This window comes from Pseudomonas sp. HP_14, assembly GCF_055283875.1.
In genome coordinates, this window is the sequence record NZ_JBTOQI010000004.1 from 56081 (window position 1) to 110491 (window position 54411).

59 protein-coding genes and 2 pseudogenes are annotated in these 54411 nt (G+C 57.7%); 30 read left to right on the forward strand and 31 right to left on the reverse strand.

Features of this window, described 5'->3' with window-relative positions:
* Window positions 1-222 precede the first annotated feature (222 nt).
* Together ACYASS_RS04435 and ACYASS_RS04440 are read left to right on the forward strand one after the other, a co-directional pair.
* A complete protein-coding gene (locus ACYASS_RS04435; RefSeq protein ID WP_463585219.1) occupies window positions 223-1107 on the forward strand; it encodes a sugar nucleotide-binding protein in 885 nt (294 codons plus the stop codon).
* Window positions 1100-2029 carry an NAD-dependent epimerase/dehydratase family protein gene (locus tag ACYASS_RS04440; RefSeq protein WP_463585220.1) on the forward strand — a complete coding sequence of 310 codons (930 nt, stop codon included), beginning with the start codon at window positions 1100-1102 and terminating at the stop codon, window positions 2027-2029. The genes ACYASS_RS04435 and ACYASS_RS04440 overlap by 8 nt, the downstream gene beginning before the upstream one ends.
* A 176-nt stretch (window positions 2030-2205) precedes the next feature.
* On the opposite strand, the gene ACYASS_RS04445 is transcribed toward ACYASS_RS04440, so the two are convergent.
* The 6 genes from ACYASS_RS04445 to ACYASS_RS04470 all read right to left on the reverse strand — a co-directional run bounded on the left by ACYASS_RS04445 (window position 2206) and on the right by ACYASS_RS04470 (window position 6720).
* On the reverse strand, window positions 2206-2892 hold the full coding sequence (locus ACYASS_RS04445; RefSeq protein ID WP_463585221.1) for an OmpW/AlkL family protein: 687 nt from the start codon (window positions 2890-2892) through the stop codon (window positions 2206-2208).
* Between the two features lie 251 nt (window positions 2893-3143).
* Entirely contained in the window at window positions 3144-3665 is a 522-nt protein-coding gene (locus ACYASS_RS04450) for a DUF3299 domain-containing protein (RefSeq protein WP_463585222.1), read from the reverse strand.
* 11 nt (window positions 3666-3676) lie between these two features.
* Window positions 3677-4942 carry an ABC transporter permease gene (locus ACYASS_RS04455; RefSeq protein ID WP_463585223.1) on the reverse strand — a complete coding sequence of 422 codons (1266 nt, stop codon included), beginning with the start codon at window positions 4940-4942 and terminating at the stop codon, window positions 3677-3679.
* Between the two features lies 1 nt (window position 4943).
* Window positions 4944-5654, reverse strand: a complete 711-nt coding sequence (locus tag ACYASS_RS04460) for an ABC transporter ATP-binding protein (RefSeq protein WP_463585224.1) — start codon at window positions 5652-5654, stop codon at window positions 4944-4946.
* Between the two features lie 74 nt (window positions 5655-5728).
* On the reverse strand, window positions 5729-6322 hold the full coding sequence (locus ACYASS_RS04465; RefSeq protein ID WP_463585225.1) for a DUF2796 domain-containing protein: 594 nt from the start codon (window positions 6320-6322) through the stop codon (window positions 5729-5731).
* A 203-nt stretch (window positions 6323-6525) separates the two neighbouring features.
* The gene (locus tag ACYASS_RS04470) at window positions 6526-6720 is read right to left on the reverse strand and encodes a hypothetical protein (RefSeq protein WP_463585226.1); all 195 of its coding nucleotides are present in this window, start codon (window positions 6718-6720) and stop codon (window positions 6526-6528) included.
* A gap of 554 nt (window positions 6721-7274) precedes the next feature.
* Here ACYASS_RS04470 and ACYASS_RS04475 point away from each other — a divergent pair.
* Window positions 7275-7631, forward strand: coding sequence for a hypothetical protein (locus tag ACYASS_RS04475; RefSeq protein WP_027901695.1), 357 nt, complete (start codon window positions 7275-7277; stop codon window positions 7629-7631).
* Between the two features lie 10 nt (window positions 7632-7641).
* Here ACYASS_RS04475 and trxA read toward each other — a convergent pair whose 3' ends face one another.
* From trxA to ACYASS_RS04490, 3 genes are all read right to left on the reverse strand, one after another.
* Window positions 7642-8514 carry a thioredoxin gene (gene trxA, locus ACYASS_RS04480; protein ID WP_463585227.1) on the reverse strand — a complete coding sequence of 291 codons (873 nt, stop codon included), beginning with the start codon at window positions 8512-8514 and terminating at the stop codon, window positions 7642-7644.
* A 132-nt stretch (window positions 8515-8646) separates the two neighbouring features.
* Window positions 8647-9348, reverse strand: a complete 702-nt coding sequence (locus ACYASS_RS04485; protein ID WP_463585228.1) for a class I SAM-dependent methyltransferase — start codon at window positions 9346-9348, stop codon at window positions 8647-8649.
* Entirely contained in the window at window positions 9345-9797 is a 453-nt protein-coding gene (locus ACYASS_RS04490) for a hypothetical protein (RefSeq protein ID WP_463585229.1), read from the reverse strand. The genes ACYASS_RS04485 and ACYASS_RS04490 overlap by 4 nt, the downstream gene beginning before the upstream one ends.
* Window positions 9798-10015: 218 nt before the next feature.
* Here ACYASS_RS04490 and nrdR point away from each other — a divergent pair, with 218 nt between their 5' ends.
* From nrdR to ACYASS_RS04545, 11 genes are all read left to right on the forward strand, one after another.
* Window positions 10016-10480, forward strand: coding sequence for a transcriptional regulator NrdR (gene nrdR, locus ACYASS_RS04495; protein WP_027901698.1), 465 nt, complete (start codon window positions 10016-10018; stop codon window positions 10478-10480).
* 41 nt (window positions 10481-10521) lie between these two features.
* Complete coding sequence (ribD, locus tag ACYASS_RS04500) at window positions 10522-11622, forward strand: bifunctional diaminohydroxyphosphoribosylaminopyrimidine deaminase/5-amino-6-(5-phosphoribosylamino)uracil reductase RibD (protein WP_162874188.1); 1101 nt, start codon at window positions 10522-10524, stop codon at window positions 11620-11622.
* A gap of 47 nt (window positions 11623-11669) precedes the next feature.
* Window positions 11670-12341: a riboflavin synthase gene (locus tag ACYASS_RS04505; protein ID WP_463585230.1), complete on the forward strand. Its 672-nt coding sequence runs from the start codon at window positions 11670-11672 to the stop codon at window positions 12339-12341.
* Window positions 12342-12358: 17 nt separating this feature from the next.
* A complete protein-coding gene (gene ribBA / locus ACYASS_RS04510) occupies window positions 12359-13450 on the forward strand; it encodes a bifunctional 3,4-dihydroxy-2-butanone-4-phosphate synthase/GTP cyclohydrolase II (RefSeq protein ID WP_463585231.1) in 1092 nt (363 codons plus the stop codon).
* 114 nt (window positions 13451-13564) lie between these two features.
* Window positions 13565-14041 carry a 6,7-dimethyl-8-ribityllumazine synthase gene (ribH, locus tag ACYASS_RS04515; RefSeq protein WP_027901702.1) on the forward strand — a complete coding sequence of 159 codons (477 nt, stop codon included), beginning with the start codon at window positions 13565-13567 and terminating at the stop codon, window positions 14039-14041.
* Complete coding sequence (gene nusB, locus ACYASS_RS04520) at window positions 14038-14538, forward strand: transcription antitermination factor NusB (RefSeq protein ID WP_243247776.1); 501 nt, start codon at window positions 14038-14040, stop codon at window positions 14536-14538. Before ribH ends, nusB begins: the two co-directional genes overlap by 4 nt.
* Before the next feature lie 159 nt (window positions 14539-14697).
* On the forward strand, window positions 14698-15663 hold the full coding sequence (thiL, locus tag ACYASS_RS04525) for a thiamine-phosphate kinase (protein WP_463585232.1): 966 nt from the start codon (window positions 14698-14700) through the stop codon (window positions 15661-15663).
* A complete protein-coding gene (locus ACYASS_RS04530) occupies window positions 15660-16169 on the forward strand; it encodes a phosphatidylglycerophosphatase A family protein (RefSeq protein WP_122662386.1) in 510 nt (169 codons plus the stop codon). Before thiL ends, ACYASS_RS04530 begins: the two co-directional genes overlap by 4 nt.
* Before the next feature lie 302 nt (window positions 16170-16471).
* The gene (gene ribA / locus ACYASS_RS04535) at window positions 16472-17089 is read left to right on the forward strand and encodes a GTP cyclohydrolase II (protein ID WP_032626451.1); all 618 of its coding nucleotides are present in this window, start codon (window positions 16472-16474) and stop codon (window positions 17087-17089) included.
* Window positions 17086-17505, forward strand: a complete 420-nt coding sequence (locus ACYASS_RS04540; protein WP_463585233.1) for an MFS transporter — start codon at window positions 17086-17088, stop codon at window positions 17503-17505. Before ribA ends, ACYASS_RS04540 begins: the two co-directional genes overlap by 4 nt.
* Before the next feature lie 52 nt (window positions 17506-17557).
* Complete coding sequence (locus ACYASS_RS04545; RefSeq protein WP_463585234.1) at window positions 17558-18190, forward strand: Vat family streptogramin A O-acetyltransferase; 633 nt, start codon at window positions 17558-17560, stop codon at window positions 18188-18190.
* A gap of 143 nt (window positions 18191-18333) precedes the next feature.
* On the opposite strand, the gene dxs is transcribed toward ACYASS_RS04545, so the two are convergent.
* From dxs to ACYASS_RS04580, 7 genes are all read right to left on the reverse strand, one after another.
* Window positions 18334-20229, reverse strand: coding sequence for a 1-deoxy-D-xylulose-5-phosphate synthase (dxs, locus tag ACYASS_RS04550; protein WP_463585235.1), 1896 nt, complete (start codon window positions 20227-20229; stop codon window positions 18334-18336).
* Between the two features lie 160 nt (window positions 20230-20389).
* Window positions 20390-21277: a polyprenyl synthetase family protein gene (locus ACYASS_RS04555; protein ID WP_463585236.1), complete on the reverse strand. Its 888-nt coding sequence runs from the start codon at window positions 21275-21277 to the stop codon at window positions 20390-20392.
* A complete protein-coding gene (locus ACYASS_RS04560) occupies window positions 21274-21516 on the reverse strand; it encodes an exodeoxyribonuclease VII small subunit (RefSeq protein WP_020289635.1) in 243 nt (80 codons plus the stop codon). The genes ACYASS_RS04555 and ACYASS_RS04560 overlap by 4 nt, the downstream gene beginning before the upstream one ends.
* A gap of 106 nt (window positions 21517-21622) precedes the next feature.
* Window positions 21623-22090, reverse strand: a complete 468-nt coding sequence (locus tag ACYASS_RS04565; protein ID WP_243247880.1) for a DoxX family protein — start codon at window positions 22088-22090, stop codon at window positions 21623-21625.
* A gap of 23 nt (window positions 22091-22113) precedes the next feature.
* On the reverse strand, window positions 22114-22872 hold the full coding sequence (locus tag ACYASS_RS04570) for an HvfC/BufC N-terminal domain-containing protein (RefSeq protein WP_463585237.1): 759 nt from the start codon (window positions 22870-22872) through the stop codon (window positions 22114-22116).
* Window positions 22869-23711, reverse strand: coding sequence for an MNIO family bufferin maturase (gene bufB, locus ACYASS_RS04575; protein ID WP_463585315.1), 843 nt, complete (start codon window positions 23709-23711; stop codon window positions 22869-22871). The genes ACYASS_RS04570 and bufB overlap by 4 nt, the downstream gene beginning before the upstream one ends.
* 26 nt (window positions 23712-23737) lie before the next feature.
* Window positions 23738-24013 (reverse strand): BufA1 family periplasmic bufferin-type metallophore, encoded by a 276-nt coding sequence (locus ACYASS_RS04580; protein WP_463585238.1) that lies wholly within the window; start codon window positions 24011-24013, stop codon window positions 23738-23740.
* Window positions 24014-24289: 276 nt separating this feature from the next.
* Here ACYASS_RS04580 and ACYASS_RS04585 point away from each other — a divergent pair, with 276 nt between their 5' ends.
* Together ACYASS_RS04585 and ACYASS_RS04590 are read left to right on the forward strand one after the other, a co-directional pair.
* On the forward strand, window positions 24290-24862 hold the full coding sequence (locus ACYASS_RS04585) for a sigma-70 family RNA polymerase sigma factor (protein WP_463585239.1): 573 nt from the start codon (window positions 24290-24292) through the stop codon (window positions 24860-24862).
* Window positions 24859-25500 carry a DUF1109 domain-containing protein gene (locus ACYASS_RS04590; protein ID WP_463585240.1) on the forward strand — a complete coding sequence of 214 codons (642 nt, stop codon included), beginning with the start codon at window positions 24859-24861 and terminating at the stop codon, window positions 25498-25500. Before ACYASS_RS04585 ends, ACYASS_RS04590 begins: the two co-directional genes overlap by 4 nt.
* A 26-nt stretch (window positions 25501-25526) precedes the next feature.
* Here ACYASS_RS04590 and ACYASS_RS04595 read toward each other — a convergent pair whose 3' ends face one another.
* A complete protein-coding gene (locus ACYASS_RS04595) occupies window positions 25527-26849 on the reverse strand; it encodes a UDP-glucose dehydrogenase family protein (protein WP_463585241.1) in 1323 nt (440 codons plus the stop codon).
* A gap of 371 nt (window positions 26850-27220) precedes the next feature.
* Here ACYASS_RS04595 and ACYASS_RS04600 point away from each other — a divergent pair.
* Window positions 27221-28207: pseudogene (locus tag ACYASS_RS04600) on the forward strand (methyl-accepting chemotaxis protein); the annotation flags it as partial.
* Window positions 28208-28405: 198 nt separating this feature from the next.
* Window positions 28406-29110, forward strand: coding sequence for a methyl-accepting chemotaxis protein (locus tag ACYASS_RS04605; RefSeq protein ID WP_463585316.1), 705 nt, complete (start codon window positions 28406-28408; stop codon window positions 29108-29110).
* Window positions 29111-29113: 3 nt separating this feature from the next.
* Here the strand turns inward: ACYASS_RS04605 and ACYASS_RS04610 are convergent, their stop codons facing one another.
* The 3 genes from ACYASS_RS04610 to ACYASS_RS04620 all read right to left on the reverse strand — a co-directional run bounded on the left by ACYASS_RS04610 (window position 29114) and on the right by ACYASS_RS04620 (window position 33763).
* Window positions 29114-29419, reverse strand: coding sequence for a DUF3649 domain-containing protein (locus ACYASS_RS04610; RefSeq protein ID WP_463585242.1), 306 nt, complete (start codon window positions 29417-29419; stop codon window positions 29114-29116).
* Window positions 29420-29574: 155 nt separating this feature from the next.
* Entirely contained in the window at window positions 29575-31158 is a 1584-nt protein-coding gene (locus ACYASS_RS04615; RefSeq protein ID WP_463585243.1) for a PepSY-associated TM helix domain-containing protein, read from the reverse strand.
* Window positions 31159-31312: 154 nt separating this feature from the next.
* Complete coding sequence (locus ACYASS_RS04620; RefSeq protein ID WP_463585244.1) at window positions 31313-33763, reverse strand: TonB-dependent siderophore receptor; 2451 nt, start codon at window positions 33761-33763, stop codon at window positions 31313-31315.
* Window positions 33764-33980: 217 nt separating this feature from the next.
* Between ACYASS_RS04620 and ACYASS_RS04625 the strand changes: the two genes are divergently transcribed.
* The 6 genes and pseudogenes from ACYASS_RS04625 (at window position 33981) to ACYASS_RS04650 (ending at window position 38276) form a co-directional block, all read left to right on the forward strand.
* Window positions 33981-34502, forward strand: coding sequence for a sigma-70 family RNA polymerase sigma factor (locus tag ACYASS_RS04625; protein ID WP_463585245.1), 522 nt, complete (start codon window positions 33981-33983; stop codon window positions 34500-34502).
* A gap of 48 nt (window positions 34503-34550) precedes the next feature.
* The gene (locus tag ACYASS_RS04630; RefSeq protein ID WP_463585246.1) at window positions 34551-35522 is read left to right on the forward strand and encodes a FecR family protein; all 972 of its coding nucleotides are present in this window, start codon (window positions 34551-34553) and stop codon (window positions 35520-35522) included.
* Window positions 35523-35908: 386 nt separating this feature from the next.
* On the forward strand, window positions 35909-36802 hold the full coding sequence (locus ACYASS_RS04635) for a helix-turn-helix domain-containing protein (RefSeq protein ID WP_463585247.1): 894 nt from the start codon (window positions 35909-35911) through the stop codon (window positions 36800-36802).
* Between the two features lie 226 nt (window positions 36803-37028).
* A complete protein-coding gene (locus ACYASS_RS04640) occupies window positions 37029-37313 on the forward strand; it encodes a hypothetical protein (RefSeq protein WP_463585248.1) in 285 nt (94 codons plus the stop codon).
* Between the two features lie 367 nt (window positions 37314-37680).
* A pseudogene (locus ACYASS_RS04645) lies at window positions 37681-38002 on the forward strand (transcriptional regulator).
* On the forward strand, window positions 37992-38276 hold the full coding sequence (locus ACYASS_RS04650) for a helix-turn-helix domain-containing protein (RefSeq protein ID WP_162874173.1): 285 nt from the start codon (window positions 37992-37994) through the stop codon (window positions 38274-38276). Before ACYASS_RS04645 ends, ACYASS_RS04650 begins: the two are co-directional and overlap by 11 nt.
* A gap of 434 nt (window positions 38277-38710) precedes the next feature.
* Here the strand turns inward: ACYASS_RS04650 and ACYASS_RS04655 are convergent, their stop codons facing one another.
* From ACYASS_RS04655 to exaC, 8 genes are all read right to left on the reverse strand, one after another.
* Window positions 38711-39436, reverse strand: a complete 726-nt coding sequence (locus ACYASS_RS04655; RefSeq protein ID WP_463585249.1) for a LexA family transcriptional regulator — start codon at window positions 39434-39436, stop codon at window positions 38711-38713.
* A 374-nt stretch (window positions 39437-39810) separates the two neighbouring features.
* Window positions 39811-40338 carry an inorganic diphosphatase gene (gene ppa, locus ACYASS_RS04660; protein WP_003317259.1) on the reverse strand — a complete coding sequence of 176 codons (528 nt, stop codon included), beginning with the start codon at window positions 40336-40338 and terminating at the stop codon, window positions 39811-39813.
* A gap of 124 nt (window positions 40339-40462) precedes the next feature.
* Complete coding sequence (locus tag ACYASS_RS04665; RefSeq protein ID WP_463585250.1) at window positions 40463-41275, reverse strand: M90 family metallopeptidase; 813 nt, start codon at window positions 41273-41275, stop codon at window positions 40463-40465.
* A 3-nt stretch (window positions 41276-41278) separates the two neighbouring features.
* Entirely contained in the window at window positions 41279-41926 is a 648-nt protein-coding gene (locus ACYASS_RS04670; protein WP_463585251.1) for a DedA family protein, read from the reverse strand.
* A gap of 335 nt (window positions 41927-42261) precedes the next feature.
* Window positions 42262-42720: a GNAT family N-acetyltransferase gene (locus ACYASS_RS04675; RefSeq protein WP_243247806.1), complete on the reverse strand. Its 459-nt coding sequence runs from the start codon at window positions 42718-42720 to the stop codon at window positions 42262-42264.
* Window positions 42721-42808: 88 nt separating this feature from the next.
* Entirely contained in the window at window positions 42809-43669 is an 861-nt protein-coding gene (gene eutC / locus ACYASS_RS04680) for an ethanolamine ammonia-lyase subunit EutC (protein ID WP_463585252.1), read from the reverse strand.
* Window positions 43666-45060 carry an ethanolamine ammonia-lyase subunit EutB gene (locus tag ACYASS_RS04685; protein WP_463585253.1) on the reverse strand — a complete coding sequence of 465 codons (1395 nt, stop codon included), beginning with the start codon at window positions 45058-45060 and terminating at the stop codon, window positions 43666-43668. The genes eutC and ACYASS_RS04685 overlap by 4 nt, the downstream gene beginning before the upstream one ends.
* A gap of 309 nt (window positions 45061-45369) precedes the next feature.
* Window positions 45370-46890: an acetaldehyde dehydrogenase ExaC gene (exaC, locus tag ACYASS_RS04690; RefSeq protein ID WP_463585254.1), complete on the reverse strand. Its 1521-nt coding sequence runs from the start codon at window positions 46888-46890 to the stop codon at window positions 45370-45372.
* A 284-nt stretch (window positions 46891-47174) separates the two neighbouring features.
* Here exaC and mpl point away from each other — a divergent pair, with 284 nt between their 5' ends.
* The 3 genes from mpl to ACYASS_RS04705 are packed head-to-tail and all read left to right on the forward strand — an operon-like array spanning window position 47175 to window position 49427.
* Complete coding sequence (mpl, locus tag ACYASS_RS04695; protein ID WP_463585255.1) at window positions 47175-48524, forward strand: UDP-N-acetylmuramate:L-alanyl-gamma-D-glutamyl-meso-diaminopimelate ligase; 1350 nt, start codon at window positions 47175-47177, stop codon at window positions 48522-48524.
* Window positions 48521-49150: a flavin prenyltransferase UbiX gene (gene ubiX / locus ACYASS_RS04700; protein ID WP_122662432.1), complete on the forward strand. Its 630-nt coding sequence runs from the start codon at window positions 48521-48523 to the stop codon at window positions 49148-49150. Before mpl ends, ubiX begins: the two co-directional genes overlap by 4 nt.
* Window positions 49143-49427, forward strand: a complete 285-nt coding sequence (locus tag ACYASS_RS04705) for a YceK/YidQ family lipoprotein (RefSeq protein ID WP_463585256.1) — start codon at window positions 49143-49145, stop codon at window positions 49425-49427. The genes ubiX and ACYASS_RS04705 overlap by 8 nt, the downstream gene beginning before the upstream one ends.
* A gap of 116 nt (window positions 49428-49543) precedes the next feature.
* Here the strand turns inward: ACYASS_RS04705 and ACYASS_RS04710 are convergent, their stop codons facing one another.
* From ACYASS_RS04710 to ACYASS_RS04720, 3 genes are all read right to left on the reverse strand, one after another.
* Window positions 49544-50185, reverse strand: a complete 642-nt coding sequence (locus tag ACYASS_RS04710; RefSeq protein ID WP_243247814.1) for an oxidoreductase — start codon at window positions 50183-50185, stop codon at window positions 49544-49546.
* Window positions 50186-50210: 25 nt separating this feature from the next.
* Window positions 50211-51935 (reverse strand): C13 family peptidase, encoded by a 1725-nt coding sequence (locus ACYASS_RS04715; protein WP_463585257.1) that lies wholly within the window; start codon window positions 51933-51935, stop codon window positions 50211-50213.
* Window positions 51936-52069: 134 nt separating this feature from the next.
* Complete coding sequence (locus ACYASS_RS04720) at window positions 52070-52525, reverse strand: MaoC family dehydratase (RefSeq protein ID WP_463585258.1); 456 nt, start codon at window positions 52523-52525, stop codon at window positions 52070-52072.
* A gap of 187 nt (window positions 52526-52712) precedes the next feature.
* Between ACYASS_RS04720 and ACYASS_RS04725 the strand changes: the two genes are divergently transcribed.
* Genes ACYASS_RS04725 through ACYASS_RS04735 form a run of 3 tightly spaced genes read left to right on the forward strand, consistent with a single transcriptional unit; the run spans window position 52713 to window position 54390 of the window.
* Window positions 52713-53081 carry a CidA/LrgA family protein gene (locus ACYASS_RS04725; protein WP_243247817.1) on the forward strand — a complete coding sequence of 123 codons (369 nt, stop codon included), beginning with the start codon at window positions 52713-52715 and terminating at the stop codon, window positions 53079-53081.
* Window positions 53071-53787: an LrgB family protein gene (locus ACYASS_RS04730; protein ID WP_463585259.1), complete on the forward strand. Its 717-nt coding sequence runs from the start codon at window positions 53071-53073 to the stop codon at window positions 53785-53787. The genes ACYASS_RS04725 and ACYASS_RS04730 overlap by 11 nt, the downstream gene beginning before the upstream one ends.
* A gap of 12 nt (window positions 53788-53799) precedes the next feature.
* The gene (locus tag ACYASS_RS04735; protein ID WP_463585260.1) at window positions 53800-54390 is read left to right on the forward strand and encodes an LON peptidase substrate-binding domain-containing protein; all 591 of its coding nucleotides are present in this window, start codon (window positions 53800-53802) and stop codon (window positions 54388-54390) included.
* Window positions 54391-54411: the final 21 nt, after the last annotated feature.

Sequence of the window (54411 nt, forward strand, 5' to 3'; positions counted from 1 at the left end):
GGCTTGCCCGCGACAGGCTGGATGCTATTCACTTTAGATCGCGTCCAGCCTGTCGCGGGCAAGCCCAACTCCCACAGGTTAGGGTGTTAATCCTGTGCTCGCGTTCAGAGCAGAAAAATCCCACACCCCTCAACGGTTGGGGGTTGCGCGTCAACGTGATATGTTTGCAGGCGTTTTACATCTAATATTTCAATTGAATTTGATATCGAGCCTGCTGACTCTATGCGAATGCGCCTTATGCTGTTGGGCGGCGGGAATGCCCTTGGGCAGGCGCTGATTCGTCTGGGTGCCGAGGAAGACATTGGCTTCCTGGCACCGCGTCCGCCGCAAGACGGCTGGGATGCAGCGAGTCTGACGCAATTGCTTGATGACACCCGTCCCGATGCCTTGATTAACCTTGCCTACTACTTCGACTGGTTTCAGGCAGAGTCGGTAAGTGATGCACGCCTGTCCAGTCAGGAGCGCTCGGTTGAGCGTCTTGCCGAGCTGTGTCAGCACCACAACATTGTTCTGCTGCAACCTTCCAGCTATCGGGTATTCGATGGCTCGCGAGCGACTGCCTACAGTGAAAAGGACGAACCGGTCCCGCTCGGTGCTCGCGGCCAGGCGCTACTGCGCATCGAGCAAAGCGTGCGTGCCACCTGCCCTCAACATCTGCTGCTGCGTTTCGGCTGGCTGCTCGATGACAGCGCTGATGGCGTGCTGGGGCGTTTTCTGAGCCGTGCCGAACTGGCTCAGGAACTGTTGATGGCTGACGATCGACGTGGCAACCCGACTCCTGTGGATGACGCAGCCCGGGTAATGATTGCAGTGCTCAAGCAACTCGATTGTGAAGCGCCGCTGTGGGGCACCTACCACTACGCTGGCCACGAGGCGACAACACCGCTGGCGCTGGGGCAGGCCATTCTCACTGAGGCCCGCCTGCTACATCCTCTTGCGGTTGAAGCTCCGACTGCGCAGGCCCATGCCGCGGGTGCCGATGCCAGCGACGAGCCGCAACATGGCGTGCTTGCCTGCAAGAAAATTCTCCATACCTTCGGTATCAAACCCCGCGCATGGCGCGCCGGGTTGCCGAGCCTTCTGGATCGTTATTACCGTCATGTCTGATTCTCCTGTCCTGATTACCGGCGGTGCCGGTTTCATTGGCTCGCATCTGGCCGACGCACTGCTGGCCCAAGGGCATGCAGTGCGTATTCTTGATGACCTTTCTACCGGCAAACGCAGTAACTTGCCGCTGGATAACCCACGTATCGAGCTGATCGAAGGCGATGTCGCAGATTCCGATCTGGTGAAGCGCGCGGCGATGGGCTGCAAGGCTGTTGTGCATCTGGCAGCTGTTGCCTCAGTGCAAGCCTCCGTGGATGATCCGGTGCGTACGCATCAGAGCAATTTCATCGGCACCCTGAATGTCTGCGAAGCCATGCGTGAGGCGGGTATCAAACGTGTGGTTTTTGCCTCCAGTGCGGCGGTGTACGGCAACAACGGCGAAGGCGAAGCGATTGGCGAAGACACGCCCAAAGCTCCTCTGACGCCATACGCTTCGGATAAATTGTCCAGTGAGCACTACCTCGATTTCTATGGCCGTCAGCATGGTCTGGAGCCGGTAGTCTTCCGTTTCTTCAACATCTTCGGCCCTCGCCAGGATCCTTCGTCTCCCTATTCTGGCGTGATCAGCATTTTTGCCGAGCGCGCGGAAAAAGGGCTGCCCATCGCGGTGTTTGGCGATGGCGAGCAAACCCGGGATTTTTTCTACGTGGGCGATGTGGTCAAGCTACTGACTCAAGCGCTGGATTTGCCGAAGGTCGAGTCGGGCGCGGTCAACGTAGGGCTGAATCAGACCACGTCGTTGAATCAGCTGTTGGCGGCATTGGCAGAAGTAGTGGGCAAGCAGCCACAAGTGACGTATCAAACCGCGCGTTCCGGCGACATCCGTCACTCACGAGCCAACAACCAGCGCTTGCTGGAGCGGTTCGCCTTGGGTGAGCCGACGCCGTTGAAAGTCGGTCTGGCGAAACTACTCGGTCGCTGATAGCCGTTCGCGATCCACAAAAAAAAACACCGATGAGGTGCTTTTTTGTGGATGCTATTTAACCGTATATACATTACCTGTAGGAGCCAACTTGTTGGCGAGGCGTCGGATCTGGTTAAACCGAATTAGTGCTTCGCCAACAAGTTGGCTCCTACAGATTCTGTGTGCGCTACGTCCTAAAACTTGTAACCCACACCGACCATGTAAACCCACGGATCGATGTCCACGCTCACTTTGGTCTTGCCAACGCTCAGCGCCGAAGGGCCGTCCACAGTGGCTTCAGTATCGATGTCCACATACCAGACCGAGGCGTTGACCAGGATGTTGTCAGTCAGCATGTAGTCCATACCGACTTGCGCGGCCAGGCCAACGGAGTCTTTCAGCTTCAGGTTGCTGAAGCCTTGATCCTTGCGATTGCCTGTCAGATCGGTATCGAAGAACGTGGTGTAGTTGATACCGACGCCCGCGTACGGCTGAAACTTCGACGACGCTTCCATTGGGTAGTACTGCAGCGACAGCGTCGGCGGCAGTTGTTTGATGTCTGCCAGCTTGCCATCCAGGCCAGGGCCGAGGCCTTTGACCGAAACGGTGTGGCTGAAAGGTGTTGCCGCCAGCAATTCGATGCCCACGTGCGGGGTGATCATGTAGCCGAACGTCAGGCCAAGCTGATTCTCACCATCAACCGTTGCTTTGGTGCCTGAGACTTTGGTGCCGTCGAGTTTGATCTCGCCGCTGTCTTCATTCGGTTCAACGTGTGCAACACCCGCGCGAACGATGAAGTCACCCGCCTCGTAAGCCTGAGCGGCGAAGGGGGCGCTGAGCGCCAGCGCAAAGAGGGAAGCGCTGAGCAAGGTCTTGTTCATGGGAGCTCCAAAAGGCGATTCAAGTTGTCTGGCGCCAATGGTACGGAGCGTCTGAACCAAGGCTTTGACACAGCTCAATGAAATCGCAATGAAGCCCCTTAAACGATCATTTACGCCGAACCGGTAGGAGCGAACTTGTTCGCGAAAAGGCCGGCACTCCGCTGCATCTGCTTCGTCAGGAGTACTGCCTTCCCGGATGAATCCGGTCCCACGGGATCCGCGCCTTTTCAGGCACCCCCCTCCAACAGGGCCTAATTATCGGGCAACTCATAGACCAGAATAGTGTCGGCTTCCATGCTGTAGCCCGCATCGGCCAGCTCGCTGGTGGACGCTTTGACCTGCATTGGCCCTTCGATCCAGTACGGCTGATACAGCTCTTCGACTTTAACGCCCAGCTCGCTCGTGACGTGCACAATCTGATTCGAAGGCGGTGGAGGTACGTGGATGCAAGCCCCGAAATACGGCACCAGCAAGAATTCGATTACCCGGCCTTCCTCGCTGACTTCCAGCGGCACGATGTATCCGGGCAAGCGCACCTGCAGACCATCCAGCGCCTTCACCACCGGCGCATGAGGGGCTTGTTGATGTGCGGCGGGCGCTGACTCCACTGACAGCGCATCGGACAGCTTGGACATGTCATGGATGGGGGCAGTGATCGGTGCGATTTTCGGTGCGTCCGGTGGGATCATCTCTTCCCAGGTCAGCACCCGCGGTTCGGCCGCCCACAACGGTGAGCTGATCGACAACAGCAAAATCAACAACAGGCGCCACATGTGCAACGTCCTCATAAACGGATCGACAAGCCATCGGCGAGCGACTGCCGATACGCACGCCACGCAGGCACAACACCCATCAATAACGCGGCAGCCAGAATGCCACCGAGCAGCGTCCATTCATATTCGCTGGGCAGAGAAAGCGGTAGAAATAGCCCGTAATTGGTTTGCACATAACCTTGGGCGGCAGCGATGCCGATATACAGCAGCACCATGCCGCTGACCACGCCCGCCAGCGCCAGTGCGAACGCTTCCATGATCAGCAGAGTCGCGATGTGCGAAGGGCGAGCGCCCACCGAGCGTAGAATCGCCATCTCTCTGCGTCTTTCATTAAGGCTGGTGAGAATGGCCGTCAGCATGCCGATCAAGCCGGTCAGCACCACAAACAGGGAAATCACAAACAGCGCTTTTTCCGCTGTACCCATCAGGCTCCACAGCTCCTGAAGCGCGACGCCGGGCAGGATCGCCAGTAACGGTTCGCCGCGGAACTCGTTAATCTGGCGCTGCATCGAAAAGGTGGCGATTTTACTGTTCAGGCCCAGCATGAAGGCCGTAATGGCTTTGGGCGTCAGGTCCATGTTGCGCGCCTGATCAGCAGAAATACGTCCGTTGCCGTGGGCAGGCGCGCCGTTTTGCCAGTCGATATGGATGGCCTCCATGCCGCCGAGGCTGATGTGCAACGTGCGATCCACTGGCGTCCCGGTGCGTTTCAGAATGCCCACCACAGTAAATGGCTTGTCGTCGTGCTTGACCAGACTGATCGCCGCCACGCCGTGGGCCAGCACCAGTTTGTCACCCAGCTTGTACTTCAAGGCGTCGGCCACTTCTGCGCCAAGCACCACTTCAAACGGATCCGTCGCAAAGGCTCGACCCTGAGCCAGTTCCAGGTGTTGCTGGCGGCCAAACTGGTAGTGCTCGAAGTAGTTTTCGTTGGTGCCCATCACCCGATAACCGCGATGGGAATCGCCCAGGGAAATCGGGATTGCCCATTTCACCTGTTTGCTCTGGGCGATTTCTTCAAAGCTGTCCCAACGAATATTGTTGGTCGCGTTACCGATACGAAACACCGAATACAGCAACAGATTAATTGAGCCGGAACGAGCGCCGACGATCAGATCCGTCCCGCTGATCGTGCTGGCAAAACTGGCGCGCGCCTCGGTGCGCACCCGCTCAACCGCCAGCAGCAGGCATACCGACAAGGCGATGGCAAACGCAGTGAGGAAAGCGGTGAAGCGGCGGTTAGCCAGACTGGCCATGGCTAGGCGAAACAAATACATCTCAAACCTCTACGGCGACGGCGGCGCGATTGAGTTCGGACAACGACAGGCTGCGGTCGAACAGCGGTGCCAGGCTCTGGTCATGGCTGACGAACAACAGGCTGCTGCCAGCTTCGCGGCATTCGGCGAACAACAATTTGATGAAGGCTTCTCGTGCGTCGGCATCCAGCGCGGAGGTCGGTTCGTCGGCGATCACCAATTCTGGCTGGCCGATCAAAGCCCGTGCGGCCGCCACCCGTTGTTGCTGGCCGATGGACAGTGAGTCGGCGCGGCGGCTGAGCATCTGCGGATCGTTCAAACCCAGATGAGCCAACAGCGTAACGGCAGCATTTTCTACGCTGCCGTGGCGTTGGCTCGCTCGCTTTGCGCGAATTTTGGAGAAGTGACACGGTAGCTCTACGTTTTCACGCACCGAGAGAAACGGCAGTAGGTTGAATTGCTGGAAGATATAGCCGGTGTGATTGACCCGGAAGCGATCACGTTCGCCCGATGAGAGTTCGGTCAGCTCCTGGCCCAGCAGGCAAATACTGCCGCGATTGGGTTTCTGCACTCCGCCCAGCAAGCCCAGCAGCGTCGTCTTGCCACTGCCACTGGGGCCTTTGAGGAACAGGGTTTCGCCTGGCTCCAGACGAAATGCCGGGATATCCAGCAATTGCGCATGGCCTGGCCAGGTAAAACCAAGGTCGGACAGTTCGATAAGTGCTTGGGTCATAACCGTTGTCGTAATCCGGCTGAATGGAAATCAAACGACCGGGCAAGCCCGGTCGGTTTTCAACAATAGCTGAATCAGAATTTCAGGCTTGGATTGCTCGGACGTACTTCGGCACCCGACTGACCTTTTGGCGAAATCAACTGCACCTGCAGCTTTTCGGTGGCCGGGAACGACTTGAAGATGTTCGACAGGTCGAGGGTTTTCAGCACTGCCGGGACTTTACAGGTGAATTTGTAGGTGCCGTGGATCTCGCTGTGCTCGTGCTCATCGTGACCGTCTTTTGCATCGTGGTCATGATCATGGCCTGCGTCAGCGTCAGGCTTGTCACCGAACAGCGGGCTTTCCAGCTTCTGGGAAACCACGTTGCACTCCGCAGCCTCCGGAATGCTGAACAGGGCGTGGGGCTTGAGCAGCACATCTTTGGCAGCGGCGACTTTGGCTTTGTCTTCAGCGCTGGCCGCCAGATGCTCAAAACCCACGAGGTTCATGGCCGGGCTGTCCAGCTCGAACTCCAGCGTTCCGCCTACCAGTGCAACGTCCAGTCGACCGACACCGTGCTCATGCGCGCCGAGGCTACCGTGTTCATGGTCGTGATCATGCTCGGGGGCCGCATTAGCCATGGCGAGTGGAAGCAGGGCGAAGGGCAAAGCGAGCAGCAGACGGCGCATAAAAACAGACTCCGGACATGACTGGATAAAGATCGTTATGTGATCTTATAACAATTATTGGCGGGGGCGTGAGTTGGAATTTCGATTTGGGTAAGGACCACGTTCCCGGTAGGAGGCAACTTGTTGGCGAGACTATCGTTCTGATTCCGCAGGTCCAATGCCTCGCCAACAAGTTGCCTCCTACCGGGTGATGTATCCAATCGTTAAACGCGCTGTTCCCAAGGCCGTGCCCGGCGCAGGTCTTGAGCCAACGTGTAAATGATTGCCCGTCCGGCATGAGTGGTCCAGCGCAGGGTTTCTATCAGGCGATGTTCATCGGGCGTGAGGTAGGCGAAGCCTTGGGTTTTGGCTTCGTGTAGGCAGTCGATGGGGGGGTGATATTTTCTTTTTGATTTCATTTGAAGCTCCTTACGATTTTCTGGAGTTGTCTTCAAACGCTGCGATTCGAATGGGTGGCAACTGTGCGCAGGTTCGCAGACCGAGTCGTAAGGGGCCCGGCACATCCGAAGATGTCCCGCGCACAGCGGCCATATAACTTACAGGCTAGCTGTTCGTGGAAACTTACGACAATCGGGCTGCGAAACCCGTTCGCTGCTGCTGCAACGACCGGCGCACATTACCGACGCGGGACGCGATCCACGAGGTAACAACAGCGATTCAGAATGTAGGAATGGTCTCTGCCTGAACACAGATCCCCTGTGGGAGCAGGGCTTGCCCGCGATAAGACTGGACTCGATCGACCTGACATTTGCGGCGCCTGTATCGTCGGAATGCCGCCCAGACCAAGCTCTGCTCCCACAAATACTGCTACCTGTACCTCTGTAGGAACTGCCGAAGGCTGCGAAGCAATCTCATGGCATGCCGAATTCGCAGCCTTCGGCAGCTCCTACAGCCCAGCGCAAAAAGATGAATCTATGCGAGCATGTCCCCCTGCAAAAAAGAGGAAGCACCCATGTTGCGTATTCGTGGAACCGTTGGCGATTGGCCGGTGGATTTGACGCTGGAGCTGGACGAAGGCGATTGGGCGCAGCTTGGCGCTCAACTCAAAGCCGCCAAACCTGAAGCCACCGCCGCAGCCGTGGTCAGCAAACCGGCCAGTCAGGACGACAAGATCTGGCAGATCGCGTTGGATCTGCTGCGCAACGCCGGGCAGATAAATGGCCCGGAGTTGCTGGATCAACTGGAAGGTCTGACCGGCAGCACAGCGGCAGGCAAGCGCCTGTTAGTGCGCTTGCGCCACAGTTCGCAAGTCAAGGTCGAGAGCGGGCAGGACGCGCCGCTCTACAGCTGGGTTGGCACAGACGCCTGATGCCAGAGGCTTAGTACAGCGCAGCAAACAACTTGCGACGATAGGCGGTGACCAGTGGGTGGTCGTTGCCCAGCAGATCGAAGACTTGCAGCAGGGTTTTGTGCGGCAGGCCGTCGGCGTAGTTGCGGTTGCGGATGAACAGCTTCAACAAGCCTTCCAGCGCCGCTTCGTATTGCTGGCGGGCCAGTTGTTGAATCGCCAGTTGATGCACGGCTTCGTCATCCTGCGGGTTTTGCGCCAGACGAGCTTTGAGGTCAGCTGCGTCAGGGAATGCCTTGGCTTCAGCCAGGAAGGTCAACTGCGCGCGGGCACCTGCCAAATCAGCTTTTTGTTCGTCGGTTTTCACCGCGTCCAGGACTTGTCGTGCTTCGCCCAGTTCACCGCGCTCTGCCAGGCAGCGTGCGTAAAGAATCAGCGCTGCGGCGTTGGTGTTGTCTTCAGTCAGGATCTGTTGTAACGCCGCTTCGGCTTCAGCGAAGTGGCTTTCAGCGAACATTTCCTGAGCCAGCTTCAGCGGGTCAGCGGCGACTGGCGCAGGCATGACTACGTGCTGTTCGAGAATCTTGCGGATCTCTGATTCAGGCTGCGCACCGGTGAAACCGTCGATGGGCTGGCCGTCCTTGAACAGCACAACCGTCGGCAGGCTGCGGATACCGAAGCGAGCGACGATGTCCTGTTCGGCATCGCAATCGACCTTCACCAGCAGCAATTCGCCCTGATAACTCTCGGTAATTTGCGCCAGCAGTGGCATCAGCACTTTGCACGGCGCACACCACTCGGCCCAGAAATCCACCAATACGGGTTGGTCGAAAGACTTGTCGATGACCAGTTGCTGAAAGGTCGCCGCCGTAGCGTCGAAGATGTAAGTCGTGTCCTGGTTCATTGCGAATCTCGGGGATCTGAATGGGGCCAACTATAAAGGGCGCTTGGGTTTGCGCAAAGCGATGAGTCGAGAGATCTGTTGGAGCGAGGCTTGCCCGCGAATCGGTCGCCTCGGTGTGGCAGGGACAACGCGTTATCGTTCTTCGCGGGCAAGCCTCGCTCCCACAGGGGATTGCATTTCAACTCGTTCAGCGTGGTAGAGGCTCACCTTGCGAAACTCATGGGGCTCAGCCAGATCCGGCAGCGTATGCGCTTCAAAGACGCCCAGCCGTTCATAAGAAGGGTGCTGAAAGTCACGCACTCTCGAATCCGCCACCAAGGCTTGCCGCCCGCGACTGAGAAACTGATCCAGCAAGGGTAAATTGGCCCGGTCGTACAGCACGTCAGCGACGATGATCAGGTCGAAGCGATCCGCTTCGGCAAAGAAGTCCGCCGAATAGCTCAACTGCACGCCGTTAAGCTCGGCATTGGCGCGGCAGGCTGCGAGGGCCAGTGGGTCAAGGTCACAGGCCACCACCTCCAACGCGCCCGCTTTAGCCGCTGCAATCCCAGCAACGCCCGAACCGGCACCGAAATCCAGTACTCGCTTGCCGATTACCCAATGCGGATGCGCAGCCAGAAAGCGCGCCTGGGCCAGGCCGCTGGCCCAGCAGAAACTCCAGTACGGCGGATCTTCAAGAATGCGTCGGGTTTCTTCGGGGCTGAAGGCACGGTCCATGTTTTCCGCATCAATCAACCACAGCTGCAAGTCTGTTTCAGGCAAGGCTGTGGCGACCAATTGTGCTTCGCCGAGCAATTCGCTCAGCGCCCGTTGCAGGTGTAGCGGTGCAATCATGGCGCAGTTTCGAACTGCAGAGGCCCAAGCGCTTGTGTGGTTGGTTGTTCAATGCGCAATGACGGCAGGTGCAGGATCAGTTGTCCGGACTTGCTGGCACGACCGCGTAATTCAACGCGCTGGCCCACTGGAAATGCTTCCGGATTGAATCGTAGCTGGAATGGCAGCGATTGGTTATTACCTTGCAGTTTGGTGCTGGTCAGCAGTTTTTGCGGACGACCTCGTTCGTCGATTACCAGCAGTGCCAACTCGACTTCTGCCCCGGCGGGCACGCCCAGCAACTGGCCGCTCAATTCGCGCTGGAACGGCTGCAACGGGCCGGGGCCAGCCGGTACTTTGGCAACCGGCGCTGAAACCGGTTTGGCCGGGACAGGATCAGGTGTTTCATTGCTGCTGCACGCGGCAAGCAAGCCGAACAGGCTGAGGAACATCAGCGGTCGTAGCGTCATGAACAGCTCCAACAAAAAATCAAATACGAAGGACAGCAGCAAACCGCTCGATGACGGCAGTGATAAATTACCCGCAAACGCGGGTAAATAGCCCAATTAGGCGCAGTATCGCCGAACACTGCTTCAGATGCGCGTCTATATAGCGCAAAGCCCAAGACTTGTCTTGCCAGCGGGATGCGCTACCATGGCGGCCCTTCCTATTTTTGTTGCCTGCCACCATGCACTGTCCCTTCTGCGGTGCCAACGACACCAAAGTCATCGATTCCCGCCTGGTAGCCGAGGGCGATCAGGTTCGCCGTCGTCGCGAATGTCTGGCGTGCGGTGAGCGTTTCACGACGTTTGAAACGGCCGAACTGGTGCTGCCGCGCCTGATCAAGCAGGACGGCAGCCGTCAGCCTTTCGATGAAGAGAAGCTGCGCGCCGGTATGCAGCGCGCCCTTGAGAAGCGCCCGGTGAGCGTGGAGCGTCTGGAAGCTGCGCTGGTGCACATCAAGCACAAGCTGCGCGCGACCGGCGAGCGCGAGGTCAAGTCACTGGTGGTGGGCAATTTGGTCATGGGCGAACTGCAAAAGCTCGACGAAGTGGCGTATATCCGCTTTGCTTCTGTTTACAGGCGTTTTCAGGACCTCAACGAATTCCGCGAAGAAATCGATCGTTTGGCTCGCGAGCCAGCTAAAGAGTGAGTGCTTCGTTGACTGAACAAACCGCGCTGGACACCCATTACATGGCGCGCGCGCTGGAACTGGCGCGCAAAGGGATTTACTCCACCCATCCCAATCCAAGGGTCGGCTGCGTGATCGTGCGCGACGGGCAGATTGTCGGCGAAGGCTGGCACGCCCGGGCTGGTGAGCCGCATGCGGAGGTGCATGCATTGCGGCAGGCAGGCGATAAAGCTAAAGGCGCGACGGCTTACGTCACCCTGGAGCCTTGCAGCCATCACGGGCGTACACCGCCGTGCGCCGATGCACTGGTCAATGCAGGCGTGGGTCGGGTCGTCGCTGCCATGCAAGATCCTAATCCCGATGTGGCCGGGCGTGGCTTGCTGCGTTTGATGAACGCAGGGATTGCGGTGCAGTGTGGCGTGCTTGAAGACGATGCCCGTGCGCTTAACAAAGGCTTTCTCAAGCGCATGATCAAGGGTTTGCCGTACGTGACGGTCAAGCTCGCCATGAGCCTTGATGGCCGTACTGCCATGGCCAGCGGCGAGAGCCAGTGGATTACAGGTCCTGCGGCGCGTTCGGCAGTGCAGCGTTTGCGTGCAGAGTCGAGTGTCGTGCTGACCAGTGCCGATACGGTGCTGGCCGACAAAGCCCGTTTGACTGTCCGTCCCGATGAGTTGGGCCTGAATGCCGAACTCACCGCGCTGGCGATGACGCGTCCGCCACTTCGAGTGCTGATCGATGGGCGTTTGCGAGTGCCGCTGGATGCTCCTTTCTTCCAGGCCGGGCACGCGCTGGTCGCGACCTGCGCAGCTGCCTCGGCCCGCGAGCGTTATCACGATGAAGGTCATGACATGCTGGCCCTGGCCGGTAGTGGTGGTCATGTCGACCTGCGCAAGTTACTGGTCGAGTTGGCCGCGCGTGGCGTCAATGACGTATTGATCGAGGCCGGTCCACGTCTGGCGGGCGCTTTTACTCGCCTGGGGCTGGTGGATGAGTTCCAGATTTTTGTTGCGGGCAAGTTCCTCGGCTCTTCAGCCCGGCCATTGCTGGACCTGCCATTGGCGCAGATGAGCGAAGCGCTGGAGCTGAAAATCACCGATATCCGCGCCGTTGGAGATGACTGGCGAGTCATTGCCACCCCCAAGCTCGCCCCCGGCGTATAATTTCGGCCTTTCGCTCAGCGCGCTGGGCTTGTTCTCCTGGAGGACCCATGTTTACTGGCATCATCGAATCCATCGGCAGCATCCGCGCCATCACCCCTAAAGGCGGCGATGTCCGCGTTTATGTTGAGACCGGCAAACTTGATCTGAGCGACGTCAAGCTGGGCGACAGCATCGCGGTCAACGGCGTCTGCCTGACTGCTGTAGAGCTGCCCGGCGATGGCTTCTGGGCTGATGTAAGCCGTGAAACCCTCGATGTTACGGCGTTCATCGACCTGAAGGCTGGCAGCCCGGTCAATCTGGAAAAGGCCCTGACCCCAACCACGCGTCTGGGTGGCCATTTGGTCAGCGGTCACGTCGACGGTGTTGGCGAAATCGTTTCCCGTGAGGAAAACGCCCGCGCTATCCAGTTCAAAGTGCGCGCTCCTCGTGAGCTGGCCAAGTACATATCGCACAAAGGTTCCATCACGGTTGATGGCACCAGCCTGACCGTGAACGCCGTTGACGGTGCCGAGTTCGAGCTGACTATCGTGCCGCACACCCTGGCCGAAACCATCATGGCCGACTACCGTCCGGGCCGTAAGGTCAACCTTGAGGTGGATTTGCTGGCGCGTTATCTGGAGCGTTTGCTGATGGGCGACAAAGCCGCCGATTCCTCGAAAGGGCAGGCTGGCACCATCACCGAAAGTTTTCTGGCCGCCAACGGCTACCTCAAATCCTGAATTGAAGGGGGTGCCGCGTGGCGCTCAATAGCATCGAAGAACTGGTTGAAGACATTCGCCAGGGCAAAATGGTCATCCTCATGGATGACGAAGACCGCGAGAACGAAGGCGACCTGATCATGGCCGCCGAATGCTGCAAGGCCGAACACATCAATTTCATGGCCCGCTTTGCCCGTGGCCTGATCTGCATGCCGATGACCCGCGAGCGTTGCGAAACCCTCAAACTGCCTTTGATGGCGCCGCGCAACGGTTCCGGTTTCGGCACCAAGTTCACTGTGTCCATCGAAGCAGCCGAAGGCGTGACCACCGGTATCTCTGCGGCTGACCGCGCCCGCACTGTGCAGGCCGCTGCTGCCAAAGATGCCAAGGCCGAAGATATCGTCAGCCCAGGCCACATCTTCCCGCTGATGGCCCAGGCGGGCGGTACGCTGGCTCGCGCCGGGCATACCGAGGCGGCTTGTGACCTTGCTCGAATGGCCGGTTACGAGCCAAGCGGTGTGATCTGCGAAGTAATGAACGACGACGGCACCATGTCGCGTCGCGCTGAACTGGAAGCTTTCGCGGCGGAACACGACATCAAGATCGGTACGATCGCCGACTTGATTCACTATCGGATGATCCACGAACGTACCGTTCAGCGGATTGCCGAGCAGCCAATGGACAGCGAACTGGGCCAATTCAACCTGGTGACTTACCGCGATTCCGTTGAAGGCGACGTCCACCTCGCGCTGACCCTGGGCAAGATTTGCGCCGAAGAACCGACGCTGGTTCGTGTACACAACATGGACCCTTTGCGTGACCTGTTGATGGTCAAACAGCCCGGCCGCTGGAGCCTGCGCGCCGCGATGACCGCGGTTTCCGAGGCGGGCAGCGGGGTTGTGCTGCTACTCGGTCATCCGCTGGATGGCGACGTTTTGCTCGCGCATATTCGTGAAACCGCCGGGCAGTTGCCGATCAAATCTCCGACCACCTACAGCACTGTAGGTGCCGGTTCGCAGATCTTGCGTGACCTTGGCGTGCGTAAAATGCGCCTGATGAGTTCACCAATGAAGTTCAATGCGATATCCGGTTTCGATCTGGAAGTTGTAGAATACGTGCCCTCCGAATAAAGACCGGTCGGGTGGTGCGCTTTTGTGCGTACCACCGGCTAATCTGTTTCGTGGCCTAACATCCCTATAGTCCGCCCCAAGGCGTACTTGCTCTTTAATACGAGACTTACACGAATGACCCTGAAGACCATCGAAGGTACCTTCGTCGCTCCCCAAGGCCGCTACGCTCTGGTAGTTGGCCGTTTCAACAGCTTCGTCGTGGAAAGTCTGGTGAGCGGCGCTGTTGATGCTTTGGTACGCCATGGCGTCAAGGAAAGCGACATCACCATCATCCGCGCTCCGGGTGCCTTCGAAATCCCGCTGGTTGTGCAGAAAGTTGCCCAGCGCAGCGAGTTCGCCGCCATCGTCGCCCTCGGCGCAGTGATTCGTGGCGGTACTCCGCACTTCGAATACGTCGCTGGTGAGTGCGTCAAAGGCCTGTCCCAGGTTTCCATGGAGTTCGGCGTGCCGGTTGCTTTCGGCGTGCTGACTGTCGATACCATCGAGCAAGCCATCGAGCGCTCCGGCACCAAAGCCGGTAACAAAGGCGCAGAAGCTGCGTTGTCTGCCCTTGAAATGGTAAGCCTGCTGGCGCAGTTGGAGGCCAAGTGATTTCCGACGATAGCGATCAGTTCAACCCGCGCGACCCAAAACCTGCGGACGCTGGCAAGCCATCCAAGAGCGTCAAGCGTCGGGAAGCCCGTCAGCTTGCAACTCAGGCACTTTACCAGTGGCACATGGCGGGTCATTCGCTGAATGAAATCGAGGCGCAGTTCCGCGTCGATAACGATTTCAAAGACGTCGACGGCCCCTATTTCAGCGAACTGCTGCGTGGCGTACCGACCAACATCGATGAAATCGACGCGGCGTTGAAGCCTTGCCTGGACCTGACCATTGAAGAACTCGACCCGGTTGAACTGGCCATCCTGCGCCTGTCCACCTACGAGTTGCTCAAACGCGTCGACGTGCCGTATCGCGTTGTGATCAACGAAGGCATTGAGCTGGCGAAAGTCTACGGCTCCACTGACGGCCACAAGTTCGTCAATGGCGTGCTGGACAAACTGGCCCCTAGCCTGCGTGAAGCTGAAGTCAAAGCGTACAAGCGCTAAGCCTTCAGGCTGGACGCAATCCCGGTAGGAGCTAACTTGTTGGCGAGGCGGTTTGTCAGATGCAGACGATCAGCCTGAACTGACGCTTCGCCAACAAGTTGGCTCTTACCGGAGTTATGTGTTCCCACAGGGTGTTATCAAACATAACAAGAGATTCTGATGGGCGAGTTTGAGCTGATCCGCAATTACTTCGCTGCTGCGCCTTGCGCTCAAGCGGGCGAGGGTGTGGCGCTGGGGATTGGTGATGACTGCGCTTTGCTGACGCTGCCGCCCGGTGAGCAGTTGGCAATCTCGACCGATACGCTGGTCGTCGGTGTGCATTTCCCTGACGTCTGCGATCCTTACCTGTTGGGGCAGCGTGCGCTTGGTGTTTCAGCCAGCGATCTTGCTGCCATGGGCGCAACCCCCGTTGCCTTCACCCTCGCGTTAACCCTCCCTGAAGTTTCTGCAGACTGGCTACAGGCTTTTGCTCAAGGCTTGAACCTGATGGCGCAGCAATGCGGCCTGCAATTGGTGGGCGGCGATACTACGCGTGGGTCATTGAGCCTGACGGTGACGGTATTTGGCCGGGTGCCGGCGGGGCAGGCATTGACTCGCAGCGGCGCACGGCCCGGCGACCTGCTGTGTGTAGGTGGACCGTTGGGCGATGCAGCAGGCGCATTGCCCCTTGTGTTGAACCAGCGCACCACTGAGGCGTCTACCGCAGACGCCTTGTTGGCGAGGTACTGGTCGCCGCAGCCGCAGCTTGCTCTAGGGTTGGCGTTGCGTGGCAAGGCTACAGCCGCTCTGGATATCTCCGATGGCCTGTTGGCCGATTGCGGTCATATCGCACGCGCTTCACGCGTCAGGTTGCTGGTTGAGCAGGACAAGCTACCAATGTCTGAGCATTTGCTAGCCTTTACCGGGTTACAGGCTGCGCGAGAGGCTGCATTGAGTGGTGGTGACGATTATTTACTGGCGTTCACGCTGCCACCGGAACACTTGCAGGCCTTGCTCGACGCAGGGTTGCCCATCCATGTAATCGGGCGGGTCGAGGCAGGCGAAGGCGTCTTGCTGATCGACGCCAATGGTCATGACATTCCTGTCCTGGCACGCGGCTACCAACATTTTCGGGAGACACCGTGACAGATCATCCAAAGCAGGTCCCGGCAGAATTCGTTCCACCGTCGGTATGGACCAATCCATGGCATTTCCTGGCGTTCGGTTTCGGTTCCGGCACGCTGCCCAAAGCACCGGGAACCTGGGGCTCCATGGTGGCTGTGCCGTTCATTCCGCTCTGGCAGATGCTTCCGGACTGGGGCTACTGGCTGATGCTCGGCATCACCATGCTGTTCGGCTTCTGGCTGTGCGGCAAAGTCGCTGACGATCTGGGCGTGCATGATCATGAAGGTATCGTCTGGGACGAAATGGTCGGCATGTGGATCACGCTGTGGCTGGTGCCCGAAGGCTGGGTCTGGCTGCTGGTGGGATTCCTGGTATTCCGCTTTTTCGACATTCTCAAGCCGTGGCCAATCCACTGGATCGACCGGCATGTTCACGGTGGCGTCGGTATCATGCTCGACGACGTGCTGGCGGGCGTGTTCGCCTGGGCGGCAATGCAGGGCCTGGTTTGGGCCTGGGCGTGGATTTGACCTGAAATATGGTCCTGTAGGAGCGGCCCGGTGCCCCTGATACCACGCTGTCGCGTAGCAAACACAGTACCTGTAGGAGTGAGCTTGCTCGCGATTCGGTCTGTCAGTCGATGAATATATCGCCTGTGCTGACGCTATCGCGAGCAAGGTGGAGCGCCACCCCGGTCACTTCTACAGTAGATTCTCATCAATCTAACTTCCCGATCTGTATGCCCCACAATTCGGCATAAGCGTCTACTGGGGCGTGCTGTTACAATGCGTGCCTTGCGAATTTCCAGTCCCATACTGATCAGGAGCACACGGTGCCCGTCGTATTTGTAGCCGCTTCCAAGCTGCCTACCCCTTTTGCCGAATTCACCATGCATGGCTTTCTTGAGCATGCGACCGGTCGTGAACACCTCGTATTGAGCCTGGGCGACGTATCCGATGGCGCTCCTGTGCTGGGGCGCGTTCATTCCGAATGCCTGACCGGCGACGCGTTGTTCAGCCAGCGTTGTGATTGCGGTTCCCAACTCGAAGCTGCTTTACGTGCCATCGCTTCTGAAGGGCGTGGTGTCTTGCTGTACCTGCGTCAGGAAGGCCGCGGCATTGGCCTGCTGAACAAGGTTCGTGCGTATGAATTGCAGGACGGCGGCGCTGATACCGTTGAAGCCAATGAGCGTCTGGGTTTTGCCGCTGACCAGCGCGACTACGCCATTTGTCTGCCGATGCTGCAGCACTTGGGTATCGATGCGCTGCGCTTGATGACCAACAACCCGCGTAAGGTCAAAGCCTTGACCGAAATGGGCATTAACGTTGCTGAGCGAGTGCCGCTGCACACCGGCCACAACCCGCACAATAAACTCTACTTGGCCACCAAGGCTGGCAAGCTCGGCCACATGATGGGCAACGAGCATCAGGGCGAGGCTGATCGCGCTTGAACCGCAACAACACCAGACGCCGCTTCGCCCTCGCGTGGTGGTGGCAACTGGTGTTGAGCCTGGCGCCGCTGTTTGTGATAAGTGGCGCGTTCGATAGCAAAAACGCCATTCTTCCTGTTTTGGCGATGCCATTCTTCGTGGCGGGCCTCTTGTCGATGTTTGTCAGCCTAAGGCCCTTCGGCCGCTACAAGCATGCATTGATCGCCACCGGCGCTGCCCGCGACACCCCTGAAGAAGCCGCCGCCTGGATCAACCTCGCTGACGCCCGTCGTGTTGCGTTTCTGGCCGCTGGATTACCCGCCTGGATTGCGGCGCTGGCTGTCTTTGTCGGCCTGGAGACCGTGCCATTGTTGCTGCTGGCGTTTTCCAGTGTGGTGCTTCTGTACCTTTACCGCGTACCCCGGCAACTAGCGTGAAGTACGGCCCCCTGTAGGAGCTGTTCGTAGTTGCATGGAAAAGGAGCTTGTTATGAACGGACCGGACCCGAAAAATCCCCATCCAATGAACGGTTTTCCGCAGGTGTGTTTCATCAAAAACACCATCAGCAATCCGAACATCATCGTGGGCGACTACAGCTACTACGATGATCCCGAAGACTCGGAGAACTTTGAACGTAACGTGCTTTATCACTTTCCGTTCATTGGCGACAAACTGATCATCGGTAAATTCTGCGCACTGGCGCGGGGCACCAAATTCATCATGAATGGTGCCAACCACAAGATCAGTGGCATCTCTACGTACCCGTTTCAGATCTTTGGCAATGGCTGGGAGAAGGTCACCCCTGAATCTGGTGACTTGCCATACAAAGGCGACACCGTTGTGGGTAACGATGTGTGGATGGGCTACGACGTGCTGGTCATGCCGGGTGTGAAGATCGGCGACGGGGCGATTATTTCTTCGCGCTCGGTCGTTGTCAGTGATGTCCCGGCGTACAGCGTTGTTGGCGGCAATCCAGCCAAAGTCCTGAAGCACCGCTTCCCCGCTGAAGTCAGCGAGCGACTTTTGACCATTGCCTGGTGGGACTGGCCGATAGAGAAAATCACCCGGAATCTGCAGGTGATCGTGTCAGGCGATATCGAGGCGTTACAGGCAGCGGTTTAGTGCAGTACGAGGAGGGCGGGATCGGGTTGAAATGCAATTCACTGTAGGAGTGAGCTTGCTCGCGATGCGGTGTCCTGGTCGACGAATTTATCGTTTCAACGGACGCTATCGCTAGCGAGCTCACTCCTACAGGACTGTGTTAATCAGCCAATCAACGCCAGCCGCTCGTTGATCGCCGCTTCAATGCCCGCCTCATCCAATCCGCACTCTGCAAGCATCTGCGCGGGCTTGGCGTGTTCGACGTAAGTATCTGGCAGGCCAAGGTGCAGCACGGACTTGAGGATGTTCTCCCGTGCCAGAAACTCGCTGACGGCGGCGCCAGCACCGCCCATGACGGCGTTTTCTTCGAGGGTGACAAGCAGTTCGTGATTGGCTGCGGCTTCGCGAATCAGCTCCTCGTCGATGGGTTTGACGAAGCGCATATCGATCACCGTCGCGTCGATTTTTTCCGCTACTTTCAGGGCTTCGGTCAACTGCACACCGAACACCAGAATGGCAACGCCCTGGCCGTTACGGCGGACGATGCCTTTACCAATCTGGATAGGCGCCAGACCGCTGTCGATCACTGCATTGGGGCCGGTGCCGCGAGGATAACGTACGGCAGCCGGGCCGTTATGCAGGTAGCCGGTGCTGAGCATCAGGCGCAGTTCATTTTCGTCGCTAGGCGTCATGACCACGATGCCGGGTATGCAGCGCAGGTACGACAAATCGAAACTGCCTGCGTGAGTCGGACCGTCTTCGCCTACCAGGCCTGCACGGTCAATGGCGAACAGGACGTCGAGGTTCTGCACAGCTACGTCATGCACTAACTGGTCATAGCCGCGTTGCAGGAATGTGGAATAGATCGCCACCACCGGCTTGATGCCTTCGCAAGCCATGCCCGCTGCCAACGTAACGGCGTGCTGCTCGGCAATGGCTACGTCGAAGTAGCGCTCGGGGAAGCGTTCGCTGAATTCGACCAGATCCGAGCCTTCCTTCATCGCAGGGGTAATACCCACCAGACGCGAATCGGCTTCGGCCATATCACAGAGCCACTGACCAAACACGCCAGAGTATTTCGGCCCGCTGGCCTTTTTCGGCGCTGCTGCCGGAGCATTCAGAGGCTCCAGCTTGGTGATGGCGTGGTAGCCGATCGGATCGACTTCGGCAGGCGCGAAGCCTTTACCTTTTTTAGTCACCACATGCAGGAACTGCGGCCCTTTGAGGTCGCGCATGTTACGCAGCGTTGCGATCAGGGTGGGCAGGTCGTGGCCGTCGATTGGCCCGATGTAGTTCCAACCCAGCTCTTCGAACAGGGTGCCGGGCACCAGCATGCCTTTCGCGTACTCCTCGGTGCGGCGGGCAATTTCCCACGCTCCGGGCAGGCGCGACAGAACTTTTTTGCTGCCTTCACGCATGCTGCTGTAGGTACGGCTGGAAAGTATCTTGGCCAGATAATTCGACAACCCGCCCACGTTGCGCGAGATCGACATGTCGTTGTCGTTGAGGATAACGAGCATGTTGGCGGCGACTTCAGGCGCATGGTTCAGCGCTTCGAAGGCCATACCCGCGGTCAGCGCGCCGTCACCGATAACGGCGATGGACTTGCGGTCGCTGCCTTGCAGGCGGGCGGCAATGGCCATACCCAGTGCGGCACTGATGGACGTGCTGGAGTGACCGACGCCAAACGTGTCGTACTCGCTCTCGCTGCGACGCGGGAAGGCAGCAACCCCGTCTTTCTGGCGCAGGGTACTCATGCGCTGGCGGCGGCCTGTGAGGATCTTGTGCGGATACGCCTGATGGCCCACGTCCCAGACCAAACGGTCGTCCGGGGTATCGAAGACGTAATGCAGGGCGATAGTCAGCTCGATGACACCAAGGCCGGCACCGAAATGCCCGCCGGTCTGGCCAACGGAATAGAGCAGCTCCAGGCGCAGTTCATCGGCCAGGGCATCCAGCTCGGCTTCGCCCAGGCGACGCAAGCCGTCCGGCGTTTCAGCGCGGTCGAGCAGCGGCGTGGTTGGGCGCACGCGGGGAATCTCTTTAAACGTCGTGGGCATCAGGCGAATCGTTATAAGTAAAAGAGGCGGCAGTTTACCTGATGCATCGCATGCTGCCCATGAAGTGCAGCCGCTGATGCGCAGGCAAACCTGTCAAACACAAGTATCTGACCCGGCCGATCAAGGCCGGTTCGAGATATTTTCGGTTCCGGATTCGGGTTCAGTTACGCCGTTCGACGATGTAGCGGGCCAGTTCGCGCAACGGATCAGCCGACGCGTCGAATGGTCGCAGGGCGTCGATGGCCTGATCTCGTAGTTGCAAGGCATATTGCCGGGCGGGCTCCAGCCCCAGCAACGCCGGGTAAGTCGGCTTGTCGCGGGCGATGTCTGCACCCTGGCGTTTGCCGAGAGTTTCGGTATCGCTCTCAACGTCGAGAATGTCGTCCTGCACCTGGAAAGCCAAGCCGATGGCACGGGCATAGACTTGCAGCGCATCAAGCCGGGCCTGATCGGCATTGCCGCTGGCCAGGGCACCGAGCTTTACGCTGGCTTCGATCAGGGCGCCGGTCTTGTGCCGGTGCATGAACTCCAGCGCCTTCTGATCCAGTTTCAAACCTACCGAACCCAGGTCTATTGCCTGACCACCGACCATACCGGCAGGCCCTGCGGCCAATGCCAGGGTACTCACCATTTGCAGTCGTGTATCTGCGTCCTGCGAGGTCAGTCGTGGGTCGAGCAGGGCAGTAAAAGCCAGGCTCTGCAGACCGTCACCGGCAAGAATCGCGCAGGCCTCATCGAATGCCTTGTGGGTGGTCGGTTGGCCGCGACGCAGATCGTCATCGTCCATCGCCGGTAAATCATCATGAACCAGCGAGTAAGCGTGGATCAGTTCAACCGCGCAAGCTGCACCGTTGGCGTCTTCTGCATTGCCGCCCATCGATTCGCAAGCGGCGTAGGCCAGCAATGGGCGTACACGTTTGCCGCCGTTCATCACGCTGTAGCGCATGGCGGCATAAAGGCGAGTCAACTCTGGAGCGGGTGCTGCAAACAGACCTTCCAGCGCCGCGTTGACGCGGGTCTGACTCAGTGCCTGATAGGTCGCGATCATTCAGGTTGTTCCGCGTCGAATGGCTCTTCGGCCAGTTCACCGTCGCGTTCAAGCAGCACCTGAACCTTCTGTTCGGCCTGCGCCAGGGCACCCTGACAATCGCGGGTCAGGCGAATACCTTGCTCGAAGGCGGTCAGCGAGTCTTCTAGCGACAACTCGCCGTTCTCCAGACGCTCTACCAGCGTTTGCAGATCAGCGAGGGATTGTTCGAAATCCAGTGCAGCTTTCTTGCGGGCCATGGGGGCTATTCCGGTAGAGGTTAAACCGGCGCGACACTAGCAGAGCTAGGGCCGCGGAGCAAATTGGCAGGGGGAAGAAGTGACTCTATTCCTGCCTTGAAATAGCTTATTTAATGGCCATTTTGTGATCCAGCGATATTCGTCCTGCGCCGCGACCTATAACGATCAGCAGCAGGCCAACCCATGCAAGATGCGTCGCCCAGGCATCGGGGTAAACGAATACCTGAATCACCAGTGTCATGATCAGTAGTGCTAGCGCCGATAGTCGGGTGAACAGGCCAATGATCAGCAGCAACGGGAATAAATGCTCTGCGTAAGTGGCTATATGAGCCGCGAGGATCGGTGAAATCAACGGCAGGTCGTATTCCATGCGAAACAGTTCATAGGTATTCGGGTTGATAGAGATAAACCCCTCAACCTTGGTGCGTCCAGACATCAGAAATATTGCCGCAATTGAAACGCGGGCAACCAGCGAGAGCAGGCTGTCGCTTATGTGTTGCTGCAAGCTTTCGGCCAGATGATTCCAGTGAGCGCGCATATGTTGCGAAGGGGTAACCGGTTTGGTTTTGGGCATGTCCATAAATGTTTCCAGAATTATTATTGGTTAGATTCACCTGCCGCGAAGGTATTGGCAGTTATCAGGTGAACAAGCAGGATGTTCAGATCGAGTTCAGGTTCTTTATCAAGTGCGAGTTCAGCCGCGCGTCCCAAGGGGAGTCGCTCGGCACAACCGTCAAGAAAGGCGCAGCCGCCGACACTGAGTGGGCGCCCTATGACCTGCCCGGCATTTCTGGTCAAAAGTGCGCCCTCACCTTGCCAGTCCAGGCTTGTAGGTACTTCCGACTGAGTCCGGTTTACATCCCAGAGCGTGTAAGCGGGATGACTCGCACACCAAATCCAGCGCGCGGACTGTTTGGGCTTGAGGCGCGTACTCAATAGCGTTTGCTCATCCAGGTTCCCGAAAGTCCCGATATCAAAGCCTGACTCTTCTGTCGCGCTATGCACCGCAATCCACAGCAGATCCAGGCGAGCGACATCGCCGAGGTAAGGCAGTGTGTTGGCCTGTTCGACGGTGTCGAGAAAATCCGGAAATTCAGCACCGTAAAAAATTAGCCGAGGGTCTGAAGGCGGGGATTGCTTCGCATACCGAATGGCTGCCGCTTGAAACCACTGATGTCCTACCAGCCGTTCAATGGTTGGGAAATTGGCCCTTAACGCATCAACTGCTGCTTTTATGACCGTATTGCGGTAGACCCCGAAACCGGTTTGTTCGCTGATGTTGAGCAATGTCCCTTGCCCGTTTCCGTACAGTTGGCTGATGAACTGATCCTGAAACTCGCTCAATGAAAGGCTCACGGGCTAAGTTCCGGTTCGTTGTGCAGTATCGATTGGGCGACATTGCGCTCAGCGAGCAGACAGTCGAATGCAGGTAGTTGGTCATCGCGTTCGATCAGCGTCGGTCGAGGCCCGGCGTGGGTTATCAGATGACGGTAAAGCGACCAGACACTCTTTGAAATCGGTGAGTCATGGCTATCGATCAGTAATGAGGAAACCCCTGCATCCTGGGTGTGACCGGCCAGATGTATTTCTGTTATGGCGTGGACAGGGAACTGATCGATGTAGTGCTTGGCATCGAAGCCCAGATTATGGGCACTGATATGAACGTTATTGACGTCCAGCAGCAAGCCGCAGCCGGTTCGGCCGGCAAGCTCTTTCAGAAAGTCGACTTCACTCCAGTCATGACCTTCAAGCTTTAAGTAGTGGGTCGGGTTTTCAACCGATATCTTGCGCCGGAGCGCATCTTGCGTTCTGTGAATATTGTCGATAATGCGGGTGAGCGCAGCGTTGCTGCGAGGAAAGGGAAGCAGGTCAGGGTAGTACCGACCTCGCCATGTCGACCAGGCAAGATGCTCTGAAATGAGAGCAGGCTGCAGGCGATCAGCAAGAGCCTTCAGGCGCAACAGGTGTTCCCTGTTCGGCGGACAGTCAGCCGCCAGCGACAAGGAAACACCATGCAGCGACAGCGGGTGCTGATCACCAATGGCCTCCAGCCATTCAAGACGCGGACCGCCGCTGATCATGTAGTTTTCCGGATGGACTTCGAACCAGAGCCCGTGACTCCTGCTCTCGAGAGCCTCTGCAAAATGCTCTGCTTTAAGGCCGAGCCCTGCGCCCATCACTGGATTTTTGTTCATGACCGGCAACTCTCCGTAATGACGCCTTACATTGCTTTAAGGGCGCCCATGCCCTTTGGGGTCGTGATCGATGTACATGTCCCGGCCGGAACGTATTTCCAGGCATCAGCCTGATAGTCGGTTTTGGACGTACCTGCGCAAGAGGTGCCTGCACCCGCCTTGCAATCATTTTTGCCTGCCAGCGAAATGCCGTAGCAACGTTCTTTGGCTCCCTCTTTTGCGGTTTGGGGCTCTGCTGCCATGGCACTGGCGGCGAAAGACGAAAGGGCAATTGCCAGTGCGGCGGTTTTTATGTTGTTCATATTGTGTTCTCCGATAATTATTGTTGAGGGACTTGCCAGCACCGAAGGGCGCTGAGCTGCGGTCCAAGAGGTAATTCGCTCGTTTCGGGAATCGGGTTACAGATACGCCTAAATATTTTTGGAAATTCTTTGCCGGATGCTGGCGGTGGATGGATTCGGCAGACTCGCTGCGTTGAATGGACTATCGATACTCAGCGCGACACAGGGAGCGCCAGGGACGTCGGGCTCCCCAAGTGGCTGGGAAATATTTTTGTATTCCTGTAACCAAGGTGTGGAATGGATCGAAATACACACAGCGAGTTATTGAGCCGTAGAGAGAGGGATTTACAGGCGCTGTTTCTTCGCGGGCTGGAGGGTGACGAGTCGGCTTATCGTAATTTCCTCGCTGAGCTCAGCACGCATTTACGCGGTTTTTTGCGCGGGAAACTTAAAGGTCAACCTGAGGAAATCGAGGATCTTTTGCAGGAGGTTTTATTGGCGGTGCACAACAGCCGACAAACCTATCGCCTGGAGCAGCCGTTGACCGCGTGGGTTTTTGCGATTGCCCGTTATAAGCTCAGTGATCGGTTCCGCGCCCGATCACGCAGAGAGGTGTTTCACGAGTCACTGGAGGACGCGGGCGAGCTTCTGGCTGAGCCGCATCTTGAGCCTGCTCAGGCAAGTCGCGATCTTGAAAAGCTTTTGAAGGAGCTTCCGGATCGCCAGCGTTTGCCAATACAGCTTGTAAAGCTCGAAGGCCTTTCAGTGATCCAGACAGCTCAGATGACGGGTTTGTCAGAGTCAGCAGTAAAAATTGGTGTGCATCGAGGGCTAAAAAGGTTGGCTGCATTGATCAGAGGTAAGCGATGAAAACTGATGAGCTGATTTCCATGCTGGCCAGCGGGGTGCAGCCTATTGATCGCCGACTGCCTGCAAAGCGATTTGTGTCAGTGGTGCTGCTTGGCCTTTTTATGGCGCTGCTGTGTGTCGTGCTTTTCTTCGGTGTCAGGGCTGATATCGCTCAGGCCGTCTCAACCCTGACGTTCTGGGCGAAAGCATTTATGCCGCTGTGCGTAATACTGGGGGCTATGCTCATGCTCAACCGGCTGGCTCGGCCGGGTATGAGCAGTGGCGCTGGTGGTGCGTGGATTATTGTCATGCTGATTGTCGTGTGGACCGCAGCCTTTGGCGTGATGGCCAACGCGGAGCCTGGTAACCGCTCCATGCTTGTTTTCGGGACTAGCTGGCGCACCTGTGCGATTGGCATCGCCTCGCTTTCAATTCCCGGGTTCATCGTTGCATTTTGGGCATTGCGGAGTTTTGCCCCGACCCGCTTGAGGATGGCAGGTGCCTGTTGCGGTTTGCTGGCCGGCGCTTTGGGATGTCTGGCTTACTGCCTGCACTGTCCTGAAGTGGAAATACCCTTCTGGGCGGTTTGGTATGTCCTTGGAATGTCGCTGCCCACCGTTCTGGGCGCTCTTGTTGGCCCCTTTTTGTTGCGTTGGTAACTATGACTCCCGGTGACTAACCTATCTCACACCCGGCCAATGCTCGAATAGCTCAGCCCGGCGTCCGCCAAGGCCTTGGGCTCATACAGGTTGCGGCCATCAATCACGACAGCACATTTGAGTTGTTGCTTGAGCCAAGTGAAGTCGACGCTACGAAAAGCTTTCCACTCAGTGCAAATCACCAGTGCGTCAGCGCCCTTGACCGCCTGAATGCGATCTCCGACCAGGACCAGGTCGTCACGCTCGCCGTATATTCGCCGACATTCCTGCATTGCCTCCGGGTCGTAGGCCTGCACCCTGGCGCCAGCGTTCCAAAGCGATTCCATGAGATCCCGGCTGGGCGCTGCGCGCATGTCATCGGTATTTGGTTTGAACGCAAGCCCCCACACAGCGATGGTTTTGTCTGCCAGTTGTCCCTCCAAAGCCTGCTCAAGCTTTCGGAACAGGGCTGTTTTCTGCCGTTGATTGACCTCTTCGACAGCCCTGAGTAGTTGTGGGGTATAGCCGACATCCTGAGCGGTGCGGCTCAGCGCCTGAATATCTTTGGGGAAACAGGAGCCGCCGTAGCCGCAACCGGGATAGATAAAGTCATAACCGATGCGCGGGTCGCTGCCGATGCCGTGGCGAACCTGTTCGATATCCACGTCCAGGCGCTCAGCCAGATTGGCCATTTCATTCATGAAACTGATCTTCGTCGCCAGCATGGCGTTGGCGGCGTACTTGGTGAGTTCGGCGGCCCGCAGACTCATGAACATCAGCTTGTCGTGATTACGGTTATACGGTGCATAGCACTCGCGCATGACGCTCCTGACGCGTTCGGAGTCGGTGCCGATAATGATTCGGGCGCCTCGCGTGAAGTCGTCGATGGCAGCACCTTCCTTGAGAAATTCAGGGTTTGAGCAAACATCGAATGGCAGTTGCAGATCCCGCATTTCCAACGCGTTGCGGATGGAGGCGGCGACTTTTTCCCCGGTGCCAACTGGAACGGTCGATTTACCGACCACCATTTTGTAGCCCTGCATGTGCTGACCGATGCTTTGCGCGACGGCGAGTACATGTTGCAAGTCAGCGCTGCCATCCTCATCGGACGGTGTGCCGACTGCGATGAACAGCAGATCGGCAAAACTCACCGCCTGCGCCGCATCGGTTGAGAACAGCAGACGTTTTGCATGGACATTGCTGCGAATGAGCATGTCCAGACCCGGTTCATGGATGGGCGTTTCGCCTGCATCCAGTTGCTCTATACGGCGCGGATCAATATCCATGCACATGACGTCATGACCGACATCGGCAAGGCAGGCACTGGCCACCAGGCCGACATAGCCTGATCCGAAAACGCTGATCTTCATGAGTGATAACCCTGGGGACGTATTTTCGGAGATCGGGGCAGGCATCTGCAGCGATTCCGGCCACGCGATGCCATTTCACTGACGAACTGAGGATATTTACTGAGTGTTACAGCTAGTGCAGCGCCGAAATCGGGCCTGTTTGTTGGCAATTTAGAGGCAGGTGAGGGCTCTGGATCGGCGGTTTGAGTGGGGTGTGAAATCAGGACTGCGCCTCAAAAAAAATTAACAAACAGTCAAGTTATTGGGTTGGCGGGCCGATACGCCCTGTGCACAGGCTGCTCTCAATAAAAATAACCACAGCGTGCAATGGGGGAACACAGGCATATCACGGAGATTTTATGAATAGCAGCTTGGCCAATATCAGCGTCACCATGAAGTTAGCCCTGGGGTTCGGGGTTGTGCTTTTATTCACGGCGCTGCTGTCGCTCCTGGGATGGACCAGCCTGGATAAGCTGATCTTCCGGACCGAGAAAATTGGCGATATCAGTGAACTCACTGATCGCCTGACCGTATTACGTGTCGCGCGTTTGCAATACATGATCGCAAACGGTGATGACGCTGCCGCACAAAAAGTGCAGGCCTCCCTAGATGACTTCAAGAAGCAACAGCAGTTTCTGTTGGCGACCTTCACCCATCCCCTCAACGCCAAAGCACTCACGCAACTTACCGACATCATCAAAAACTACGAGATGTCGCTGAGCCAGATGCGCAGTGGCTATCAGACCAGCACCAAAGTCCGGGCCGACATGGGCGTACAGGCGACCCAAGGCGCCCAGTTGATTGCCACTATCAATGACGAAGTGCTTATACAGGACCCGACCAGCCCTGAGCGCTCAGACCAGTTGCAACTGCTGGCCGATGCCAAAATGGACTTTCAACTGGTCCGTTATGAGGTGCGCGGTTACACCGGCAACTCCAACGAAAAGACTGAGCAGGCGGCGTTCAGTCAGCTGGATACAGCCATTAAAAACGTGGATAAGCTCAAGGCCGCTTTCAACGCTACCCGCAGCAGCGAAGTCGCTCAACTGGAGGCCTCCCTGCGTAATTATCTGACCTTGGTTCAGGCTTATAAAACTGCGAACGACGCTATCGTGACGGCGCGCAAGGACATGACCGCCCAAGGTTACGAAATCGTCAATCTGGGTAATGAACTCGCCAAAATCCAGCTGCAACTTGCCGCCGAAGACACCACTACAGCCCGCAGCCTGCAGGTCGGTGGCACTGTTTTGGCCCTTCTGTTAGGTATTTTTGCCGCCTTTATCATCACCCGGCAGATCACCCGTCCGCTGCAGCAAACCCTCGACGTCGTCGACCGCATTGCCTCTGGCGATTTGACCCACACCATTACCGTTACCCGTCGCGATGAACTGGGCGTACTGCAACAAGGTATCCAGCGCATGGGCGCCACGTTGCGTGATCTGATCAGCGGGATTCGCGATGGTGTGACGCAGATCGCCAGCGCTGCCGAGGAGTTGTCTGCCGTCACCGAGCAAACCAGCGCCGGGGTTAATAATCAAAAAATCGAGACCGATCAGGTCGCGACGGCCATGCAGGAAATGTCCGCCACCGTGCACGAAGTCGCCCGCAATGCCGAGCAAGCCTCGATGGCTGCCGCCAATGCCGACACGCAAGCGAGGGAGGGTGACAAGGTAGTGGGCGAGGCGATTACGCAGATCGAAAAACTGGCGGGTGAAGTGCTGCGCTCAAGCGACGCCATGACGCTGCTGGAGCAGGAAAGTGACAAGATCGGCAAAGTCATGGACGTTATCAAGGCTGTGGCGGAACAGACCAACCTGCTGGCGCTGAACGCTGCCATCGAAGCGGCCCGGGCCGGTGAAGCAGGCCGTGGTTTCGCAGTCGTAGCAGACGAAGTCCGGGGTCTGGCCCAGCGTACTCAGCAATCCACCGAGGAGATCGAAAGCCTGATTGCCGGCCTGCAAAACGGTACCCGTCAGGTCTCGCAAATCATGCTGGGTAGCCGCTCCCTGACCGATAGCAGCGTTGCGCTGACTCGCAAGGCGGGCACTTCGCTGGAAAGCATTACCCAGACGGTGTCCGGTATCCAGGCGATGAACCAGCAAATTGCCGCTGCTGCTGAGCAACAAAGCTCGGTTGCCGATGAAATCAGCCGCAGCATCGTCAATGTGCGCGACGTGTGCGAGCAGACTGCGGAAGCCAGCGAAGAGACCGCTGCGTCGAGTGTAGAGCTTGCCCGATTGGGCGGGCAGTTGCAGACGATGGTCGGACACTTCAAGGTTTAACGCCTACGCGGTAATCGTCAGCCCGACGATTACCGCGCCCGTCAGCAACGCCGCCAACCCAAGGCCGAACCACACTCGCCAGACGCTGGCGGCGCTGAATACCCAAACGACGACAGCAGTGTAAAACACAAAACTCAACAGCGTCGTGATCTGCACAACGCTTGCGGGATCGCTGCCCGAGAGCCGCGGTAGCAACAGCGCAAGCATCGCCATTACCAATGCAGACAAAACATAACCGCCCACCGTGGCGGCCAGTACTCGGCTGAAAATCATCCATCGGTAGAGGTGTGTGTTGGTGGTTTTTTTCATTACACATCACCTGTAGATGCCACAAATAATTTGCGAATTGGAATGCGCATTTTATGTGGGAGCTGAGCTTGCTCGCGATAAGGCTGGACACGGTTCACTTTAGAGTCGCAGTGCCCTTATCGCGAGCAAGCTCAGCTCCCACAATAAACGGCGTTTCAAATCGAGCTGCGGGTTGTCTGGTTAGCCATTCGATGCTTCAACAAAGCAATCACCAGCATGACTCCAAACCCAAACGCTATGGCCTCGACGCTCCCGCGTTGCCAATCTCCGGTTCTGAGGTAGCCGCCAATATGCTGGCCGGTTGTATGAAAATTGAGCAGTGGCAGGCACAGGCACAGTACGGCGGCGGCAGCAAACTGCTCAGTCCAGGCTCGGGCTGTGGGCCTGATCAATGCGTGAATCAACGTGGCCAGCCAGATCAGCAGGAAACTGCGAATCTCCCAAGTAGCGCGGTCTGGCACGTCCACGGGTATGAATCGGTTTGCATAGAAATAACCGATACAGGCGATACCGATGCCCGCAATGCTCGCCACATTAAACGCCTCGATACAGCGATAGATTCTGGCCGTCGCGGCACCGAATTCCTTTTGGCTCTTGTTACGGCGCTTGATGGTAAACAGCAGCGTGCCGGTAGCCATCATCGCCATGCCCAGCAAACCGCTGACGAAATACAGCCACTTGATGCCCCATCCGCCGAATTCGGCGAAGTGCAGCGAGCGCAAGACTCCATAGATCCGGTCACCTGGCGACAGCGTTTCCGATATCGGCTTCTGGAATTGTAGCGTCTCGCCTGTCACGCCGTTGAACAGCACACTGGCTTGCGGGGTAAACAGCGTTTGCGAAGGATGGGCTATCTCGTGGCGGCCCATTACCCGGACGGTCGCGTTAGGCAGTTCCGGGTTCTGCACCAGCAACATGCGTGGGCGCTGACCGGTCAGCGCTTGCGCCTGTCGCAACAAAGAAGGCCAGTCATTCGGGGTTATCGAAGTGTTGCTGCCCGGACTGGCCAATGTCACTGGCCCCGACAATTGCGATTGAAACTGACTGTAGGCATTCGGGCTCGCGCCATAGGCCGCCTGCAGTGGCCAGGGCATGTAACTGGTATAGAAAATCGCCAGCCCGGTGTAGGCGATCATGAGCAGAAAGGGCAGGGTGATGATCGCGGTGGCGTTGTGCGCGTCTAGCCAGGAGCGCAAACCCTTTTGAGGCCGAAAGGTGAAGAAGTCCTGGAAGATTCTTCGGTGGATAACAAGGCCCGATACGAGGGCGACCAGCATGCCTACGGTCAGCCAGCCCACCAGCCAGAAACCCAGTACCGGTAAATGCAGCATGTAGTGGAACGACATGAAGTGCCGACCGCCCTCGGTTTTTCGCACTCCGCCGCCGGGCAGTACCTCCCCCGTCTCGGCCGACAGCGAAACCTGCTGGAGAGTGGAGCCTGCACGCCAGGCCAGTTGCAGGGCTTGCCCTGGGTACTGGGGGAACTCGACCCGCCAGAATCGGGCGCCTCTGGCGTGCTCAAGCAGGTAGCGTTCGGCGGAGCGTGCCATCGCTGCATCGTCGCTGGCGGCGGCACTTTGATCGACTGAAACCAATGGCTCAGCTTCCATCCAGCGCGTGATGGGTTCCCGGAAAACGCTCAACGTACCGGTCATAAAAATCGCGCACAGCAGCCAGCCACAGGCCAGCCCACACCAAGTGTGCAGCCATGACATGGATTGGCGGAATTTACCTTTCACGATCTGGTTCGCTGATTTGTAGCAATTCTGTAGAAGGGTGCTTGCTCGCGATAGCGTCCTGGCTGGCCGTGATTTGCCAACTGAAAGAACGCATCGCGAGCAAGCTCACTCCTACAGGGGAAGTGTTTGCCTGGCGTTAGCGTGTGGTCCCCGATCAGAAGTCGCCACGTAGCGTGAGCATGTAGCTGCGCGGATCACCAAACAGGTTCGAGCGGTCTGTGGCGACTGCGGTGGTGTAGTAGCGGCGGTCAAACAGGTTTTCGGCGTTCAGCGAAACCTTCCAGTGCTCGTCCAGCTTCCAGCTGGCGCGGGCATCCCAGATGGCATAGCCCTGGCTACCGTAATCCAGCCCGGTAGTTGAGGCCGCTTTGTAATAGGACTGAGCCGAAACACCCCCGCCAATGGTCAAGCGGTTCCAGGCTCCGGGCAGGTTGTAGCTGGTTTGCAGGCGCAACATGTGCTTGGGTGTTTCGTAGGCAACTTCAACAGCTTCACTGTCGTTGCGCAGCAGGTTGAAGGTATAACCGCCAAAGACCTGCCAGCCTGGGAGCACTTCACCGCTGGCTTCCAGGTCGATGCCTTTACTCCGTTTGGTGACGCCGTTTGCGTAGCAAACGCCGTCCAGGTCTGTGCTCGTGCAATTAAAGTTTGTGGTCGCCACGGCCACATTTTCCTGCTTGATGTAGAACAGGGCCATGGACAAATTCAGACGCTTATCGAAAAGCTCGCCTTTGATGCCGGTCTCATAGTTGTCGCCTGTCGAGGGTGACAATGGTGAGCCGCTGGCATCAATGTAGTTGCCTTGTGCGTTGAAGATCTCCGCATAGCTGGCGTACCACGACCAGTTGTCGTTGATGTCGTAGATCAGGCCCGTATAAGGAGTCACCTCACGGGTAACTTTGGATTCGTAAGAGAGGGCGGCACCTTTATCGACGTCGTAGGTGTAGTCATACCAACTGGCGCGACCGCCGAGTACCAGACTCAGTTGTTCCGTCAGGCGCAGCCGCGAGTTGGCATAAACACCCGAGCGCTCTTCGGTCATGTCGATATCGGTTGCCCATGCCGGCCTTGCTGGTTTGGCGAACGCGTGATGGTTCACATCGAAAATATTCAGTGCCGCTGTCCGGTTCACGGTTGCCTGTTTGGTATTGGCCTGCTGCCGGGACCACGTGGCGCCGACTGTCACTTCATGAGTCAGGCCAAAAGCGTCGAAGTTACCGTTTACATGGCTGTCCAGCCCGGTACTGGCGACTTCATCGCGGCGGAACAATACCCTGCGAAAAGTCGAACCCGCGTTGGTGACTGGACTGATCGTGCCTTGCGCATAAGCAATCTGCTGATCAAACCCACCCTCGGAATACGTCATCGAGGTGGTGCTACTCCAGCGATCATTGAAGCGGTGTTCAACTTCGGCAAACACCTCGCTCATGTCGCTCTCGTGCCGGTTCCAGTCCTGCACCAGCGATGTCGAGCGGGAGATATCCAGCGAGTTACCGTTGCTGTAACGCGGCAGGCCGTAAATCGAATAGCCGTTGATGACGTTTTCCTGATGACGCAGGCTCAGGGTCAGCGTGGTGTCATCATTCACGTCGGCTTCGACAATCCCGTACATCAACGGCGTGCGGGTGTTGCGCTCGTCGATGTAAGAACCGTTGTCTTCGTAAGCGGTGACCATGCGGCCGCGCACGCTGCCGGAGTCGTTGAGCTTGCCGCTGGCGTCCAGGTCCATCCGGTAGCGATCCCAGGAGCCTGCGCTGGCCTGCACCGTCAGCCTGTTCTCCGCTGTTGGGCGCTTGCGCACCAGATTGACTGCTCCGCCAGGCTCGCCTGCACCCACTAGCAGGCCGGAAGCGCCGCGCAATACTTCGACGCGATCGTATATGGCGGTATCAGGTTTCATCCAGCCGGTGATCTGGTAGCCCTGACCTGGCACGCCATCAATCAGAAAGCTTTCAGCCAGCAGCGAGAAGCCACGCGACGTGTAAACGTGCCCCCCGAAGTTACGGTACTGAAAGGTAATACCGGGTGTCTGTTCCAACACCTTATCGAGGCTGGTGAGTTTCTTGTCGTCCATTAACTGACGCGTCACGACGCTCACCGTCTGCGGTGTTTCGCGCAGGCTCAGGTTCAGCTTCGACGCGGTGCTGCTGCCACCGGTGGTGTAAGAACCCGTCCCGTCGGTGGTCGTCCCTGGCTGGCCCACGGCGTTGACATTGGTGGCGCTTAATACCATCGCAGAGTCACCGGAAACCGGCAGTTTCTCCAGCACCACTGTGCGATCGTCCAGCAAGCGCCAGGTGAAGCCGCTGCCCTTCAGCAGCCGGTCCATGGCCTGGCCCAATGTATATTTGCCTTGTAGCGCCGGTGTACGCAGCGCGCCCACATCGCTGGAGTTGAAGATAAGACGGACGTTGGCCTGATCAGCCAGTTGGGTGAGTGCCTGATCCAAGGATTGCTCGGGCAGCTTCAGATCAATACTGGTCGAGGTGTCAGCGGCCATCGCAGTGAGCGGCATCAAGGGCAGGCTGCCAGCCATGGTCAACATCAGCGTCAGGGTCAATGTGCGTGCATTGACCGGAGCAAATAACTTGGAAGGTGCCTGCATTTAAATCGTCCGTCTTGAATGTAGATGGTGACACGACATGAGAATTATTCGCGCCCACCCCAACGACGAATCATCTCCCCCAACCTTGCCGTCTATTGTTGAAATATTTTTCATCGGCGTGACGTGGCTAGATCAAAAACGCATTGGCGAGGAGATAGTGATGATAACTGTTCTCAGTTGAGATAGGATGCACGCCTCACCCGTCGGGGCAGTCCGAATGTCCGTTTCACCCAACTCAAATCACTTGCTGGCAGTCTTTCAGGAGCATTACGCCGACCTGTTGGCCTTTCTCGCACGTCGTTTGGGCAATGTGGAAAAGGCGGCAGATGTGGCTCAGGACACCTATCTACGCCTGGCCGGGTTGTCCGACACAGCTCAGATTATGGAGCCGCGAGCTTTTGTCTTTCGGGTGGCGGGCAACCTGGCAATCGACCGTCTGCGTCAGGAGCAACGGCGTTCGGCCTTGCAGGACGACGACGCGCTCGATGAGGATTTCTGCGACCCGATGGCATCGCCGGAGCGCTCGTTTCTGGCGGCTGAAGCGATCGAACAACTCGATAAGGCATTACATCTTTTGCCAAGCAATGCTCGGCTCGCGCTGCTGCTCAATCGCCTTGAAGGTTTGACTCACGCGCAAATCGCCACGCGGTTGGGGGTGTCGGAAAGCTCAGTGGGCAAATACATCGTGCAGGCCATGCGTCACTGTCGGGATTGGCTACGTCAGTCGGAGTGCATTTAGAATGAGCGCGATGCACTCTCTACTGGCGGCTTCTTCGAGCCCATCACCATGACCGAGCCTATGACCCACGCAATGCCCAACGTTGAGCTGGAAGATCAGGCCATTGAACAATGGGTGCGGCTGACCTCGGGCAGCGCCAGCGAAGCGGAGCACGCCGCGTTCGCCCGCTGGCGTCAGCAAAGCCCTGCGCATGAAGCTGCAGCCGGGCTTGCCGAACAGATGTGGCAGGCCATCCCGAATACCCGGACCGCTGAAGTCTTCGTCCCCCCGGCCACGCCCCAGCGCCGCCCTTTACGCTGGGTCGCACTGGCTGCCGGGTTGGGCGCGCTGGCGCTGACCAGTTTTACAGAGCCTGTGCAGGTCTATTTCGCCGACCACACCACGGCGGTCGGCGAGCGCAAAATGCTCACCCTCGAGGACGGTAGCCAGGTCTGGATGAACAGCGCCACAGCGTTGTCTGTGCATTACTCGGCCAACCGTCGCGATATCAGCCTGCTTAAAGGCGAGGCGTTGTTTCAAGTCAGCAAAGACGCCAACCGGCCCTTTGTCGTTCAGGCGTCTGGCGGTAGTGTGCAGGCTGTTGGCACGCGATTCGATGTAGACCGCCAGGGCCAGCGAGTTCGCGTCGGCGTCACCGAAGGTGAAGTCAAAGTCTCTTCAGGCGGCGAAGCCGTCCCGCTGAAAGTCGCCCAGCAACTCGAATTTGAAAACGGCTCAGCGCCTTCAACTACGAGCCCGCTGGACGTCACCACCGCCTCGGCCTGGCAACGCGGCAAACTCATTTTCAACCGCCGCCCCTTGGCCGAAGTCTTCGCCGACCTCGAGCGCTACATGCCTGGCTCGCTGGTCGTTGCTGGCAACCTGCCTGACACCGCCGTCAGCGGCGTATTCAACCTCGACGACGTACCCGGCATGCTCAATGTTCTGTCCCAAACCCAGCCAGTACGGATCTATCAACTGCCGTGGCTGACGGTAGTGATGAATGGCGAGGCAGTGAAACAGGGTAAGGCAGGGATTTAGTCAGTAAAGCCACTTCGGTGTTACTTACACCATGCTGTCGCGCTGAAACAGGGTCCTTTGTGGGAGCAGGGCTTGCCCGCGACGCAGACACCCCATTGTTTCAGGCGGACCCTGTCATCGTTCATCGCGAGCAAGCTCTGCTCCCACAGGGGAATCGCATTCCATTCAGTGATTGGTCGGCTGCTTGGCAGGCCAGCACGGCCTTTCGCTTCTCTTCGTAAGAATCTTCCGTCAGCCATTTACGTAATCCACTACAACCCTCATAGCCCCTAACTACGAACGCATTTGCTGACTCCAGATAGTTTTCTCCTCCGATAGATGCTGACGTACCGGTCACCTGCTGGCTCAGCATCTGCTTCTTGAAGCACTAACGGCTGGAGAGAGTCATGCAATACATACAAAAATTACGCGCCGCGCTGGGCATGCCGATGGCGGATTTTGCCAAGGCATTGCGTGTGTCCGAGCAACTCATCGGGCAGTGGGACAGCGGCGAAGCAGAGCCTGGTATTCCGGTCTTGAGGGACATCGCCACGCTTCTGGGCAGCAATGTCGATGACATCATGGATTTCGCCACTAATGGCCGAAGAATGACCTCCAACCATTGGGTTCCAGGTGAAGATGCCATCTTCGACGGCTTCTGGGGGCACTTAGGCTTAATGCTTCCTGGCGAGACGAATTGCCGGTGGTACCCCATCACGTTCGCGCAATATTCTCAGGCCTCTGATGTACTGAGCGTCGAGCATGCAGAGCCGCAATGGCTGGTGGTCAGCACCCTGAACAACCGAAAGCTTCTGATCAACCCGGCTCTGATCCATCGCATCCGTCTGCTCGACGAAGCAGCAGATCACCCGCATGACGATGCCTGGCAACTGGGCTGGGACAGTGAAGAAGGCATGACGCCGGAACTCTACCGGGCACTGGACGAATACTTCACAGACGAACTTGCGTTCGATACCAACAACTCAGCTGTTGCCCAGCAGGGTGTCCATATGCTGGTAGGCAAATACAACCTGGACAGCGCGGCCGTCATGGACTTGATCAGCCATACCCACGTCCATCTCGCAGGTGGCTCAACCACGAGCGTGCGTGCCGCCAACGCCGACATCTACAACCTGACGCTGGATGCGTACGCAGGCATGCCGCTGGGCATAAGCTTGAGCACCAGGGATTCGGAAGAAGAAAACCACTTCCCTCCGCTGCAAGTAGCTTTGGTGGATATCCCGCTGCTTCAGTATCAGGAAGCAGAGATTGAGGCTTCGGCGGAGATGGAGGGCGTCTGATAGCGCTGACATAGGACCGGATAAAGCGGGTCTTACGGTTCGCGCAGATCCTGTGGGAGCGAGGCGCGATGAACGATAACGCGGAATATCCGTCTGTTTGCGTCTCGGAAGACTGCCCATCAACTCAGTTCACCCTAAACCGGACAAAAGCACGCTATAGCGTGTGGTCACAAAGGCAGAATCATCGAAAAATTGGCTCGTAATTACTCGAGGACTTGAGCCATCTATGAACTGCAATGAATCCGCTACACCTCCTGAAAACCTCACCAAACTCCAAGTCGTCAGCGCGATGTGCGCCTATCTAATGACAAGCTGGGAAGGCCTCCCCGATGAAAACAAAGGCGCCCTGGTTTTTGATTTTGTCGTCGGCAGCGAAGGAGAGGAAGCCGCGATGAATCAATTGGCCCGGCTGTTCATGGAGTATGCGGATTTGTCGTTTCGGCGGGCGTTGGTTGCCAGGCGCAGAAGGCTTGGTCTGGATGCTTACTCAGACTCCGCATTTGCTGGTTGATTGGTTGTTATCCAGGCCGTTTGAAAAGTCTCAATCTACACATAGCCAAACGCTTACACGCGATAGAGAAAAACTGCCATTTGCAGACCTGCCCGACAGGCATAGTCTTGGATCCAACCACTGACGAGCAGGAAGCCCGTCAGGATCAAGGATGATCGACCATGAAAGGATACTGCCGACAGGGAGTTGGAATGGTACTGGACAAAAAACCCGCTTCGGCGGGTTTTTTATTGGTTGGTGGAAAGTGGACCGAAGGATTGGTATTGCTTGGTGCTGTGTCACAGCTGAAGCTATTCCGGTCTCTGGGCCGGCATTGTGGCGAGAATAACATTTGTTCATCGGTACGGCATTGCCGTATATTTCCGCAATGTATACGATCATCAAAACCGAAATTTTCAAACGCTACGCCGAGTCCATATGGCTTGATGGAGAGCGCCAGGAGTTCATCGCTTGGCTAGCGGCTAACCCGTTGGCGGGAGATGTCATTCCCGGCAGTGGTGGGTGGGCTAAGGAAGGTACGTTGGTCTCGTAGCGGAATGGGCAAACGCGGCGGTACAAGGGTCATTTACTACAATGCGCTCTCTGAGGGTTACATCTGGTTGCTGATCGCCTACACCAAGGCGAAGTTCGACAACCTTCCCACCGCCTTCCTGAAACAAATGAAAGAGGAAATCAGTGATGGACAATGAAATGGAGCAATTTCAGAAGGACATGCTGACTTCGGTACGTCAGATGAAAGCTGGTAAGGCTGCTCGTGTGACTGAAGTAAAGCTGTCCGCTGCGGCTGAGGCCAGGGCCAAGGTCGGTGTTTCTCAGAATGCGTTTGCCCAGCTTTTGGGGGTTAGCTTGCGCACTCTGCAAGACTGGGAGCAGGGGCGTCGCCAACCCACTGGTGCGGCGCAGACGTTACTTCGGGTTGCGAGTCAGCATCCTGAGGCGCTAAGGGATTTGCAGGCTGTTTAATTGACCAGCTTGAGATAGGCGAGATTATTTTCGATGGCCCACTAAAAAGCCGGCTTGTGGCCGGCTTCTCAAGGACGAGCTTGGTTTGTTTTTGGCAAACCGTGCTCGCCTTTAACAGGTGCGCTCAGCGAGTGGCGCTAATTTGGATGGTGACGCTGACCAGGTATGAGTCTGGGCGTAACCGTCGGCGTCGAGGCGTTGTGTGCTTCGGGCCGGGATGGCGCAGAGGATACTGATGTTCGCGGCGCTTGCCCAGTCTTGAAACACTTTGTTGGAAGATCTGTCGTTAAGGCCGCTGGAGAAATGAAAGTCCCTCTGACGCGCCACGATTCTCTGTAGGAGCTGCAGAAGGCTGCGAAAGGGTTTTCATGGCCGACCGATTCGCAGCCTTCGGCAGCTCCTACAGACAGGTGTCCACCCTGCGATGGGTCAGCTCACCGAAACGGTATCGCATGCCTTCTTGTATTCAGCGTCGACCACCAGAACACCCATCCCAACACTCGGATGCCTTGTTGCTCGATCTGTTCTGCCGTGAACAGTTCGTCGGGGTATTCGGCGCTGTTGTGGCTGCGCAGGCGCAGGCCGTTGCCGGGGAGGCGGTAGAGGTACTTCACGCGCAGCATGCCGCCGTGTTCCAGGGCGTACATTTCGCCATCGATGACGCGGGTCAGGCCGCGGTCGATGCCGAGCAGAGAGCCGTCCTGGATCTTGTCCGCCATGCTGTTGCCGACCATGGCGATGCAAATGGCGCTCTCGATGTTGATGTTCATGCTCTGCAGCACATGCAGCGGCAGGCGGATTTTCTTGCCGGGTGCTTCGGTGATGAGGGTGTCGCCAGTGTCCGATTCGGTTTCCTTATAAACCGGTACTTCCACATCGCTGCGTAGCGAGCTGCGGCTAGAGTGAGGGCGCGCGTCGGAGTCGCCGCCGTTGTTTTCATTGGCAGAGTCGCAGGGGTGCTTGGGACCGTCGCCCGTGCGCAGCCAACGCGCGTTGACGGTTAATAGTTCAGCCACCTCATCGAGCCGGGCCATGGGAATGCCACGCTTGAACCAGTTATTCACATGCTGAGGCGTGACCTTCCGGTTGGCGGCGAAGTCCGTGGCTGAGAGGTGGCACTCCCGCAGGAGGGCGCGTAGTCGATCACCTGATGTATTCATGGCAATGAGTTTACGGCGCTCGTTAGCGGGTTTAAATAAACGAGGTGTTCAAATGAGCGCTGCGTCTGATTGTCGTATGAGCCCCGGGATTACAGGGTTTTGCGGGCGGTGTAGGTTAATTCTGTCATCAGTTGGCGACAGGTAAACACTGCAGGTTTTGCTCGTTACCGAATGGCAGGGGGAAGGTGTTTGTTTATCGGGTTTAACGGCGGGAGTTGTTTGTTTGGCGCGTGTTTAACGAAAACCCGATTGTTTGCGCAGAAAAGTTAATCGGCGTGATTGTCAGGTGAGGAGATTCAAAAAAGAGGGGGCATTGCGAGGAGAGTTAACGGAGCATCTGCTGACAGATGCTCCGTTGACGATGCAGCGATCGATCAGCCTTTGTAGGCGGCAACCGATTTGGTGATCTCTGCACGGGCGGCGTCTGCGTTGCCCCAACCTTCGATTTTCACCCATTTGCCTTTTTCGAGATCTTTGTAGTTCTCGAAGAAGTGCTTGATCTGCTCCAGCAGCAGCGGAGGCAGGTCAGTGTATTCCTTCACATCGACGTACAGCTGGGACAGCTTGTCGTGTGGGACTGCGATGACTTTGGCATCGCCGCCGCCGTCGTCGGTCATGTGCAGGATGCCAACTGGACGGGCGCGGATAACCGAGCCTGGAGTAACCGGGTAAGGGGTTACAACCAGCACGTCGAGGGGGTCACCGTCGTCAGCCAGGGTGTTAGGGATGAAACCGTAGTTGGCCGGGTAGAACATCGGCGTCGCCATGAAGCGGTCAACGAACAGGCAATCGGAATCTTTGTCGATTTCGTATTTGATCGGCGCGTGGTTGGCCGGAATTTCGATCGCGACGTAGATGTCGTTCGGCAGGTCTTTACCGGCCGGAATCTTGCTGTAGCTCATTGGGCATTGCCCCCCTTGATTGACCAGACGGCTTTGGCTGGTTAAGCCAAAAAGTGGGCCGGATTATAGGCATATTCTGTTGGTGTTGCCACGCGTGGCCATCGGCCTGGCGAGCCTGCAGGCGTTAGTCCTGATTCTGGTAGGAAGGTTCATCACGCTGCAGGGTTTGCAGGCGGCTGAGCGGGTCCTGACGATAGAAGGCTTTAAGCTGCTGATACACCGCCGGGTAGGTCTCGGCCAATAGATCCGGTGCGCAGAAGAAGTACTCGCTGGTCACGGCAAAAAACTCGGCGGGATCTTCGGCAGCGTACGGATCGATGACGGTTTCAACGTCTGGATGCGCATCGAGCTGGTGGTTCATGTCGTCATAGGCATGCTGCATGACGCTGGCCCACTGGCTGACCTGCATGTCGCCATGCAGCGGCGGCAGCCCGTTGGCATCGCCGTTTAGCATGTCGAGCTTGTGCGCCAGTTCGTGGATCACCAGGTTGTATGGCTCCCAGTTGCCGCTGGACAGCACGCCGGGCAGCGCGAGGATGACCGGGCCTTGCTGCCAGGCTTCGCCACTGTGCTCGCCGTCCCATTCGTGTTCGATACCACTGGGATCGCGGTGGCGCTGCGGGCTGACGAAGTCGTCGGGATAAATCACCAGTTCGTGAAAACCCTGATACCAGTTCAGGTCGCCGAGGTTGAGCAATGGTAGTTGGGCTTGAGCGGCGAGATGCAGGCGTTGCTCGTCACTGAGCTCAACGCCCGGCAGGCAGGTGATGTGTTTGTCCTGCAGAAACAGCACGCTGTTTTCCAATAGCAAAGCGCTTTGCTCGGCGCTCAGGCCATCAAGGATCGGCAAACCCATTCGCACGCGCTGCCAGAGCTCCGGGCCGACCGGGCTTCTGGCCAGCCTGCGTTGTCGACGCCATTGGTTGAAAGACCACATGCCTTAGCGGGCGTCCGCCGTGCGACTCAACCGGCTGCGTACGAGGCTGATGATCATCGGCAGCAGCGAGATCAGGATGATTGCCAGCACCAGTACCGAGAGATTTTTCTTGATGAACGGCACGTTGCCAAAGAAGTACCCGAGGGTGACCAGGCTGCCGACCCACAGCACCGAGCCCAGCACACTGAAACCGAGGAAACGCGGGTAATGCATTTTGCCAACGCCAGCGACGAAGGGCGCGAAGGTGCGAATGATCGGCAGGAAGCGGGCGAGGGTGACGGTTTTGCCGCCATGGCGGTCGTAGAACTCGTGGGTGCGAACCAGATAGTCGCGGCGGAAAATCTTCGAGTTGGGGTTCTGGAAGAGTTTCTCGCCTGCGGTGCGGCCAATGATGTAGTTGGTGCTGTCACCAATGATCGCTGCTGACATCAGCAAGCCAGCCAGCAGGACTGGATCCATACCGCCACCGGCCGCTACTGCGCCAGCAATGAACAGCAATGAATCGCCTGGCAGGAAGGGCATCACCACCAGGCCGGTTTCGCAAAAAATCACCAGAAACAGGATCGCGTAGACCCAAGTGCCGTAGTTGGTCACAAGCAGGTCGAGGTAGACATCCAAGTGCAGAATCAGGTCGAGCGGGTTGAAATCCATGTATGGCACCAATAGCGGAGACCCAAACCGGGTCACGTGCGGAAGTAACTACTGAGGGGTTGCGGCGGGATTATAGAAGCAGAATGGGTGGGGAGGGGGAAACATAGAACCTGTTTGCCGTAGGACCGGCTTTAGCCGGGAGAGGGCCGTCACATTGCGGCATATCTTTCGTCCGGGACGACGCCCTCCTGGCTAAAGCCGGTCCTACGAGGTCGCGCGGTCGCTGTGGGAGCGAGGCTTGCCCGCGATGAAAGATTACGCGGTCTGTCTGACGTAACTCAGCGCCTGAATCGCGAGCAAGCTCTGCTCCCACGAGGGAGGTTCCTGTAACCGTTTTAATCCTCGCTGATCGGCAAGACGTAGTTCTTGAACTGCGTGTCTTCGCGAAACCCGATGGACTCGTAGACTTTTTGTGCCACTTCGTTGTTGCTGCTGGTAGACACGCGCATGCGAACGGCCTGGGTGTCTTTGGCCATTTTCTTTGCGGTACGCATAAGGTGGTCGGCCACCAGTTGGCGACGAGCGTCTTCGGCCACATAGATATCGTTGAGGATCCACACGCGTTTCAGCGAAAGCGACGAGTAGCTTGGATAGAGCTGACAAAAGCCCAGCAGCTTTTTGTCATCATCGGCAGCCAGCGCCAGGTAGATCACTGATTCATCCCGACTCAGGCGTTTTTCGAGGAAGGCGCGGGAAGAGTCGGGGAACGGCAGTTCGCCATAGAATTCCCGGTATTTGACGAATAGCGGGGCTAGCAGGTCCAGGTGTTCCAGTGTGGCTTTAATGATCCGCATGGTTGGGCCTCAACTTCTCGATGACGAATGTTCAATCAGGCTGCTTGCCCGATGCTGGCGAATGAGTTTAGAAAGCACAATCTAATGCTCAGTCCGATGGGCCCGCGAGTAGAAAGTTACCTTTCGTGTTGAGCGGCTCGTCAGATTCCAGGCTATTGAGCTGTGCATCGTCCTTGAGATTAACCCCGGAAACCCCCCGTTTGCAGGCTTCCCGCATCAAGTAAAGCAGACGGTGCGCGGCAAGCCCGTAACTCAGCCCTTCAAGTCTCACATTCGAGATGCAGTTGCGGTGCGCATCATTCAGGCCAACCTTGGGCGCGTAGGTGAAATACAGGCCAAGGCTGTCGGGCGAACTCAGGCCGGGGCGTTCGCCAATCAGGATGACTGACATTTTTGCGCCGAGCAGTTCGCCGATCTCGTCGGCAATGGCCACACGACCTTGTTCAACCAGAATAACCGGAGAGAGTGTCCATCCTTCGGCGCTGGCCAGCTCCTCCATGCGCGCCAGAAATGGCACGGTGTGACGATGCACCGCCAGTGAAGACAGACCGTCGGCAACCACCACGGCTATATCAGTTCCACCAGGATGAGCCGATGCATAGTCACGCAGAGTTTGTGCGGAGGCTTCGTCCAGGCGTCGGCCCTTATCCGGGCGTTGCAGATAGCTGTCCCGGTCCGCTGCGGCGCTGTGCAGATGCAGGGTTTCGCGGTTTTTGGCCGCCAGTTGTTCACTGAGCGCCGCGTGATCAAACGGCAAGTGCACGGCATCCCGGGCCTGGGCATGGGCAAACTGGAAATCCAGCTGCGCACGGGTCGGCAGGCTGGTGCCGGTACGACCCAAGGCAATGCGCGCGGGTGTCAGGGTGCGCAGCTCCAACCAAGGGTTTGGGCTGTTGTCGAGGGCGTTATCGGAAACGTCGTTCAATTCGCTCATGGATTCGTCACTCATCCCAGATGCGCCAATGCGTGGCGGAAGGCGGGAGGCAGGCTTTCACCAAAGCGCACATGGCCGTCGGCCTGAGTGAAGATGCCCATTTTTTCCAGCCATGCTTCGTATTCCGGCGCAGCCCGCAGGCCCAGAGTCTGTCGGGCGTAAAGTGCGTCATGGAACGAGGTGGTCTGGTAGTTGAGCATGATGTCGTCCGAACCCGGAATGCCCATGATGAAGTTGATGCCCGCGACCCCCAGCAGCGTCAGCAGGGTGTCCATGTCGTCCTGATCGGCTTCGGCGTGGTTGGTGTAGCAGATGTCACAACCCATGGGCACGCCCAGCAGCTTGCCGCAGAAATGATCTTCGAGCCCGGCGCGGATGATCTGCTTGCCGTTGTAGAGGTATTCCGGGCCGATGAAGCCCACTACGGTATTGACGAGAAACGGGTTGAAGTGGCGGGCCACTGCATAGGCGCGGGTTTCACAGGTTTGCTGATCGATGCCGTGATGCGCGTTGGCTGACAGGGCGCTGCCTTGCCCTGTCTCGAAATACATCAGGTTCTGGCCCAGCGTGCCTCGGTTGAGGCTCAAGCCAGCTTCATAGCCTTCCTGCAACAGATTCAGGTTGATGCCGAAGCTGGAGTTGGCCGCTTCGGTGCCGGTAATCGACTGGAAGACCAGGTCCACCGGCACGCCACGGTTGATGACCTCAATCGAGGTGGTGACGTGGGTCAGCACGCAAGCCTGAGTCGGGATTTCGTAGCGCTGGATGATTGCGTCGAGCATTTCCAGCAGCGCGACGATAGACGAGGTGCTGTCGGTGGCCGGGTTGATGCCGATCATGGCGTCGCCGTTGCCGTACAGCAGGCCGTCGAGAATGCTTGCAGCGATGCCGGAGGGTTCGTCCGTCGGGTGGTTGGGCTGCAAGCGTGTCGATAAACGACCGCGTAGGCCAAGTGTGCCGCGAAATTTGGTGACCACACGAATCTTCTGCGCCACCAGTACCAGGTCCTGAACGCGCATGATCTTCGACACGGCGGCTGCCATTTCCGGTGTCAGGCCGGGGGCGAGTGCGCGCAGGCTGGTTTCGTCTGCTTTGTCGCTGAGCAGCCAGTCGCGAAAGCCGCCCACGGTCAAATGGCTTACAGGGGCAAAAGCCTGCTTGTCGTGGGTATCGATGATCAGCCGGGTGACTTCGTCCTGCTCGTAAGGAATCAGCGCTTCTTCGAGGAAGTGCTTGAGGGGAATGTCTGCCAGCGCCATTTGCGCTGCAACCCGCTCGCCGTCATTGAGCGCCGCTACGCCCGCCAGAAAATCCCCCGAACGCGCCGGACTGGCCTTGGCCATCACGTCCTTGAGGCTATCGAAGCGATACGTCTGTGCGCCGACGGAGTGGGAAAAGCTTGCCATACAGAATCTCCATGACGCCCCGGTTCAAATACGGGGCGAATGCAGCAAAGTAAGCAATTAATACTCCATCACAGCGCAAGCCGCCAATTATCGGGGGAGGGTTGTCGTGAATGCAGTGGAATGCGGCGGTTTGTGAACCAATTTGGTGCCCCATCCTCCTGTAGGAGTGAGCTTGCTCGCGATAGGTCGCAAAGCTCACGACTGACCTGACGCAATCGCGAGCAAGCTCACTCCTACAGGTCGCTGCTTTGTGCGATAGAGGTCTGTCCAGGCATGAATGGCCTGCGAAGAGGCCATTCATTTTCCGCCTTAGAAAAAGCCCAGCGGGTTGGTGTCGTAGCTCACCAGCAGGTTTTTGGTCTGTTGGTAATGCTCAAGCGCGACTTTGTGGGTTTCGCGGCCAACGCCGGATTTCTTATAGCCACCGAATGCAGCGTGCGCCGGGTATAGGTGATAGCAGTTGGTCCACACTCGACCAGCCTTGATCGCTCGCCCCACCCGGTACGCACGGTTGATATCCCGCGTCCAAAGGCCAGCGCCCAGACCGAACTCGGTGTCGTTGGCGATAGCAACTGCCTCGGCTTCATCCTTGAAAGTGGTCACGCTGACCACTGGGCCGAAGATTTCCTCCTGGAAGACGCGCATTTTGTTATTGCCTTTGAGCAGCGTCGGCTGGATGTAGTAACCGGTTGCCAGATCGCCTTCCAGTTTTTCCACCTTGCCACCGGTCAACAGCTCGGCACCTTCACCTTGAGCGATTTCCAGGTACGAAAGAATCTTGTCGAACTGCTGCTGCGACGCCTGTGCGCCAACCATGGTGTCGGTGTCCAGCGGGTCGCCGCGTTTGATCTTCAGGACCTTCTTCATGACCGCTTCCATGAATTGCGGATAGATCGACTCTTGAACCAGTGCGCGGGAAGGGCAGGTGCAGACTTCGCCCTGATTGAAGAACGCCAACACCACGCCTTCTGCGGCTTTTTCGATGAACTCGGGTTCAGCACTCATGATGTCTTCGAAGAAGATATTGGGCGACTTGCCGCCCAGCTCGACGGTAGAAGGAATGATGTTATCGGCCGCCAGTTTCATGATGTGCGAGCCCACCGGGGTCGAGCCGGTGAAGGCGATTTTGGCGATACGCTTGCTGCTGGCCAACGCTTCGCCGGCTTCACGCCCGTAACCCTGCACGATGTTGAGCACTCCGGGCGGCAGCAGATCGCCGATCAGTTCAACCAGCACGCTGATGCCCAGCGGAGTCTGTTCGGCAGGCTTGAGCACAACGCAGTTACCGGCTGCCAGGGCCGGGGCGAGTTTCCAGGCCGCCATCAGGATCGGGAAATTCCACGGGATGATCTGCCCGACCACGCCCAGCGGTTCATGAATGTGATAAGCCACGGTATTGCCGTCAATCTCGGCTGCGGTGCCTTCCTGCGCACGTAATACGCCTGCGAAATAACGGAAGTGATCGACTGCCAGCGGGATGTCGGCGTTCAGTGTTTCGCGGACGGCCTTGCCGTTGTCCCAGGTTTCAGTGATCGCCAGAATTTCGAGGTTCTGCTCGATTCGGTCGGCGATTTTCAGCAGGGTCAGCGAGCGTGCCTGCACTGAGGTCGAACCCCAGGCATCGGCGGCGGCATGAGCGGCGTCCAGTGCCTTGTCGATGTCTTCGACAGTGGAGCGCGGGAAATCAGCAATGGGCTTGCCGGTAATGGGGGAGGTATTGGTGAAATATTGACCTTTGACCGGCGCAACGAACTCGCCGCCAATATAGTTACCGTAGCGTTCCTTGAAGTTGACCAGAGCGCCTTCAGTACCGGGATGTGCGTAACGCATGGTGGTTTCTCCTGATTTTTTGTTGTGGGAGAGCTGACATGACAGTAGCTCCGGAATAGTGCGCTTGTTCAAGCGTAGAGCAAAGGGGCAGACCTTGCTGTGTGGTAAGTGAGCATGAAACTCTGTAGGACCGGCTTTAGCCGGGAGGATGGCGTTAGACCCATCGCATCTGCTCATCGGGAATATCGCCCTCCCGGCTAAAGCCGGTCCTACGGCGGGTGTTGATACTAAGTGCCATTTCACCCTCTGTGAGCTAACCTGCGCGGATGTTTTAAGAGGTGGTCATGCATATTCATATCCTTGGTATTTGCGGCACGTTCATGGGGTCTCTGGCGGTGCTCGCTAAAGAGTTGGGGCATCGGGTGACCGGCTCCGACGCCAACGTCTATCCGCCAATGAGCACACAGTTGCAGGCTCAGGGCATCGAGCTGACGCAGGGGTATGACCCGGCGCAACTCGACCCTGCTCCTGACGTGGTAGTGATTGGCAACGCGCTGTCACGTGGCAACCCAGCCGTGGAATATGTGCTCAATAAAGGTTTGCCATATGTGTCAGGCCCGCAATGGCTGGCCGATCACGTGCTGCAAGGCCGCTGGGTGCTGGCGGTCGCGGGCACCCACGGAAAAACCACCACCAGCAGCATGCTTGCCTGGGTGCTGGAGCATGCTGGCATGAGTCCTGGCTTCCTGATTGGTGGTGTGCCGCAGAACTTCGCGGTGTCAGCCCGGTTGGGCGGTACGCCGTTCTTCGTGGTCGAGGCTGATGAGTACGACAGTGCCTTCTTCGACAAGCGTTCGAAGTTTGTTCACTATCGTCCGCGCACTGCGATCCTCAATAATCTTGAGTTCGATCACGCTGACATCTTCCCCGATCTGCCTGCTATCGAACGCCAGTTCCACCATTTGGTGCGGACTATCCCCAGCGAAGGCCTGGTCATTCATCCGACCACCGAGCCTGCACTGAATCGCGTGATTCAGATGGGCTGCTGGACGCCAGTGCAGACCACCGGCCAAGGCGGTCAGTGGCAAGCACGTTTGTTGCGCGAGGACGGTTCGCAGTTCGAAGTGATCTTCGAAGGCGAAGTACAGGGCACGGTGGACTGGGGCATGACCGGTCAGCACAACGTCGCTAACGCCTTGGCTACTCTGGCAGCCGCACGCCATGTCGGCGTCGTGCCCGCGCTGGGCGTCGAAGCCTTGAGCGCCTTCAAAAGCGTCAAACGGCGCATGGAGAAGGTTGCCGAAGTGCGCGGCATCACCATCTATGACGACTTCGCTCATCACCCGACCGCCATTGCCACCACGCTGGACGGCCTGCGCAAGAAAGTCGGTGACGCACCGCTAATCGCGATTATTGAGCCGCGCTCCAACTCCATGAAGCTGGGCGCTCACCGCGACGGCTTGCCGGAAAGTGTGCAGCAAGCTGATCAGGTGGTGTGGTACTCACCGGCCAATCTCGGGTGGGACCTGGCCGCTACCGCCGCGCAGTGTTCGGTACCGGCGGTGGTCTGTGATTCTCTGGAAGGCATTATTGCTCGTGTGAAAAGCCAGGCTCAGCCTGGTACCCATGTGGTGATCATGAGCAACGGCGGCTTCGGCGGCCTGCACGGCAAACTTGCCGAGGCGTTGCAGTGAGCGGCCCGGAACGTATCACGCTGGCGATGACCGGTGCGTCTGGCGCGCAGTACGGCTTGCGGCTGCTGGACTGTCTGGTGCGTGAAGATCGGGAAGTGCACTTTCTGATCTCCAAGGCCGCGCAGTTGGTGATGGCGACTGAGACCGACGTTTCGCTGCCGCCCAAGTCGGCCATGATGCAGGCCTTCCTTACCGAATACACCGGCGCTGCTGCCGGGCAGATTCGGGTGTATGGCAAAGAGGACTGGATGTCACCGGTCGCCTCGGGCTCCGGCTCGCCTGCTGCGATGGTGGTGGTGCCTTGTTCGACAGGTACGTTGTCAGCCATCGCGACCGGCGCCTGCAACAACCTGATCGAACGCGCCGCAGACGTGACGCTCAAGGAGCGTCGGCAGTTGATTCTGGTCCCACGTGAGGCGCCGTTTTCCAGTATTCATCTGGAGAACATGCTCAAGCTCTCGAACATGGGCGCGGTGATCCTGCCTGCATCGCCGGGCTTCTATCACCAGCCGCAAACCATTGATGATCTTGTGGACTTTGTTGTTGCGCGGATTCTTAATCTGCTCAACATCCCTCAAGACATGCTGCCGCGTTGGGGCGAGCATCACATGGGCGGTGATGAGTAAGCTGCTGCTGGTTGCGCTGGCTTTGAGCCTGACGGGCTGCGCCACCGCCCGCACGCTCAATGCCGCACAGTCCGGCGCTCCGGTGGTGTATGCCGGTACGCGACTGGACTTATATGCGATGCAGGGCGGGTGCTGTGCGATGGACCGTTTTGGTGCGCAAGCCCCAAGCTATCCGGGCCTGGACCTGCCGGGTAGCGCGCTGCTCGATACCCTGTTGCTGCCGTTGTCACTGCTGACTGCTGCAGGCGTGGGGTTTCAGGCGAGTGGTGGGTTGTAGCGAAACCGGTGGATCGTTACCTGTAGGAGCTGCCGAAGGCTGCGAAGCGGTGTGTCAGGCAGACTTCTTCGCAGCCTTCGGCAGCTCCTATAGAGAACTCATTGGTTTTCAGGAAATCACTTCCCCAGCCGCCGCAATTCATCCGACTCCACAATCCGTACGCCTGACTGCTCTTCAAGCGCCAGTCGCCATAACGCCCGGCCTAGGGTGCATGCCTCAATCGCCCCGTATTTACCGGGGATCAACTTGGCCAGCGGCGCTGCGAGTTGTTCTGCCAAACGTTGCTCGCTGCGGTTACCCACCAGCAATGAAGGGCGGGCGATGGTCAGTTGCGGCCAGTCCTGAGCGATGAGCGCCTGTTCCATCTCGCCTTTGATACGGGTGTAGAACACGCCGGATGAAGGGTCGGCATTGATAGCGCTGATGACCACCAGATGCCGCGCGCCCAGCTCTCTCGCGCGTTTGGCAAAGGCTACGACCAGGTCCAGATCGACCGCTTTGAACGCATCCTGTGAACCTGCCTGTTTGATAGTCGTGCCCAGACAGCAGAAAGCGATATCCACCTGACCACTCAAGCCGGGCAGCAAACCGCTCAGTTCGCCGACCGGATTTTCCAGGTGGGAGTGCTCAGGTACTGGCCTGCGAGTCGGTGCCAGTACCCGGGTGATGGTGGGTTCGTTGAGCAGGCGATCCAGCAAGTGTTCGCCGGTGAGCCCGGTAGCTCCCGCAAGCAGGATATGTTGAGGCGTCAAGTACATGAAATTCTCCCTTGATACCGACAGCTTAGTGGCTTGCAGCAGTCTTCGCTTCCTTGCGGATCATCGCGGTGTTCAGGGCCCGTTCCGCCTGGTTCTTGCGTAGCAATTGCCAGCGCGCAATGACGCCCTTGGGTGCCCAGATCTGCGGCTCAGACGCTTCATAGTTATCTGCAACTTCACGTTCTGCGACGAATGCTTTGGCGTCGCTGAAGGCTTGTTGCAGGTCATCGGTTTCGACCAGCGCCTTGGCAAATAGTGCATCGCCAAAATAAGTGAAGTCAGCTTCTTCCGAGCAGCCAAAGGAAACCCGGTCAGCACGGGAGGCGGTCATGATCAGTGTGCGGTCATCTTTGAGCGCAGGAATGAAGCCGCCTGAATAGCACGCTGAAATGACGATGACTTTGTCGCGGTTCTTCAGTGGGGCCAGCGCTTCTGCCAGTTCATCGGCGGGCAGGTCGGCCAGTTCAAGGCGTGGCTGATCCAGCACCAGTTCATGCTCGGAAGTACCGTGGCTGGTCAGGTAGATGAAGACCAGGTCTTCCGGCCCGCTCCGTTGCGCCAGAGTCTTTACCGCGCGAGTGATGCTTTCCCGTGTCGCAAGCGGGCGATCAATCATGTGGTCGCGATGGTTGACCAGCGTGATTTGTCCTAAGGCACCGAAACGCGAACCCAGCAGGTTATTCACGTAATCGGCCTCACGCAGGAACACGCTTTGTTTCCCGTCACCGCCGACCACCAGACTGAACAGCTCCAGTGCGGGTGTTGAGTTGGGAACGGCTGCCAGTGATTTCTCCAGCAGCGAGCCTTGGGCCAGCAAGCCCGCCTCCAGCGTGTCGGGGAGCAATTTGCCCTTGGCATCGCGTATCAGTTGGCCGTTGGCCCAGATTCCGCTTTGAACGCTGCCTTGAGTCGGGGTGAGGACGCCTTGACCCTGGTAGACGTCATCGGCGAATTGCCCGACGTAGGTGCTGCCGTCTGCAAGCTTCAAACGGCCCTGTCCGGTAAATCGCCAATTGGTGAACTCGCCCTGATAACGGCTGCCATCGGCTCCGATCAGTTCGCCTTTGCCGTTCAGTGCGCCGGCCCTGAACTGGCCTACCCAGACATCGCCGTCGCTGTTTTCGTAACGGCCGCGACCATCCAGTTGATTGTTGCGAAAGCCGCCAACGTATTGGTCGCCTTCGGCGCTGGTAAAGCTGCCGTTGCCTTCCAGTTTGCCGTTGACGAACTTGCCACTGAACTGGTTCCCGCTGGCGTCGCTGCGCAAGCCTTCGCCGTTGGGTTTGCCACGGGAGAACATGCCTTGATACTGGCTGCCGTCATCGAGTTCGATTCGGCCCAGCCCATCGTATTGATCAGCCTTGAACGCACCGCGATACGTCAGGCCCTTCTCTTTGAGTGTGCCTTCACCGTCGCGTCGTCCTTGCTTGAAGCCGCCGACGTAAACGCCGCCGGTGGTGACCAGCGTGCCTTGGCCATCGAAAAGTCCGTTGGCGAAACCACCTTTATAGGTGTCGCCGTTACTGGCATGCCATTCCCCATGGCCTTGCCACAGGCCGTTCTGGAAGTCGCCTGCGTACCAGCTGCCATTGGGGTAGTCGATGCGACCCTGGCCCTGCAGCAAACCGTTGACCACGTCGCCACGATAGCGCCCGCCGTCTGGCAGGCGAGCGTCGGGAGGTGACAGCGGTTCGCCGTCGCCACAGCCAGCGAGAAGAATAGTCAGAGCCAGAGGAACAAGCGCGCGCATGGTCAATCCCGAACAATATGATTTCAGGCGTGCAGGCGACGATCAGGACGTTCTATGCACAGCCGCAGGGAGTATGCCGTAGCGAGTATTGGCGACGAAACAGTCAGTAATGACTGTTTCGTGTTTTGGCAGTGTTACACGAAGCACATCGACAAAGGTTCGGCGATGAAAGCAGGTTTTTCCTGACCGTCTATTTCCAGTGTGGCCGTGGCTTTGAGCAGCCATTGGCCGGGCTTTTTCTCGGTCACGTCAGTGAGTGCGACTTTTAGACGAACGCGTGAGTCGACTTTTACCGGCTGGATGAAACGGACGCTGTCCAGGCCGTAGTTCACCACCATTTTCAAACCTTCGGGGAGCACCAGCAGATCCTCCATCAGTTTGGGGATCAATGACAGCGACAGAAAACCGTGGGCGATGGTCCCGCCAAATGGCGTTTGGGCAGCCTTGACCGGGTCGACATGAATGAACTGAAAGTCACCGGTGGCTTCGGCGAATAAATTAATACGTTCCTGGTCGATGGTCAGCCAATCGGAGTGTCCCAACTCCTTGCCAATGTAGTCCTTGAGCTCTGCAACGGGTACAAAAGGCATTCTCACTCTCCTTGTCTTCGATGTTGTTGTCGCTTTTTGCTTTTTAATGCGTAGGATTTTGCCTGTGCTTGCGACACCAAGATCAGCAGAGAGTGTGGGATTGGTCAAGGAAGCGCAGCGTCGCGAATGCCCGCCCATAGCCGTACAAGGTGCTTATAATGGCCCCGCGAATTTGCTGGAGCGTTCTATGTTGCTAAGGGGCCTGACCTGGCTGGTGCTGTTTCAACTGCTCGGCACCGCGCTGAATCATTTGATCTTGTCTATTTTGCCCGGGCCGATTATCGGCCTGGTGCTGTTGCTGGCGTTCCTGATGGTGCGCGGCGAAGTCAGCGAGCCGATCAGTCAGGCCGCCAGCAGTCTGCTGCGTTACCTGCCGTTGCTGCTGGTGCCACCGGCGGTTGGGGTGATGGTCTACGCCGCCGCCATCGCCGAAGATTTCTGGGCGATTGTCGGTGCGCTGGTGCTGTCGCTGATGATTGCGTTGACCTTTGCCGGTTGGCTCATGCAGAAGTTGATCGAGCGTCAGGCTCGTGCCAGGAGCCATCATGACGCTTGATTGGTATGGCGCCGGGATGTCGGTGATTCATCATCCGCTATTTGGTATCGCAATCACTTTGGGGGCTTATCAATTGGCGCTGGCCGCTTATGAGAAGACTCGTCTGGTGTTCCTCCAGCCAGTGTTGATCTCAATGCTGGTGCTGATTGGCGTACTGATCAGTTGTGGTGTGACCTATGCCGAGTACCGCAAGAGCACCGAGATTCTAAGTATCCTGCTCGGTCCGGCTACCGTGGCCCTGGCGGTTCCCCTTTATCTGAATCTGCGCCGAATTCGTCAGTTGTTATGGCCGACCTTAACTACGCTGGTAGTGGGTGGCGTTTTCGCTACCGGCCTGTGCCTGCTGCTGGGTTGGTGGTTCGGTGCTGATCACATGATTCTGATGACCATGGCGCCGAAGTCGGTGACCTCACCTATTGCCATGCTGGTTGCCGAGCAGATCGGTGGTGTTGCAGCACTGGCTGCGGTGTTTGTGCTGATTACCGGTGTACTGGGTGCCATCTTCGGGCCGGGTCTGCTGACGCTGGCGCGGGTCGATAATCCAGCTGCCCGGGGCATGGCGCTGGGGCTGGCAGCGCATGCAGTCGGCACTTCGATTGCATTGCAGGAAGGCGAGGAGTGCGGTGCGTTCGCTGCACTGGGGATGAGTTTGATGGGTGTCGCTACGGCTTTGTTTCTGCCGTTGGCGGTGTCTTTGGTCGTTTAAAGGTGCATGTGTATGACATTGCCGTTGTTTCCACTTAACGCTGTGCTGTTTCCGGGGTGCATTCTCGATCTGCAGCTATTCGAGGCGCGCTACCTGGACATGATCGGGCGCTGCATGAAGCAGGGCGAGGGTTTCGGCATCGTGTGCATCACGGAGGGCGGGGAAGTCGGCGATGCCCCCAGCGGTTATTCATTGATCGGTTGTGAGGCGCTGGTGCGTGACTTCCAGAGCCAGGACAACGGCTTGCTTGGGATCCGCGTTGAAGGCGGACGACGGTTCCGGGTACTCAGCGCTGAAACTCAGCGCGATCAATTGCTGGTCGCTAAGGTGCAGTGGCTGGATGAACCACAGGAGCGGCCGCTTCAGGAGGAAGACGCTGACCTGGTGGCGCTGCTGGCCGCCCTGGCCGAACACCCTATGGTGGAGGCGTTGAACATGGGGCTCAAGGCCAATGGTCAGTGGTCGTTAGCCAATCAACTGGCGTATCTGCTGCCGTTTACCGAAGAGGACAAGATCGAGCTGCTTGAAATCGACGACCCCGAGGATCGTCTCGATGCTATTCAGGACCTGCTCGATGAAATGCAGGGCGATCTTCAGGCGTGACTGAGGCCATGTGTCGGGCTG

What these genes read in the sequence shown, in the direction of transcription:
- ACYASS_RS04435 (WP_463585219.1), top strand. Translation starts at nt 223, where the DNA reads ATGCGAATGCGCCTTATGCTGTTGGGCGGCGGGAATGCCCTTGGGCAG.
- ACYASS_RS04440 (WP_463585220.1), top strand. Translation starts at nt 1,100, where the DNA reads ATGTCTGATTCTCCTGTCCTGATTACCGGCGGTGCCGGTTTCATTGGC.
- ACYASS_RS04445 (WP_463585221.1), bottom strand. Translation starts at nt 2,892, where the DNA reads ATGAACAAGACCTTGCTCAGCGCTTCCCTCTTTGCGCTGGCGCTCAGC.
- ACYASS_RS04450 (WP_463585222.1), bottom strand. Translation starts at nt 3,665, where the DNA reads ATGTGGCGCCTGTTGTTGATTTTGCTGTTGTCGATCAGCTCACCGTTG.
- ACYASS_RS04455 (WP_463585223.1), bottom strand. Translation starts at nt 4,942, where the DNA reads ATGTATTTGTTTCGCCTAGCCATGGCCAGTCTGGCTAACCGCCGCTTC.
- ACYASS_RS04460 (WP_463585224.1), bottom strand. Translation starts at nt 5,654, where the DNA reads ATGACCCAAGCACTTATCGAACTGTCCGACCTTGGTTTTACCTGGCCA.
- ACYASS_RS04465 (WP_463585225.1), bottom strand. Translation starts at nt 6,322, where the DNA reads ATGCGCCGTCTGCTGCTCGCTTTGCCCTTCGCCCTGCTTCCACTCGCC.
- ACYASS_RS04470 (WP_463585226.1), bottom strand. Translation starts at nt 6,720, where the DNA reads ATGAAATCAAAAAGAAAATATCACCCCCCCATCGACTGCCTACACGAA.
- ACYASS_RS04475 (WP_027901695.1), top strand. Translation starts at nt 7,275, where the DNA reads ATGTTGCGTATTCGTGGAACCGTTGGCGATTGGCCGGTGGATTTGACG.
- trxA (WP_463585227.1), bottom strand. Translation starts at nt 8,514, where the DNA reads ATGAACCAGGACACGACTTACATCTTCGACGCTACGGCGGCGACCTTT.
- ACYASS_RS04485 (WP_463585228.1), bottom strand. Translation starts at nt 9,348, where the DNA reads ATGATTGCACCGCTACACCTGCAACGGGCGCTGAGCGAATTGCTCGGC.
- ACYASS_RS04490 (WP_463585229.1), bottom strand. Translation starts at nt 9,797, where the DNA reads ATGACGCTACGACCGCTGATGTTCCTCAGCCTGTTCGGCTTGCTTGCC.
- nrdR (WP_027901698.1), top strand. Translation starts at nt 10,016, where the DNA reads ATGCACTGTCCCTTCTGCGGTGCCAACGACACCAAAGTCATCGATTCC.
- ribD (WP_162874188.1), top strand. Translation starts at nt 10,522, where the DNA reads ATGGCGCGCGCGCTGGAACTGGCGCGCAAAGGGATTTACTCCACCCAT.
- ACYASS_RS04505 (WP_463585230.1), top strand. Translation starts at nt 11,670, where the DNA reads ATGTTTACTGGCATCATCGAATCCATCGGCAGCATCCGCGCCATCACC.
- ribH (WP_027901702.1), top strand. Translation starts at nt 13,565, where the DNA reads ATGACCCTGAAGACCATCGAAGGTACCTTCGTCGCTCCCCAAGGCCGC.
- thiL (WP_463585232.1), top strand. Translation starts at nt 14,698, where the DNA reads ATGGGCGAGTTTGAGCTGATCCGCAATTACTTCGCTGCTGCGCCTTGC.
- ACYASS_RS04545 (WP_463585234.1), top strand. Translation starts at nt 17,558, where the DNA reads ATGAACGGACCGGACCCGAAAAATCCCCATCCAATGAACGGTTTTCCG.
- dxs (WP_463585235.1), bottom strand. Translation starts at nt 20,229, where the DNA reads ATGCCCACGACGTTTAAAGAGATTCCCCGCGTGCGCCCAACCACGCCG.
- ACYASS_RS04555 (WP_463585236.1), bottom strand. Translation starts at nt 21,277, where the DNA reads ATGATCGCGACCTATCAGGCACTGAGTCAGACCCGCGTCAACGCGGCG.
- ACYASS_RS04560 (WP_020289635.1), bottom strand. Translation starts at nt 21,516, where the DNA reads ATGGCCCGCAAGAAAGCTGCACTGGATTTCGAACAATCCCTCGCTGAT.
- ACYASS_RS04565 (WP_243247880.1), bottom strand. Translation starts at nt 22,090, where the DNA reads ATGCCCAAAACCAAACCGGTTACCCCTTCGCAACATATGCGCGCTCAC.
- bufB (WP_463585315.1), bottom strand. Translation starts at nt 23,711, where the DNA reads ATGAACAAAAATCCAGTGATGGGCGCAGGGCTCGGCCTTAAAGCAGAG.
- ACYASS_RS04580 (WP_463585238.1), bottom strand. Translation starts at nt 24,013, where the DNA reads ATGAACAACATAAAAACCGCCGCACTGGCAATTGCCCTTTCGTCTTTC.
- ACYASS_RS04585 (WP_463585239.1), top strand. Translation starts at nt 24,290, where the DNA reads ATGGATCGAAATACACACAGCGAGTTATTGAGCCGTAGAGAGAGGGAT.
- ACYASS_RS04590 (WP_463585240.1), top strand. Translation starts at nt 24,859, where the DNA reads ATGAAAACTGATGAGCTGATTTCCATGCTGGCCAGCGGGGTGCAGCCT.
- ACYASS_RS04595 (WP_463585241.1), bottom strand. Translation starts at nt 26,849, where the DNA reads ATGAAGATCAGCGTTTTCGGATCAGGCTATGTCGGCCTGGTGGCCAGT.
- ACYASS_RS04605 (WP_463585316.1), top strand. Translation starts at nt 28,406, where the DNA reads ATGTCCGCCACCGTGCACGAAGTCGCCCGCAATGCCGAGCAAGCCTCG.
- ACYASS_RS04610 (WP_463585242.1), bottom strand. Translation starts at nt 29,419, where the DNA reads ATGAAAAAAACCACCAACACACACCTCTACCGATGGATGATTTTCAGC.
- ACYASS_RS04620 (WP_463585244.1), bottom strand. Translation starts at nt 33,763, where the DNA reads ATGCAGGCACCTTCCAAGTTATTTGCTCCGGTCAATGCACGCACATTG.
- ACYASS_RS04625 (WP_463585245.1), top strand. Translation starts at nt 33,981, where the DNA reads ATGTCCGTTTCACCCAACTCAAATCACTTGCTGGCAGTCTTTCAGGAG.
- ACYASS_RS04630 (WP_463585246.1), top strand. Translation starts at nt 34,551, where the DNA reads ATGACCGAGCCTATGACCCACGCAATGCCCAACGTTGAGCTGGAAGAT.
- ACYASS_RS04635 (WP_463585247.1), top strand. Translation starts at nt 35,909, where the DNA reads ATGCAATACATACAAAAATTACGCGCCGCGCTGGGCATGCCGATGGCG.
- ACYASS_RS04640 (WP_463585248.1), top strand. Translation starts at nt 37,029, where the DNA reads ATGAACTGCAATGAATCCGCTACACCTCCTGAAAACCTCACCAAACTC.
- ACYASS_RS04650 (WP_162874173.1), top strand. Translation starts at nt 37,992, where the DNA reads ATGGACAATGAAATGGAGCAATTTCAGAAGGACATGCTGACTTCGGTA.
- ACYASS_RS04655 (WP_463585249.1), bottom strand. Translation starts at nt 39,436, where the DNA reads ATGAATACATCAGGTGATCGACTACGCGCCCTCCTGCGGGAGTGCCAC.
- ppa (WP_003317259.1), bottom strand. Translation starts at nt 40,338, where the DNA reads ATGAGCTACAGCAAGATTCCGGCCGGTAAAGACCTGCCGAACGACATC.
- ACYASS_RS04665 (WP_463585250.1), bottom strand. Translation starts at nt 41,275, where the DNA reads ATGTGGTCTTTCAACCAATGGCGTCGACAACGCAGGCTGGCCAGAAGC.
- ACYASS_RS04670 (WP_463585251.1), bottom strand. Translation starts at nt 41,926, where the DNA reads ATGGATTTCAACCCGCTCGACCTGATTCTGCACTTGGATGTCTACCTC.
- ACYASS_RS04675 (WP_243247806.1), bottom strand. Translation starts at nt 42,720, where the DNA reads ATGCGGATCATTAAAGCCACACTGGAACACCTGGACCTGCTAGCCCCG.
- eutC (WP_463585252.1), bottom strand. Translation starts at nt 43,669, where the DNA reads ATGAGTGACGAATCCATGAGCGAATTGAACGACGTTTCCGATAACGCC.
- ACYASS_RS04685 (WP_463585253.1), bottom strand. Translation starts at nt 45,060, where the DNA reads ATGGCAAGCTTTTCCCACTCCGTCGGCGCACAGACGTATCGCTTCGAT.
- exaC (WP_463585254.1), bottom strand. Translation starts at nt 46,890, where the DNA reads ATGCGTTACGCACATCCCGGTACTGAAGGCGCTCTGGTCAACTTCAAG.
- mpl (WP_463585255.1), top strand. Translation starts at nt 47,175, where the DNA reads ATGCATATTCATATCCTTGGTATTTGCGGCACGTTCATGGGGTCTCTG.
- ACYASS_RS04705 (WP_463585256.1), top strand. Translation starts at nt 49,143, where the DNA reads ATGAGTAAGCTGCTGCTGGTTGCGCTGGCTTTGAGCCTGACGGGCTGC.
- ACYASS_RS04710 (WP_243247814.1), bottom strand. Translation starts at nt 50,185, where the DNA reads ATGTACTTGACGCCTCAACATATCCTGCTTGCGGGAGCTACCGGGCTC.
- ACYASS_RS04715 (WP_463585257.1), bottom strand. Translation starts at nt 51,935, where the DNA reads ATGCGCGCGCTTGTTCCTCTGGCTCTGACTATTCTTCTCGCTGGCTGT.
- ACYASS_RS04720 (WP_463585258.1), bottom strand. Translation starts at nt 52,525, where the DNA reads ATGCCTTTTGTACCCGTTGCAGAGCTCAAGGACTACATTGGCAAGGAG.
- ACYASS_RS04725 (WP_243247817.1), top strand. Translation starts at nt 52,713, where the DNA reads ATGTTGCTAAGGGGCCTGACCTGGCTGGTGCTGTTTCAACTGCTCGGC.
- ACYASS_RS04730 (WP_463585259.1), top strand. Translation starts at nt 53,071, where the DNA reads ATGACGCTTGATTGGTATGGCGCCGGGATGTCGGTGATTCATCATCCG.
- ACYASS_RS04735 (WP_463585260.1), top strand. Translation starts at nt 53,800, where the DNA reads ATGACATTGCCGTTGTTTCCACTTAACGCTGTGCTGTTTCCGGGGTGC.